This window comes from SAR324 cluster bacterium (assembly GCA_015232315.1).
Taxonomy (GTDB): Bacteria; SAR324; SAR324; order SAR324; family NAC60-12; genus JADFZZ01.
The window spans coordinates 57672-107714 of sequence record JADFZZ010000013.1 but is presented as its reverse complement, the minus strand read 5'-3'; the positions used below and the strand labels follow the sequence as shown (position 1 = coordinate 107714).

The following is a 50043-nucleotide window of genomic DNA, read 5'->3' as shown; positions in this document are numbered from 1 at the left end:
GTCACAATCATGGAACCCGCTTCATAGCGTTCGGAAAACACTTGAAATAACAACTGAGCTCCTTGCTGTGAAAAAGGAATATACCCGAGTTCATCGATGATCAGCAGATGATATTTCGCTATTTTTTTAAGGAATCGTTGGAGCGTTTTTTCTTCTCTGCTTTCCACCAGGGTATTGACCAAATTGGCCGCTGTCGTAAAAAACGTTCGATATCCCTGGCGACAGGCTTCGATGCCTAAAGCGATGGGTAATTAGACCCATTTAGGGGTAAATCGTCACAGATTTTCATATTTTACTAGAGAACACATCAAAGAAAGATCGCATGATTTATTAAACCAATTTGGAATTGGATTGTAGTTTTCTGTACATGGTATCTGCCTGATCAGCCGTGAATTGGAAATAAACCATCGTGTTCTCAACGTTTTTATGGCCCAACCAATACTGTACTTCCTTAATATCCATCCCACTTTGCGCCAAATGAACCGCAATGGAATGCTTTAACACATGGATATGTTGTTTGTGTTCTGGAAGCTTTGCCTGCTTTCCATAGAAAGCCATAAGGTCTTGAAGTTGCCTTTTTGAAATAGGGTTACCCTTCCTTAGATTTAAAAAGCGACTGCTCCCCATTTATAATGGAATATTCACGAATATATTTTTTCAAAAGCCTGGATTTATCGGGGGTTAATCGTAATGTATTAGAACGTGATCCTTTGAGCCTACGGCAAAATAGCTCATCTCTTTGTTCGTTAAAATTCCCTCGAGTAAGCATTCCGATCTCCGAAACACGTAACCCGCAATAATAGGCGATATTAAAAATAGTTAAATCCCGTAATCCATAAGGATATTTTTCTTCACTTCGTTTTCCAATCACTTGAAATAATTTTTTGAGTTCTTTTTGGGTGAGATATTCAATAGATTCAATTTGCATAATGGCATGCTTACCGCATGAAAGGATTTTAAGGTGTGGTTAATAATATAAGAGAAATCCCAGTGTTTTCAACGTTTTCCTAAGAACATGGTATTCCAGTAGAAACCAACCGCGCTTTAGAGAGATCAATATTGACTATTTTTTAGAGATCATGTGGTGAGTACACTACTCAATATTCTCAGTATAAACGAGCAAAAAACATTTGAAAATCCTCCCCAGTTTTCTGGTGTGGAGAGGAAGCAGACGTTTTTTCTCAATCAAAAGCTTGAAGATATTGCTAGCAGTATGCGGACACCCACGAACCAAGTAGGGTTTGTCTTACAATTTGGGTATTTTCAAGCGGTCAATCGGTTTTTTCCATCCTCTTGTTACCGGTCATGTAAACTGACCCAGTAGCGGACAATAAAATTGACCCACCTTTATTGATAAAAAAGCCATAGCTTGCTATGGCACTCCCGTTAAAATGATGAATCATTTTTTTTGGGAGGACTATGGAAAGGTGGAACATGATTTATAAAATAAAAGCGCTTCATGATGATGGAAACGGACTATCGATCCATCAGATCGCGGAGCAGTTGAAACTGTCTCGCAATACAGTACGGAAATATCTGCGGATGAAGGAAAATGAGATCACGACGTATCTGCGCAGTCCTCAGCGTGAGAAAGTTCTGGATGAACATCGGGAATACATGCGGCATCTATTGGAGATGTATCCTGAACTTTCCTCGGGAAAAATGCTGCGAAAGCTGAAAACCCATGGTCTGGAAGTTGAAATTTCCCAGCGAAGTGTTCGGCGTTATATGGCAAGTCTGAGCAAAGAACTTCCCTCGATTCCTGGACGGCGTTATGAACCCATACTGGATATGGTGCCTGGTGTTCAATGTCAGGTCGATGGCGGTGAACTGCGGGATGTTATGATCGCGGGACAACCAACGACTGTCTATTTTATGGTGTTTGTCCTGTCGTATTCTCGAATGATGTATGTCAGCGTGAGTTTACGGCCGATCAATACCGACCTGTTTATCACCATGCATGATCAGGCATTCCGTTTTTTTGACGGTGTGGTGGAAGAATGTGTTTACGATCAAACCAAACTGGTGGTGATCAAGGAAGAATTCCGGGAACTCTGGCTCAACCAGCGGTTTCATCAATATGCCAACAGCGCGGGTTTCAAGGTGCGAGCCTGTGAGGGCTATGATCCTGAAAGTAAAGGCAAAGTGGAGGCCGGCGTCAAGTATGTCCAGAAGGATTTCTTTTATGGGGACAGCTTTGCTCAAGTGGAAGATCTCCGGCAGCGGATGGTGAACTGGCTTAAAACGGTGGCCAATGTGAGGGTTCATGGCACTACCCGTGAGGTTCCATGGGACGTGTATGATTTACGGGAACGTCCACGGATGAAACCTTATTTGAGTCCGAAATGTTTACAGCAGGTTTGTCTGGGAGAAACCCGTCAGGTGGACAAAACATCGCTGATTTCATGGCAGTCCAACAAATATTCGGTTCCAGGCCAATATCAGTCATCCTCCGTGTTTGTCAGGCAGGAAGAGGGTTGGTTGTTGATTCACGCGCCGGATTCCAATCAACCGATCACAAGACACCGGATATCCGCCCGCAAGGGAGAAGTGATCAAGAATCTGAATCATTATCGTTCCCGGCAGGATCAAATTGTCCGCTATGAACAAACCCTGCAATCGCTTCTGGGGGATGAATTGGCTTCCAGTTTGTGTCAACTTCTCCGGAAAACGACACCGGACCTGTATAAAGATCAGTTGGCAGGATTGAAGCTTGTGCTTGGACAATATCCTTCGGTGACCCTGCTGCGGCCATGGCTCAAGGACCTGACTCAACGAGCTGAACTGCGGGTGAGTTATATTCGGGATTATTTGGCCGCGGCCATGAATAATCCCTTGTCGCTGCCGCTGGAAGAGCATCTTCTTTCCAGAGATTTGAAACTCTATCGCGGGTTGGATCAAAAAACTTTGGGTCGGGAGGACGTATGAATCCGGTCAAATTTGAGGAAGTCCTCCAATCTTATAAAGCATTACGCTGCTTCGGCATCGCTGAAAATCTGTCGTCCCTGATTCAACGAGCCGAAGACAACCAGATTTCCTATCTGCAATTCGCTCAACAGTTGCTGGATCAGGAATTTCAATGGCGCAATCAAAAACGTGTCGCGCTCAACCAGCGAAAGGCGGGATTCCCGGTCATGAAGCGCCTCGATGAATTTGATTTTCGGGCGCAAACGACCATTACCAAAAAACAGATCGCGTCGTTGATGGACTTTTCTTTCATTGAGCATCGACACAATGTCGTCTTTATTGGTCCGCCGGGCGTTGGAAAAACGCATTTAGCCATCGCTCTGGGGCAGGAAGCTCTCAATCACGGTTATAAAGTCGCCTTCTTCACCGCCATGGGGTTGATGGAAACTCTTGATCTGGCTGAAATCCAGGGGCAGTTGAAACATAAAATCAGCGCGCTCCTCAAATATGATCTCATCCTCTGTGATGAATTGGGATATTTGCCCATTAATAAACAGAGTATCTCAAATTTGTTTCAGTTTATCAATGCCTTGTATGAGTATCGTTCCCTGATTTTAACCACGAACAAGGATTTTACCAATTGGGGGGAATTCTTCGCCGCGGAAAATATCGCGGTGCCCATTGTCGATCGCATTATTCATCACTCTCATATCTTTATGATGGGCGGCGAAAGCTATCGACTCAAACAAAAACTCGAAAATCGCTAATTTTTCTTGTTGTCAGAAAATTGCTTTCATTCTAAAAAATGAAGGCATTTTTCTTCCCAAGGTGGGTCAAAATTAATGTCCAATATTGGGTCAATTATATTGTCCCTTGACACCTCTTCCTATCTTGAATCAGACCTTGTATACGTTTGCCGTCAACTTAGGGCTCGTGCAAGAATAAGATTTACACTATGGTGTCGTCAGGAGGGATCTCGTCCCATATCCCCTGTGGACATGATCAGGACTGAATCTCTCAAACTATAAAGGTTATTTACGCACGAGCCCTAATGAGGTCAATAACAGTTTGTCGAGTCAGTAGTGGTTTGCCCTTCCAGTTTTGAGAAATAAAACTGAACATTCGATGCTCTATTTTATTCCATTTGCTCGTTCCTGGAGGATAATGGCAAACATGGATTTCCAGTCCAGTTTCATTAGACAAACCTTGCAATTCTTTTTTCCACAATCGAACTCTGTTTCCGTTGGATCCGCTACAATCTGCAGTGATCATAATTTTTTTGATTGCGCCATATTTCTCTATGGCGATTTGCTGATACCAGGTCCTGATGGAGTTGACCGCGAATTGTGCGGTATCACTACTGATGCCAACGCTAACCCATCCCTCGTTTCTAAAGATATCGTAGATGCCATATGGCGCAACTTTTCCAAGTTCTTTATCAATGAAATCATAGACATTTACTTCGGTTGGATTTCCTTGAGGTTGCTACTGTTGACCCGGGTTTTTAAACTCGCCAATATTCTCTTTTTTCTTTGTATCTACCGATATGACAGGCTGCGCCTCTGAATGAAATCGTTTAGCCTGTTCATTGATATATTGAAATTGTTCATCTCGATCTGGAGGATTTCCTCCTTCCATGGTTTTTTTATTAGATTGAAGAGTGTAGTTCAGATCAAGCAACAAGTGTCTTACTTTACTGGAGCCTAATTTGTAACCTTGTTGTTTGAGTTCATCCGATAACTTGCGCGTGCTTTTTGTGGTCCATCGCAATGGTGACTCTGGATCTCCTCGACTATCAGGATCAACCAAATCCTCCAGTTTTGACAAAATATCAGGATAATGTGTTTCTACACTTTTACGGCCGCCTCCTGATTTGCGTATTCGTGATACGTCCAAACGTTCTGTTTCCTGAAGTTCCGTTAATCCAGCATAAATTGTCGGACGAGAAACACCGGTGGCTTGACTTACGGCACTCACACCACCTCGTTGATACATTCTATCGAAGGTTCGTGACCGAGCCGCACACCATAAACGACGACGCTCATCAAAAAAAGCTCTAATTTCGCCATACTCTGATTGGATCTGTAATATTTCTAGTTCTATTAATTCTTTCATCAAATAAAAAAGGTGGGATACAAAGGTTTTACATCAAAGTGTGTTGAGAGCCTGTGAAAGTTTAGTATTCGTCTCCAATAGATGCACGTTCATCCAGAACTTTTTAACGCTGGGGACTGAGCAGATAAGTGGTGATCTCATTATTTTTTAGTTAACAATTTTACATAATATTAAGAACAATTTCATTTCCCCAATTTTATATTCAGGATTTACATGAACTGGCTACCAACTTAACCCGATACAGATGGTCGTAAAATTGTAGACAAAATTGTCCGTCCTGCCTAACCTTGCATGGGTTCTCTAATTCATTGAATTTACAAAGTGGATCGGCTTACGTTGATAGCCCATGAACTAATGTTACCATTGTGATGTTTGAGAATATATACTTTCGTATATGGAGGGCCAAATCCCTAGAATTATAATGCCAAGAGTTGTTCCTGCCAATAAAACTGAATTTGATCGGGAAATCAAAACAGGAGGGGTGGTTTCTGATACGGGTTCAATATACATCTGACGAACTATTTTCAAATAATAATATAATGAGATAGTTGAATTAATGGCTGCTGCGGCCACAAGCCAATGATATCCTGCTTTGGAAGCAATGCTGAATAGAAAAAATTTACTTACAAACCCTGAAAGTGGAGGTATTCCAGCCAGGCTAAACAAGGCCATCATCATAGCCAATGCCATGATTGGATTTGTTCTTGAAAGTCCTCGATAATCCGTAATGTTGTTTTGTTGCGTTGCATTTGAATAAACATAAATCACAGTAAAAACTGTTAAATTTGTAAAAACATACACTAACATATAAAATAACATTGAAGGAACACTTTCAGGAAAAACGCCAACAAATCCCAATATCAAATAACCTGCCTGGGAAATTCCACTGAATGCCATAAACCGTTTTATATTATTCTGAATAATGGCTACAACATTCCCCAAAGTCATTGTTATGAAAGCAATCAATGCCATTAAATCAGAAAGATCACTGATATGATTCCGCATTATTCCAAAAAATAATTGAAATAAAAATGCTAAACCCGCGGTTTTTGAAGCCACTGCCAGCCATGCGGTGACTGGAACTGGTGCTCCTTCATAAACATCCGCGGCCCACCAGTGAAATGGAACCAATGTCATTTTGAATCCAACTCCTGAAAGTATCAGAAAGACTGCCAGCCAATAAACTGGTGAAAAACTGAGTTCTTTCCCCATTTGCGGGATACTGGTTGTTCCACCGGAAAGTCCATAAAGTAACCCCAGACCATAGAGCAATAATCCTGATGCCAATGCACCAAAAATTAAATACTTCAATCCTGCTTCGCCAGATGTTATTGAAAATTTATTCCAGGCAACCAAGGCAAACAGTGGGATTGTCGAAAGTTCAAGACAGACATACAAAGTAATAATATCCTGTGCAGATATTAAAAACATCATACCAGAAATGGTAAACAGCAAAATTGTGTTGAACTCGGCAATTGATTTCAAAGGACTATCTTTATCTGATACATCCGTTGAAGGAGTGCCATTACACATCAGGAACAGAACTATTCCAGAAATAATAAAAATAATTTTAAACCAGGATCGAACAGGATCGACAATAAAGCGCTCACCAAACAGGATTCCTGTATTATCAAGATTATTGGTTACGATTACCAATGACATACCAAGTCCAAAAATGGCAATTCCATTCATCACATTTTGTTTCTTGGACTTTGAAAACAAATCATAAAACAAAACAACAAAGGCTGTAATAACAGTAATTATTTCAGGGAAAATCAAATACACTTAAATCCTTATTTATTAATGTAAACGATTTACCAGAGGCATCAACGAGGCCTCTATCAGATCAATCAGCAAGAATGGAAACAAACCCGCAATGCCAAGAGTTATGACAAGGATGCCGGTGCTTATTTTTTCAGTGATTGTCGCATCGCTTAAATGATAAAATTCCTGATTGACAACAGGCCCTTGAAAAACTTTTGCTAAACCACGAAGAACATAAACAGCGGTCACCACAATGGACATGGTAGCCAACACCGTTAACAAACGTGTAGCCCAGGGGGATGTCCACTCATTTCCAAAAAATCCACCTAAAAAAACATGTGATTCCGCAACAAAGCCTGCCAATCCTGGCAATCCCAAAGAAGCAAGTCCGGCAACATAAAAACAGGATGCCAACCAGGGCATCACTTTGGCAAGACCACCCATTTCATGGATCATTCGAGTGTGGGTCCGTCCGTAAACCATTCCAATTAACGCAAAAAACAAAGCAGTCATAATTCCATGACTGAACATTTGTAACACAGCACCTTTAAATCCCATTAAATTGAGACTGGCAACACCAAACAGAACAAACCCACAATGACTCACAGAGGAATACGCGGTAAAATACTTCAGGTCTTTCTGCATGATTGCACCGAGGGCACCATAAAGAATATTGACAGTAGTCAGACCCATGAAAAATAATCCCCACTGGATTGCCCCCTGAGGTAAAAGATAAACACCAATTCTTAAGGCGCCATAACCGCCCAATTTCATCAGGACTCCGGCATGCAGCATCGAAACGGCGGTTGGAGCTGAAGCATGACCATCAGGTGACCATGTATGAAAAGGATACAATGCGCCAAGTACCCCGAATCCCACAAAAATAACAGGAAACACCCACTGCTGAAAAGCACTGTCATATGAAACCGTTGCGAGTTTGGTAAGATCAAATGTATTCAGACCGGAGGCATGATAAACAGCCAGCATGCCAACAAGAATCAACGCAGATCCGCCCATCAACATCAACGTAAGTTTCATTGCGGAATATTCTTTGGGTCCTGTTCCCCAAACTCCAATCAGGAGATACATGGGTAAAACAGCCAATTCATAAAATACGAAAAAAAGAAACAGATCAAAACTGACAAACACTCCAAAAACACCCGTCACCAGCACTAAAAGAAGCACAAAAAATTCTTTGGCTCGAACCTGAACATTCCAACTTGCCAGGACTCCTGTAAAAATCACTATGGAGGTCAGGATGATCATTGCGACTGAAATGCCGTCAACACCAATCAGGTATTGAATACCAAATGAATCGAACCAGGGAATCCGCTCAACCAGATACAACCGTGTTTGCAGGGATTCTCTCAAGGCAATTGTATCAGAAAACGCAATATTGCAATATTTCCAGGTTAGAACAGCACTTAAAACCAGATGTATTCCGGTTCCAACCAAAGAAATCCAGCGGATACGTTCCCATTTGTCATTGGGAACAGCGATCACCAGAAGTGCGGTCAAAAAAGGAGTAAAAATTATTGAACTGGTCAAGCCCATGAAATCATTTTCTAAAAATTATTAAACGATTGTTACCCAGAACCAGAGTAATACCCCTAGTCCGCCAATAACATGAAAAATTCCATATGTCTGAATCTGCCCTGTTTGTAACTTGCCAAGAATTCTGCCTGATTCCCTGGTAATCCAGCCTGTAAGATTGACCATCCCATCAACCACATGGCGATCAAACCAGGCTATTGGTTGAGAAATTTTTTGAAAAACGAGTCGATGGGTAAGCCATAAATAGACTTCATCTATGTAAAATTTATTTCTTACTAAAATATATATCCCCCCTGAATTTTTAGCCATTTTCTCAGCTATTCCAGGATGTTTCCTATACATGAACCAGGCAACGCCTATGCCGGTCATTGCAGAGAGAATTGCCGGCAACGCAATATCCCAATTGATGCCATGATGGTTGAGATCCCCAACTTTTACCCATTCACCCAAGGGAATCCAACCGCCCCCAACTGCCAGCATTCCTAATATCATCATTGGTATCAACATGATGAACTGTGATTCTTTTGCATGTTCCGCATGAGATTTGGGTTCGCCCTTGAAGGTGAGAAAATAAAGTCGGAACATATAAAATGCTGTAATTCCTGCCACAAGTAATCCAATTCCAAAAATAACAAAATGGCCTGACTCAAGAGCTCCGGCTAAAATTTCATCTTTTGAGAAAAAACCTGAAAGCGGCGGAATTCCTGAGATTGCCAATGTCGCAATCAGAAATAAAAAATGAGTAACAGGCATTTTGTGATCCAGGCCACCCATTTCATGAATATTATTGGTATGGACCGCATGGATGACGGAACCAGCACCTAAAAACAGCAACGCCTTAAAAAAAGCATGGGTGAATAAGTGAAATAATGATGCGGTATATCCTAAAGGATGTTCCATACTGGCTACGCCCAGTGAAAACATCATGTAGCCGATCTGACTCAAGGTTGAAAAGGCCAGAATCCGTTTTATATCATCTTGAACACAACCAAGCACAGCCGCAAATAAACATGTGAACGCCCCGACATAGGCCACCAGAATCAAGGCACTGCCAGACATCGCAAAGGCGGGAAACAATCGTGCGACAAGATACACCCCGGCAACGACCATTGTCGCGGCATGAATCAACGCAGAAACAGGAGTTGGACCTTCCATTGCGTCTGGAAGCCATATGTGGAGTGGAAACATGGCACTTTTACCTGCCGCACCTATAAAAAGAAGAACCAGGGCAACTGTGAGAACCCCCATTCCCAGGCCGGCTTCACCCAGTTCTAAAAACTTCTGTAAAACCTCGGGATTATTCAAAAACGCAAAATCCCATGGCTGAATGCCGCTGAAACCATTCAGAACAGGAGATTCAGGTAAATAACTCATTCCCTGAAATATTCTCTGTCCATAAAATCCGAGAATCAGAATTCCGAGCAAAAAACCCAGATCCGCAAAACGAGTGACAATGAATGCTTTTTTGGAAGCTGACACAGCAGAGGGTTTTTCATAATAGAAACCAATGAGTAAAAATGAACTGCTGCCTACCAATTCCCAACAAACGAACATCTGAAGCAGATTTGGTGCTGTGACCAATCCCAGCATACTGAACGTGAATAAATTCAGGAATGTGAAATACCTTCCAAAGCCCTCATCCCCTTTCATGTATCCCAGTGAATACCAATGAACCAGAAAACTCACCGTGGTGACTACAACCATCAGCAACAGAGACAATGGATCAATCAAAACTCCGACAGACACCGTCAGAGACTCCTGATAGCGCAACCATTCACCACTCCAGGGAACCATCATCGGGAAGCTTCCGGATTCTGAAAAACGGGAAATATAGCGAAATGCTAAAATGTAGGAAAGAGTGGCAGAAATGCCAACAGATAGTGTGGCTACTAATCCAGCGACCTTATTTGAAATGGGTCTAATGATAATTCCGGCAATAAAAAAAGAGAACAACGGCATTGCGGGAATCAACCAGGCATAATTAAAAATGAACCCCAATTCCATGCCCATTATCCTTTCAAAGTATCCATTTGTGTGACATCCAGGGAATTACGCTGTTGGAAGACCGCAACGAATATTGCCATACCGATCACCGCTTCTGCCGCCGCAATAACGATAATGAATATTCCCATCAACTCCCCGTCGATTTTTTCAGGAGACATCAGTCTGTTAAATATCGCAAAATTCAGAGCACCCGCATTCAGCATAAGTTCTATTGACATGAGAATACCAATAGCATTTCGTCTGGTCAGCACTCCATACAAACCTATGCAAAATAACAGTAAACTCAGCACCAGCCAATGAAACAGTAAGGGTGAGTGTGAGGCCAGAAATTCTATCATTATTTCCTCAGTAACATCAATTAGACTGTTGTTTCTTACGCGAAACCACAATTCCACCGATCATTGCCGCCAACAATAGCAATGAAATGATTTCAAACGGCAACACATATCCTTCAGACCCTGCATCCAACAGTTTTTTCCCCAATTCAACCACGTCATTTTCAACAGAATTTTGTGAACTTGATAATGGAAACTCTGTATGTGCGAAAGTCAGGACCCCAGTCACAAACAAAGCAAGTGAAATGATCATTCCAGACCATTCTCTAAAAACGGTGGGTGAGGACTCTGTCATATCCGCTGAACTTGTGAGCATGACGGCAAATACCATCAGAACCACAATACCTCCCACATAAACAAGTATCTGGATTCCTGCCAGAAACTCAAAGCCAAGCAATAGATACAATCCGGAACTCACAACCAGCACGCCAGCCAGACACATGGCGCCCCTTAATAAATAATGTGTGGTGACTACTGCCAGAGAACCCAAAACAGCTACCAGGCTGAGTCCGTAAAACATAATCGTATAAAACGCGTCATTCCACATTGGCTTTTTCCTGTTGAACTATTTGAACGCCATCCAGTGCAAACCCATTCATCGGAATTTTCCCTGAATAAACAGGGCGGAATTCTCTGGCTTTGTTCCGATCTTCTTCTGACATCTTTTCAAGAACTTTTGTGGGTGGTCCCGCATAGGAATTGAGATTCATGACCAGTAAACGCCGGTCATACACGGCAGATTCAAAATCTTTTGCCATTTCAATGGCACCATGTGGGCACGCCTGAACACAAGCATTACAAAAGGTGCAAATATCCCAACGCCAGATAAACTGATCAATCTCGGTTTTGCCTGTGACAGTTCCTTTCATGGTATCAATCAGAATGGATTTATTCGGGCACACTGTCTCACAAATTCGACATCCTGTGCAATGGTGAGAGCCATCCTGTTCATAAATAAAAACCAGTCTTGACCTGAATCTGTCTAACATTTTTAAGGATTCCCTGTTTTCAGGATATTGCTGAGTCACAACGGTAGAAGGATGACTCAGATATTTAAATGTAATCCTCATCCCGTTGAGCAAAGCCCTCAAAATAGACCATACCAGTGTTGGTCCATTTGTTGATTTTTCCTTGTAAAATATCCTGGGTGTAATGACAACATCCACAGTCAATCCGCCAATTTTCTCAGTACTGGATTCGGAATTAGTCAGGTTTTCCATAGTTTACCAGTTCAACGCATTCACAACGTAATTTCTGAATTTTTTATAATCAAAAATGAAATCCTGAAACGACAACTCCACTTGCCAAAAGCAGATTCGCCAATGCGATAGGTAGCAGGACTTTCCATTCCAAAAGCATGAGTTGATCTACTCTTAATCTGGGAAAGGTCCATCTAAACCACATATAGACAAAGATAAAAAAACTGGTTTTACCCATAAACCAGACAAACGGTGGAATCCAGTCCATTACTGCATTAAAAAATTCCCACTGGCCAATATGAAAAGGCATCCACCCCCCGAAAAAGAGCGTGGCCATCATGGCTGACGCGACAAACATATTGACAAATTCTGATAGAAAAAAGAACGCGAATCTCATTCCGGAATATTCAGTATGAAATCCTGCTGTCAACTCACTTTCACCTTCAGGAAGATCAAAGGGAGTCCTGTTTAATTCCGCGGTTGAGGAAATCAGAAACAACAAAAACGCGACAAGACTAACGCCATGCCCTTTCCAGATCCACCAGCCATCAGCCTGACTCATGACAATATCAGAAAGTTTCAGACTTCCAGCCAGCATAACAATCACCAGCAGTGACAATGTTGCTGAAACCTCATAGGAAATAATCTGAGCGCCTGCCCGCATCGCCCCAAGCATGGACCATTTGTTGTTTGAACTCCATCCGCCCACAAGCACTCCCAAAACACCTACACCAGTAACAGCAAGGACATAAACTATCCCGATATTCAAATCAACAACCTGAAATGATGGAGACAATGGAATGATCGAAAGTGTTAGAACAGTTGCCACCAAACTGAGATAGGGAGCCAGAAGATGCAAAATTTTGTCTGCTTTTGCTGGAACAAGGTCTTCTTTCAGCATAAGTTTAACCGCATCTGCCAGCGGTTGAAGCACCCCATGCCATCCAACCCTCATCGGCCCAAGTCTGCATTGGAAATGCGCGGCAACTTTTCTTTCCGCATAAATCAGCACAATTCCAACCACAGTCATCAATGAGGCTGTCAATAACAATCCCAGCATCAAGTAACCCACGGTGCTGACAACATGCCCCTGCTGAAACGCGGATGCGGCTCGATGCGCAATGCTTTCCACCTCCCATGGGCTTGTAGACATTGTAAAACTCCAGAATATTGAATTGATCTTATCCATGTAACACTCAGATTTATCGGTCCATATCAGGAATAACAAGATCCAGTGTGGAAACCATAGCCACCAGATCGCCCAGACGTGACCCCGGAGCCATCTGGGTGATGGTCCATAAATTATTAAAATTTGGAGATCGCAGATGGAAGCGATATGGTTTTTCTTTACCTGTGGAGACAATCAGAACACCGAGCACCCCTCTGGCTGTTTCCATCTGACTATAATAACGGCCTTCAGGAATTGTTATTTTTGCCGCAGGTTTTTTAGTGATGAATTTTCCTTCAGGGATATTATCAATCAATTGTTCAATAATTTGAATGGATTGCCTCATTTCTTCCATCCGGACAGAATATCTGTCCCAACAATCGCCCACACTTCCCACGGCAATTTTAAAGGAAACCTTCTCATAGACACCATAAGGCTCCACTCGTCTTAAATCATAGGGTATTCCGCAAGCCCTCAATACGGGACCTGTGGCCCCCAATGAAACGGCTTTTTCACGATCCAAAATGCCAACGTCCCGCAAACGCTGCTGAAAAATCGGATTAGCACTCAACAAAGCCTCATATTCTTCAAGTTTTGGTTTGAAATATTTAAGATAATCTTTGGTTTTTTTGACAAAATCGGGATGTATATCAAACATCAAACCGGCAGGTTGGATATAGTTTAATGTCAATCGAGCTCCCATGGTTTCTTCAAAAATATCGGTCAGCATTTCTCTGTCACGAAATCCATAAAGAAAGGGCGTGAAGGCTCCCAGATCCATTCCTGTAACTCCCCACCAAAGTTGGTGACTTTGCAACCGCTGCATTTCAGCCAAAATTGTGCGGATGTATTCGATCCTGTCGGTCAGTTCAATCTGTGCGGCCTTTTCTACAGCCATTGAAACGGCCCAGTTGTTCATAACGGCAGACAGGTAATCCATCCGATCCGTCAAATGCACAATTTGACGATAGGTATTGTGTTCACATATTTTTTCGATGCTTCTGTGAATATAACCCAACACAGGAATGACTTCACGGATAGTTTCTCCATCCATTTTCAGGACCAAACGAAGAACGCCATGAGTTGAAGGATGTTGAGGCCCCATGTTGATGAAAAATTCCTGGGTATTCAATGAACTTTTGGAATTTTCCGGAACCGTGGTGCGATCATTGAGCGTGGAGATGTGAACTGTCATTCTGCAGACTCCAACATGAAATCATCCTTATAATCCTTGCGCATCGGATACCCGACCCAATCATCTTCCAGAAAAAGTCGTCGCAAATCAGGATGGTGATCATACTGAACACCAAACAGATCAAACACTTCACGTTCCTGCGCTTCAGCAGCCAGCCAAATGTTAGAAACTGTCGGTATCACTGGATTTTCCCGAGGAATATTCACAATAATCATGAGTGACTGTCGGAATTGTGTGGAATACAGCACATAAATCAGTTCAAAGCCATTTTCCAACCAGTCCACCGCGGTGTGAGAACATAACATGTCAAAACTGAGATCAGGTTGCTTTCGCATGGTTCGCATCACTTCATGCAAAGATGTTGCGGTGATTTCAAGAGCAATGAGGTCAGTTTTTTTGGGGGAAATTTGATTTTGCGGGTCGATCTGCCGGATTTGAGCTAACAGTATTTCCTGATCCATATTTCACAGTAATATTTTAAGTGTCATGAGATCGTGATTTTGTTATCAATTTCAATTTATTATGGACAAATACTCGTTATAATCCTGTTGACCACTCTCTTCGGGCAATTTCCTCCGGGATATTAGTTATTCCCTCATCACCAAGAATCTGCCGCAATTCCAGGGTAATATCTTCCAGTTTAACTCCGGGTGGGAGTTCACTGACGACTGGTTTTTTCCTGATTCCAGGCTCTCTGAGAGACTCCCCTGATTTAATCATTTTCTGTAATGCCAGAATTCCATAAAGCAGTGATTCAGGCCTTGGTGGACATCCCGGAACATAGATATCAACAGGAATAATTTGATCAGCGCCACGGATAGTGGTGTAGGAATTATAAACAAAGGGTCCGCCGGAAATGGTGCAGGCACCGGTCGCAATGACATATCGAGGCTCTGCCATTTGCTCATACAAAGTTCTAAGTCTGGGAGCCATTCGTTTCACAATGGTACCCGCCAAAATCAACAAATCGGCCTGTCTGGGTGATGGCCTGACAACCTCCGCACCAAAGCGTGCCAGATCATGCCTGGCCGCACCAGTTGCCATCATCATTTCTATAGCACAGCAACTTGTTCCAAAAACCAATGGCCATAAACTGTTTGCCCTGGCCCAATTGATCACTTCATCCATCCGTGTGAGAATAAAGGAACCTCCGGAAATTTGATCCATTTGTGCCACTAAACCCATTCCAGCACCCCTTTTTTCCAAGCGTAAATCAAACCAGTCAGTAATATCAAAATAAAGATTCCAGCCTCCACAAAACCAATAATTCCTGTTTCACGCAAGACAACAGCCCAGGGAAAAAGAAAGGCAGCCTCCACATCAAAAATCAGAAACATCAACGCAAACAGATAATAACCCACATTAAACGGTAGTCTGGAAGTACCGATGGTCTTCTCACCACATTCATAAGCATCATTTTTGATCAATCCGGGATTTTGAGGAGCAAACAGATGGGAAACACCAAGAGCGATTCCAATCAGAAACAGGGGAAGTATCATCAATAGGAGAACTAAAATATAGGACATTTCAACTCATTGATATGAGTGTTTGACATTCGTCAATCAATGTTGTTATCTTCTGCAACAGGAGGTGAAAATATTGATCATTTCGGGATGGTTTTCAATTAATGCCGAGCCTCAAAATGAGACCATACTCTTCTGAAAATATTTTAGCAAGCAGGATTTGTTGACATATTTCTGATGAAATCATTCCCGATTTGACATAGATTTTCACCTTTAAAATTCAAGGTGATATTAATTTTTCAGCATTTATCATGTTGAATTTATTGTCTACTATGAATTTCTGATTAATACCAATTAGGGGTTGAAAATTATGTTGGATAAGCAATGTACTGATAACTGGAACATGTGTCCTTCGGGACTTGATCCGGCATGCAGAAAATCTCTGCAGATCACTGCATTCAGAGTCAAATCCTGAATGACAAGCTATTTCAACTCCTAATTCGCATAATTAATTCAAAATAGTAGGCTTGCAATTTAATTGCGATTTTTTTAGGGTGGCTCGAATTTTTTGAGTGTTCAATTTTTGAAAGTCAAAAAATCATTCCCGTCCTTCAATTCATAATTTTATAAACCATCAAAATCATCCGGAGCGAATTTTATGGGTAATTTCGTCATCTATATAATTTTTGCGATGTCACTTCTGGGACTTGGCGTCGCACTTTATTATGCAGCAAGAGTAAAACGTATTCCGATTGATGAAGGGGCTGAAAGCCCTGAAGAGGGAAGCCGCCTCCGGTTCATTCACGGTGCGATTGCTAAAGGTGCCATGGCATTTCTGTTTCAGGAATACCGCTATATGGCCGTGTTCATGGTCGCGTTTGCGGCACTGATCACCGTTTTAATTGATGATCCTCACACACCACATGTATCAGAAGGTGTTTATACAGCCATCTCATTTTTGCTGGGTTGTGTGATTTCAATCGTTTCAGGTTTTATCGGAATGAAAATTGCCACAGCCGGCAATGTAAGAACCACAACGGCGGCTCGTCGATCTCTTCCAGAAGCCTTTAGAGTGGCTTTGAGCAGTGGTGCTGTCATGGGCTTTGGACTGGTTGGACTGGCAGTACTGGGTTTAATTCTGATTTATCTGTTTCTTAAATTGATGATGCCAGAAATTGACACGCACATTCTGATGGAAGTGATGGCTGGCTTTGGACTTGGTGGATCTTCCATTGCTCTGTTTGCCCGTGTTGGTGGTGGGATTTTTACCAAAGCCGCAGATGTTGGCGCAGACCTGGTTGGAAAAGTAGAAAAAGGAATTCCCGAAGATGATCCGAGAAACCCTGCGGTTATCGCTGATAACGTTGGCGACAATGTGGGCGATGTTGCTGGCATGGGTGCAGATTTGTTTGGTTCGTGCGCTGAAAGTACATGTGCCGCACTGGTTATTGGAGCTACAGCGTTTGCCGCCAATCTCGAAGCTTTACTCTTCCCGATTCTGATTTCCGCGATTGGAATCCCTGTTGCCCTGGTGACTGTCGCGACAACCAGAGTTAAAGGCGATAAAGATGTTGGAAGCGCCTTGAAATACATGTTGATTCTGTCGTCAGCACTGATGGCTGTGATCATGTTTTTCGTAACCTTATGGGTATTGCCATCTTCGTTTGAAATCAATGGCATAGAATATTCCAGTATTGGTGTTTACTGGTGTTATCTGTCCGGTTTGCTGGCTGGTCTGGTTATTGGTTTACTCACTGAAGTTTACACTTCCTCTGATTACAAACCTGTACGTGAAGTCGCCCGAGCTTCAGAAACAGGTGCCGCTACCAACATTATTTTTGGTATGGCCCTCGGTTATCATAGTGCTGTAGGACCAATTCTGGCGATTGCGGTCAGTATTTTTATCCCCTTCACATTTGCTGGAATGTATGGTGTTGCCATTGCCGCATTGGGTATGTTGAGCACCCTGGTGGTTTGTTTGACCATTGATGCTTATGGCCCTGTTGCAGACAATGCCGGTGGTATTGCTGAAATGTGTGGTCTGGAAGAAAATGTCAGAAAAAGAACAGACGTTCTTGACACCGCAGGAAATACAACCGCCGCGATTGGAAAAGGATTTGCGATTGGATCCGCTATTCTTACCGCTTTGGCTCTGTTTTCAGCCTTCTTGACCAGAGCGGATTTGATGATGCCGGGTTCTCATTTATTGAGTAGCATCAACTTGCTTGATCCTTTGGTTCTGTCAGGACTTTTTGTGGGTGCGGTAATCCCCTTCTTTTTCTCGGCTATGACCATGAAATCTGTTGGAAACGCCGCGTTTGACATGATTGAGGAAGTCCGACGACAATTTAAAACCATCCCCGGTTTGATGGAAGGCGAAGCAGATCCTGATTATACCCAATGTGTTTCAATTTCAACCAAGGCTGCCTTGCGTGAAATGATTGCTCCCGGAGTATTGACCATGGGGACACCCCTGGTGGTTGGTTTTCTATTTGGAATTCCAGCGCTTGCAGGATTACTTGCGGGTATCATGGTGTCTGGCGGAGTGCTGGCCATCACCTCCGCAAATTCAGGGGGTGCCTGGGATAACGCGAAAAAATATATCGAAGCAGGTAATTTCGGTGGAAAAGGAACCGATACCCATAAAGCCGCGGTTGTGGGTGATACTGTCGGTGATCCGTTCAAGGATACGTCTGGTCCATCATTGAACATTCTGATTAAATTATCCGCAATTCTGAGTTTGGTCTTTGTACCGTTCTTCGTGCAATATGGGGGTCTCCTCGTAGGATAATTCTTTTACCGTCAGGTGGTTAGAGCCACCTGACTCTTCCCCGTCTTTTTTTCAAAACATCTTCCACAAAATTAATTTTCCCCTCCAAAGCCGGTATAATCAGCAATTCATTACGAAATATTGGACATGTTTGAAGACATTGGATAGACCTGTTCAATATACAACGTAAATTAGTATGAAATATTTGAAGAAGGATTCCTTGTCATGAAACATACGTTAATATCACTTTTCACGCTCATTATGCTGTTTGTTTTGAGTTCAGACTGTCTGGCAATAGAACGCCGCAGAGAGCAGATTCAAACTGATTTCGGCTACATTGTAACCCCGATGCCATTTATATTGCCTGGCGTTGGAACCGGATTCGGATTGTTGGGTGGCTTGAACAATATTTATGAAACACCGGTCGATCTGTTCCTCGTATTCATTGCCGGAGATGTCGAAGGCGCAATCCTTGGAACCACAGATATTCCCCTTGTTCCCAACCATTGGCTACTGGATCTGACCACAGTCCGGTTCAACAAGGGGCAACAAAACCGATACCTGCAACGGGGTATGGATTCTGAATCGGATGAATTCAATATCGTGGAACTCGATGACAGTGCCTTGCAGGGATTTAGGAGTATCTTAACGTTTTATGACCGCATGCTGGAATTTTATGCGATTTCCTACAATATCCAGTTCAAACTGAGTGCTATCCGTGACAATGAAGGCAATCTTCAGAATAAAATCGAGAATCCTGAAGAAATCAACTTCAAGTCTGGAACTTATGGGTTTCTTCTGGATTATACCGATGACCGGATTGACCCCAAACAAGGGGTACGTCTGAGTGTGGAGCGCTCTGCCACACCACCCCAAAATAGTGATTCGGTCAATTATTATGTCATGAATTATTCACTGACGGGACTGGTTCCCATGTTGGATTACAGCACATGGGCATTTCATTATTTTCGGTCAGACTCCGTAGTTGAAAACAAGGGAGAAACGGACCTGTTGGCGCTCAGTCAGGATTATGGCTGTTATGAAACAGATTTTGACCTTTGCAATGAGTCGATCAAGGGCGTGGTGCAGGATCAAGTGGCACAAAACACCTATGGGTCCGCAACGTCACTGGGCGGAAGAGCCAGATTGCGAGCCTATTCCGAAGGACGGTTCAGTGCGGCACATACAGAATTTATTGCCACCGAATTCCGCTGGAATCTGACCAACGAAAATACTCCGTTTGACATTGGTATCATGAAAGATTTACGTACAGGAATTCAGTTGGCGTTCTTTTATGAAATGGGAACGGTGGCTGAAACAACCCCGGATTTGTGGAAAAAATATAAATATTCTGTGGGTTCAGGCGCAAGATTGGTCACAGGATCGGGTTTTGTTTACCGATTTGACCTGGGCTTTGGTGACGAAGGTGTCGCAACAACATTGTTTGTGGATTATCCTTGGGGGGCATTATGAAAAAAATAATAAAATACAGAAAACAACGATGGCTAGTTTTAGGTGGTACATTGAGTTGTCTGATTGCCGGGTGTTATGGCTCAATCCACATTGTTTCCAGAAAACAACAGGAAGTTAATCCGGAAACCTTAGCACGGGGACAGGTTGTGTATGAAGAACATTGCGTTCGATGCCACGGCCCGGAAGGTCGGGGAGATGGACCTGAGGCAACCGGACTTGGTGTACCCATACCGAATCTGCTGGAATACAAACTCCATGTGGTACAACATGGCCCTGAACAAATCATTGATTATCCGCATTATTCAGTTGACGCAATCTCCCGTCAGGCACAACATGGCGGATCCACCATGCCTGGATTTAAAACTGCATTCACTGAATCTGAATTGAAGGATCTGACGCAGTATTTGGTGCGACTCCAGCAGACGGCTGAACCGGTTTCCCGATGAGTCCTAATCATGTAAAAACTTTTTTCAAAAATCAAAGTGACTGAACAAAATTTACCTGACAAAATTGCTGACCTTTTGATCCAGCAGATATTCACCGGAGTTTTGAAACCGGGCCAGAAACTGGCCGCGGAAAGAACTTTGGCTGCGGAAATGGGTGTTGATCGTACATCCCTGAAAATGGCAATCCGGCAATTGGCACGGATGAATGTTGTGAAATCGGTCAGGGGGTCGGGTGTCACTGTTCAGGATTATCGTTTGCACTCCGGGTTGGATTTCCTGGGTGCGGCCCTGTCCATACCGGACCTCAAGATTGGAAAAGGGATTTTGCTCGAAGCAATTGATTTATGGGTCTCGTTTTTACCCGCCGGATGTGCCATGGCGGTCAAACGAGGTGCTCCAGCGGATTTACTGGAAATTGAGGGAATTTGTTCAAGACAGCTAAAATTATTGAATGAACCGATGGATTTTTTCAAAATTGTTCAACTTGAAACTGAAATCCAGGATAAAATGATCATCATGCAACAAAGCACCGTCTTGACGCTGTTTGCCAATTCCACACGACAGTTGAGACGTACCATGCTTCAGATGTATCTCGAAACTGTGGATATTCGAACTCATGTGAATTATCACAGAAGTCTGATTGGCAAAGTGTTGATTGGTCAACTGGATTCGGAAAACATCCGTGATGAATACCGAAGTTATCTGATTGCGCAAACAAGATTTTTACGTGAAAAAATCGCTCAAATGCCCCCGGATTCTGAAATTTACGCTGAAAACTGAGTTGGTATGATCTCCGGTGAAGCACAATGGACGGTAGAAACGGTTCTGGTCTGGACCATTGATTATTTTAAACGGAACTCCATTGCCTCCGCCCGTCTGGATGCGGAACTCCTGCTGGCTAAAGCCTGTGGATGCCAACGAATGCAGTTATATCTCAATCCTGAATTGCCATTGACCCCTGATGAGCGGGAACAAGTCCGCAATGATGTGAAACAACGGGTGGCAGGTGTTCCGATTGCTTATCTGCTGGGTGAACGTGAATTTTGGGGACTTGCGCTCAACGTTCGATCAGGTGTGCTGATTCCCCGACCTGACACTGAAATTCTGGTTGAACAGATTCATGAACGGATCAAGGTCTGGAAAAAAAATAATTCTCCCGATCAAACATGTGAAATCGCTGAACTTGGTACTGGTTCAGGGGCCATTCCCATCGCACTGGCCTCACTTGAAAAAAACCTGCGCTTTTACTGCACCGATATCAGTCCCATCGCTATTGAGGTTGCGACAGCCAATGCCAGAAAATTCCAATCCTTGTGGGATGAACGATCTAACCGGATTCAGTTCATTCGAGGCGACCGGTTTGAAATGTTAGCGTCCGGGTCTCAATTTGATTTGATCATCAGCAACCCCCCCTACATTCCTTCCAATGACATTCAATCCCTGCAAAAAGAAGTCCGTGTATTTGAACCGCATGAAGCCCTGGACGGAGGAACATCCGGTATGAATTTTTATGACTATCTCCTGACAAAAGCCCCCTTGCTGTTGAAACATGAAGGTTGGTTGTGTGTTGAAATGGGGTTTGATCAGGCTGAGTCACTGACATTGTTGATTCAACAACATTCATCCATGAAACTTGTCAAGATCGTTCCAGACTATGCGGGACATGACCGTGTGGCACTCCTACAACATTGCAAACACTCCCCTCAATAAATTCCCCCTACTGACATCTACTGTTGGCGCAGGAAATCATTAAATTTCCTTTTTTTCCGAAATGCACAAAATTACCGTAAAAAACAATAATTAAGGCCGTATTTTAAACATTTTTTAACCCAAATATTATTTTTTTATTTTCCGAATTTTACCTATTTTTTTAATTTATTTTCAGGTTGTTTATGCATACAGTTCATTATGAAAAATATTTTTTATTGTCGATGATGGTTAGAATATAAACTCTAGTTGTGAATTATGAACAGCCCCATAGGAAAAAAGCATAGGTTCATTACTGATACCGGATCAAATCATCGGGAATTGATTTGTCGTTATCGTCGTGACGGAACCTTGACCTTTGTAAACGGTCCCTGTTGTGACTATTTTTGTATATTCTCTGATGGCTGGCATGATGTAAATATATTTGATCTGCTGTCTGAGGAAGAGTCTGAGTTCTGGCAGTTAGCCCTACAGAATATGACTCCGGAAAATTCTGTAAGTTTTCATGAACAGCAGTTGATTGATCAGAATGGGGGAATTTTTTTACTGGAATGGGTGCACATAGCACAGTTCAACAAGCACTCTCAGGTAATAGAATTTCTTTCGGTGGGAAGGAATAAAACAACGACTAAACTCCAGGAAACCTCAAACTTCATCATCAGAATGAATCATGAGATCCGCAAACCGTTGAATGCCATCATGGGATTCAGTCAACTTCTGAGGAATCAGGCCATCGTAACCCAATTACCCGGCTCAATGATTCAGAAACTGGACAACATCTGCATGAGTGCTCAGGTGTTGTCTGAGGTAATCAATGATACCATGGAATTTGCCCGGATCGATTCAGGACAGTTGAAGTTGGTTGAAGAACCCATCAATATCCGTCAATTTTTCACGGATATCCATACTCTGCATAATTTCCATGCACAAAGCAAACAACTGGATTATTCTTGTGAACTGTCCGCTGATTTACCAGAATATTTGCTATCAGACAGGCACCATCTCACACTCATTTTGAACAATCTTCTGGAAAACGCGATTAAATTCACGCCGAGTCAACATTCTGTAAAACTGGTTGCAACCCGAAAAAACTCAGACCTGCAAATTGATGTCATCGACACAGGTATCGGTATGACACAGAAACAACAGAAAAAAATGTTTGAACCCTTTGATAGGAGCTATGACTCTAATAGAACCCAGGATGGAACAGGACTTGGATTGACCCTGGTCAAGAAATGCTGTTTTTCTTTGAAGGGAAGACTTGAGTGGCATAGCATTCCAGATGTGGGAACAACATTTTCAATAACGCTCCCCTTACGTGAATATAGTTCTGCACACAGACCTGATACAACCAAGGGTCATAATCCACCACGTTTTTCTCCCGAAAATATTATCGTAATCTTTGAAGATGACCTGATGACCCGGCAAATGATGACAGCAGTGTTTGATTGGTTGTCTCTGGATCTGCTTCACGCAACAACTGAAACACAAACGATTGAGACTGTGCAATCTATTGTAAATAATGGGAAAATTCCTGATCTGATTCTTCTTGATCTCAAGTTATGGAATAGTAATGAGCTGGAATTGATCTCAAAACTGCGCCAGATAAATGGTTGTCAGAACGTTCCTGTTGTTTTCATTACAGATCACTCCAATAAAGGAGTAAACGTTCTTCAGGATAGCAACGTGTCCAGTCTCCTCAAACCAATCAACCTTCAGTATTTTTTGGAAATTCTCGGCAAATATCTAAAACCCCATTCCAAGCCATTGACTTTAGATCCCATACAAAAGTCAACTCTGGCAATTGATACAGTGGAATACATTCAGCAAGAATTGAACAGCCTTATTGAAATTCCAATGTATCATCTGGAAAAAATACTGCTGAAAATACAGCATTTATATGAAGAATTTCAGCAGCATTTTCCAACAGGACTCACCGTACTGAACCAGTTGAGACAGTTTGCTGCAACTGGAAGTTCAGAACAATTCAAAGATTGCGTTGCTCATATTCACCGTATGTTAATAATCAATCTAGACTAAGCTGAAACAAAATTATGGCATCCATACTTATTGTTGATGATGATCTGCCTTTTCTGGAGCACATTGGCGAAATGCTGGTCCAAATGGGACATTTTCCAAACATGCTTTCAAGAACTGAATATATCCTGGCGCGGATTTCACAGGAAGTGTTTGATCTACTGTTGCTGGACATCCATTTCCCTGACGCAAACGGCATCAACCTGTTGAAACAGATCCGGGCAAAACCTGAATTTGAGCATTTACCTGTCATCATGGTTACCGGGGATGAAGATGCGACCTTGATGGAATCGTGTTTTGAGGCCAATGCTTCAGATTATATCAGCAAACCAGTCAAACCCGCCTTACTCAAGGCAAGGATCGAATCAGCAATTAGAAACTGTCAATGTCAAAGATTACTGTTTGAAGAAAATAAAAAAATGGAACAGTTTCATGGCATTGTTTTGAAGATCCTGGATTATGCGACGGAAGCCATTGTTATAGTGGATGAATCCAGAGAAATCATATTTTTAAATCAATGTGCTGTTCTGTTGTTTGGTTCTGCCTCCAGTCAGTTATATGGTCAGCCAATAACGTTACTGCTTTTTCAGGAAGATTTGAATTCAATCCTTCAAACCTTGAAATCAACAATGAGAAAATCTCAAAATATTCCATATTCCTTCAAGATCGCCGTGAAGACCCAAGACCGGGGAACGTTTATGCAGTTGACTGATGTTTTTCCGCTTGAGATCGAAAATAATTTAACACTTGCCTTTATTTTCCATCAATCTGATTTAGAAATCCCTTTCGATTCCGACCCTGTTGTCATTCCTGATAACAATCTGCACGAGCAATTCAAGATCCAGAAAACTCGAATTGAAACTGTGATTGACGGGTTTAGCGATATTTTGGGAATGGTGACCAATAGCGGAAAATTGATGCTGGAGGAATTACAGGATATGGTTACCGCCCAAAATGAGCTTGAGGAAATTTTCGCAAACAATCTCAGCATGCAGGAAATTCGACAAAACCTGGTGAATGTGATGAACCTGGCTTTGGAACTATGGGAGACCACTACTGGAAAAAGCAAAGCAGAACTTGCTGGTGCCAGTAAATTCTGGCGAGTTCACATGGACAATGGAAGCTTGCGTACAAAAACCATGGATCGCTACCTGAATGTTCAGTCCCTGCCCCTTCGTCCTCGTTGGAACGATGTCATTTTTACCGTGGAATATGTTCTGTCGGTGTGTTCGTCCAATATTCCCTTATGCAAAGATCTGGAAAGACAACTTTTAATATTAAAATCCATGCTCCAATCAAAAAATGTCAAATAACAGGCACTTCCCCAAACAAGTACCAAACAAATTACGGTAATTCATGCTGAGGCCTTGAATATTATCTCAAGGCCTTTCTCTTCATCCCGCCCTCAATATTCTCCGGTTTTAAGGTTCTCACTGACCATTTATCCTTCAGCTATTAGAAAAATCTGAAGATTTGCTTTAAATTTTTGCTCAACATCATTATCAATGCACATTGAAATAATTCCTGCTGTAAATAATTTGGTGATGAAATCCTGTGGCCCGCCACGATGTCATCCCCGTGAAAAAGGGGATCCAGGAGTGCGCCGATGGATTCCGTGTCAAGCACGGAATGACACCGTGCGATGGCTTGATTCGGTTGCCGTCACCAGAAAATTTACAGCAACAAATAATTTATATAATGATTTTCTTCAACATTGTGGTCACTCCATGTTTGTTAAGACAATATTATTAGTTGTGGCCATTGCTCTTGGATTCTGGCTTCTGCGTTCCAAAAAAAAACATTTGTTTCAACGGTATAAACCTCCTGTAAAAGTAATCACCCAGATCAGGGGTTCCCGGGTGGTGGCTTATCTTGGACTTGAGACACCACTGGAATGTCTGATGGCTGATGAAACCAGATTTGGCGAGAGTTTCCGTTTGAAGCAACTGTCACAGTTTCCTCATGGCGCCAACTGTAGATGTTCTATCCAGCCAATATCGTTTTCCTCTACCGAAGTTTTTGAGGGAGCTTTAAGAACTCAAGGTGGGAATGAATCCGAAGTCGGTTTCCTGAGTTCCACAGAGGCCTCAGCCCTCAAAAAAATGTTACTGGGGTTGTATTCACATCCACTGCCCTTAACCTTTGAAATGTTTTGCCAACAATTTGATTTTAATAATATTGAGCCTGCTACATATAAGTTGATGGTTGAGCTGATCAAAAAAGGTTTTGATCGGCATCAAGCAGAGACTTCAGGGGGAGAAAATCTATGATATTCAACAAACCAGTCATCAAGTGGTTCCTTATCAGTGTTGTTGTATTAGGCGTCTTATCTATCACTGGCGTCAGCTTCTTTTTATATAAACTCAGCACGGAACTGCCTGAAAATCTGCATGCGCTTGAACAACCTGACTATACCCTGCCTACGATAATTTATGATCGTGAAGGCAATCAGGTGGATGAACTTTTTATCCATCGCAGGGTTGTCGTGCCGTTTGAAAGTTTTCCCCCACACCTGATTCAAGCTTTGATTGCCAGCGAAGACAGCCGCTTCTGGTCGCATTCCGGAATTGATATAATCCGGATGATCAAAGCCTTTGTGGTGAACCTCCAGGCCGGAGGATTTGCACAGGGCGCCAGCACGTTAACCCAACAAACAGCACGTCAGTTTCTGCTTTCACGGGAGAAAAAACTGATCCGCAAGCTCAAGGAAATTTTATTAGCCATCAGAATTGAGCGACAGTTTACCAAACAGGAAATCATCACACTCTATCTGAATAAAGTATTTCTCGGCAACGCTGAAGGCGTAGAAGCTTCGGCTCAGGACTATTTCGGTAAGCACACTGAAGAATTGTCATTATCCGATTGTGCCATGCTGGTAGGATTGCTGCCCGCGCCGTCATTATACGCACCGCATGTGAATCCAGAGTTGGCACTACGACAACGCAACCGTGTGCTGGGACGCATGGAAGAAGAAGGATTTATCTCACCTGAAGAACAGGAGATGACCAGCAATCAACCAATCAAACTCAGTAAAATTTATGATTCAACTTCTGAAGCCACCGCCTATTTCGTGGAACATGCCAGACGTTATCTTATTGAAAAATATGGTTCTGAAAAACTCTACAATGGTGGGATGAAAGTGTATTTGACCATGGATCTGGATTATCAGATCGCGGCTCATGAAGCACTTCAGAAGGGAATTCTGGAACTGGATAAACGCCAGGGATATCTCGGACCCTTAAAAACGCTTGAAATCGATCCCGTAACCGGACGTCTGTCTTCAAAGGAAATTGAAAAAATCACCCGCAAAAACCATTTCACTTTGGGTGATACGGTGGAGGGAGTCATAATCAGTATCAATAAAAATCATGCCCTTGTGAGCATGGGTGAACAGACAGGAATTCTGGAATGGACTGATCTCAGAACATGGGGAAATCGAAAATTACCTGATGGAACCAGAATTCCTATAGAAAAAATTGAGGACATGCTCAGCATTGGCGATGTGATTCAGGTTACGTTGGAAGATTTTGATACACGGCAACGTTTGTTCTATCTGTCACTGCATCAGGAACCTGTGGTCAATGGCGCCTTGCTGGCAATGGTCCCTCAAACCGGGAATGTGATTGCCATGTCGGGGGGCTATAGTTATAACAACAGTCAATTCAATCGGGCAATCCAGGCAAAACGCCAACCAGGTTCATCCTTCAAGCCAATTGTTTATTCAGCCGCCCTCGATGCCGGTTATACCCTGGCTACATCGCTGGTGGACAGTCCGATCGCCTATAAAACTAAATCCGCGCAAAATCTGGATGAAATCTGGATGCCAACCAATTATGGAAACAAACTTCTGGGTGAGGTTTCCCTGAAAACAGCGCTGGTCAAAAGCTTGAATCTGCCAACCATCCGGTTGGTGAGAGAACTTGGTCCTGAGCACATCATTGAATACGCGAAAAAACTCGGCATTGTGTCAGAAATGAACAATAACCTCACCATCGGGTTAGGCACACTTTCGGCGACACTTCTCGAAATGAATACTGTGTTCGCAACCTTCGCCAATAGCGGGAAACGGCCCAAACCCATTTTTATTTCACGTGTGGAAGATCGAAATGGTGAAGTTCTGGAAGAATATCACTCCGAATCCATCCAGGTGATTTCTGAAGAAACCGCCTTTTTAATGACTACCGCGCTGAGAGAGGTTGTGGAGCATGGAACAGGATGGCGTGCCAGAACAATTGGTCGCCCATCCGCAGGGAAAACAGGCACTACCAATAAAAGTATTGATGCCTGGTATCTGGGTTATATCCCCCAGTTGCTTACCGGGATTTATGTCGGCTATGACGCGCCTCAGCCTATGGGGAAAAGTGAAAGCGGATCTTATGCGGCCGCACCGATCTGGGTAGAATTCATGAAAAAGGCCACAGCCAACATGCGGACAGAACAATTTCCTCAACCCTCAAGCATTGTGACCCTGAAGATTCATAAAACAGGACGAAGGGCATCCCCGTGTGACCCTGCGGATGAAACCTTTTATGAACACTTCGCGCCCGGCACAGAACCGCCTGTCGATCCACAGCAATCCCGCTTTTGCGAGCTTCAGCAATCGGTCAATACGCCCAATGAGGAATCACCACAGGAAGAAGAAATCGATCTGCAATTGTAAGACGTAAGATTGAAGGAAAACCTATTGAATTCCCCGTTCGACAATCATGGCGGCTATGATGGCACCATAGCCCAGCAAGCCACTGAGTCCTACCATGCCTTCATTCATTTTCCGTCCTTTTTCAGTGGGGTTCCGGATGAATTGAATCAGACTGAACCAGGACAAGCCAAAGGCTAAACATAAAATCACAAGCCCGGTGTTGAAGGTGGCGGTCTGAACAATTTCGCGCATGAGCCATAACTGGCAAATCAGTACAACGGCCTGCAAGGTCATGATGATATAGGCGGACCCCTTTGTTCCATAGGCTTTGGAATAGGAATCGACCCCTTCACGTTCTTCTTCAGGACCACGTGTTTTTCGCGTCAGTTCAAACGCCATTCCACTGATGAATGACAGCGCCATCAATAACAACCCCGCAACATTGAGTGGCTCCACCCCTGCCGGAGAAGCCCCCAGATTCATGAGCCAGAACAATACCATCGGCATCAACACCATGTGAGACACAGCATATAGTGTGATATGTTTTTCCAGCCATTCCCCGCAGAAAAATTCCTTACTCATCAGTAAAAACCAGATGAACACAACTCCCAGAGACATGACCACAGGTCCCAGACCATGATCCAGCCACAGGGACCAGCCTACAATGATGCCCAAGGCGCCAGCGCCCAGGGTTTGCAAATTTTCCAGAGTGATCAATCCTCGTTGAAGCACACGTTCAGGATAGTTTCTGACATCACTCTCATAATCCTTGTGTTCATCCACCACCCGGATCAGTAAAAACAATGCCCAGGTGACCAGACAACCACCCAGATCATTTTTTCCGACAAGGATGGGACCTTCTGCGGTGATCATGCGTCCCAGAAAGGCCGCGCAAAAATACAGGGTAAAAAACATGATGGCATTGGGCAAAGGGAACCGTTCATGAACCCAAGCCATCAATCGGTTTATATACGGGTCAGTTTTTGCTGTCATAGGACTCCTGAAATAATTTCACATGGCAGGTATTTTACGCAATCAGATTAAACTCAAGAGTATGATTCTTAAACCAGTGTTGATACTCTTGGTTCCTCTTTAAGGCAGTCACTGAAGCCAAAGCCACACTCCCCGCCTTAGACCAACTCATTCCATTGTTTTTTTGTCTATCCGCCACGAGCAGATCATTGGCATTTTCTCCCTGATTACTCGAATTGCGTAGCCCCAACTGTTTTCGTATCTCATCGGCCAAAATCAGGGGTCGATTTTTTTCCAGATACCAAATCAGATGAAGGAGTTCTTCCTGATTTTTGATCTGACTTTCTGGAAGTTGTCTCAACAACTCACTGGCCTGTTCCACTAAAACCATGCCAGTGAAGATGCAAGAGTTGATCCAGAATTTTTTAATTAGCCGCTGTCGCTTGATTTAGTCGTGGGGTCAACTCGACCAAGGGGAGAGATCTTGAATATTGTGAAATCAGTAGTTTAAGAAGATAAAGATCCCATACATCTGTTCGGAGTCACACAAAAAGAATATTGTGACAACAACTAATGATACAAGGCATTGCAAATTGAATTAGATTCTGACACAACAAAAGTACAGTCTTTGCATCAGCGTTCCATCAATGCACATTCAGGGAGTGGATGAGCATGTTTTGATTGATTTATTGATTCTTATTTGCCGAGGAGAAATGTTATGAAACAAGGGTTCATTACTTTGATATTATTCATGATCATAAACACTTCAGTGTTTGCTCAAAGCCTGCTCACAGAGGTTCCTGTTCAAAAAGCACCTGTGCCTTCCATGCCAATGGATGAGATCTGCCGAATTGAGAAAGATCGTTATTTTGCCTTTATCCCTGAAACGAACCGGTTGATTATTCCTGAAATGTATCTGGAAAAAATTCAGAACAAGGAACAGATTTTTAAACCTCTCATGACTAAAATAATCCTGAAATTCCAGAAACCGTACACCACCAATTTATATTCCATTGTGAATATCGGAAATGATCAGCCAATCCCGGTGTCCTACATTGTGGAAAAAGAAAAAATTACTGTGATCGATAAAAAAACATTCAAATTTATGGATGATGCCCCCCAGACTGATTTTTTAACCATCCTTCTTCCTGTGGATCGAAGTCAGGTTTTCAATAACAGAATACAGTTGGAAGTCAGAAAATCAACGATCACAGAGACTCACAAAGTATGTATCCATGAACAAGACTGTGATGTATGCAACCTCAATATTGAACTGGTGAAGGGAATGTTTCAGTATCAGACCAGCACCTATCAGGAAGAGGATCGTAAAAAAATCAAACTTTCCATTACTGAAAACAATATTCCGTTGAAAATAATCACGAATGGGGATGGAACCAATAACTTTGATCTGGCAAAAACCCTTACAACCAAGGACAAACCTGAAAGCTTTGTCGTGGAATTTGTTCCTGTGGATGATCAGGTTCAGGTTGGTAATTTCCTGATTGTGGCTAACTACGGTGATAATCAGGATTTGTACCAAGAGCTGAATGTTCTGGTTAAAGGGCAGGCTTTTGAACAATATGTCCAGATTCGTGATCAATCAACAGTTGCCGAAACCATGAAAAAAATTGCTGGAGTCAATCCAGATTCATTACGTTCCAGCGGAACCTGTAAATTTGAAATTCGATCCAATGTTCACAAGGATGCTGTCACGATCAACAACAAGCATTACGAATCGACGCCAGTAGAATTCATTGCCAGCAAAAACCAACAATATATGGTCGCAGTCTCCAAAGATGGATATCAAACACAAACCTCCATTTTATCCTGCGAAAAAGATCCTGTAACGGTTAAATTTCTGTTGCCAACCAGTCGATAATATTGAGGATGCGTCATGAGTGAATTTGAAAAAATGGGGAGTGCGGATGTCGCTTGGCTCCGAATGGATGAACCCAATAATTTGATGATCATCAACTCTGTATTGATGTTCGAAGAACCTCTAACAACAGAGGTTCTCAACAAACTTCTGGAACAACGTCTGCTGATTTACCCCAGGTTTCGACAGAAAGTGGTCAAAACGCAGGTCAAATTTGTGTGGCAGGATGATGAAAATTTTTTACTGGATAACCATGTACAAGTCCATGAACTGGAACAGAACGAAGACAAGGAAACAGCTCTCAAGAGCCTGATCAGCCAGATGATGAACCAACCTCTTGATCCATCCAGACCCCTTTGGAAAGCAACGCTTGTTCAAAATTATGGAACAACAGGCTCCGCGTTGATTTTAAGGATCCATCACTGCCTGGCAGATGGAATCGCACTGGTGGGTGTCTTGCTTTCATTGACTGATGAAAAACCCGGGATGGCACCGACCCACACAGTTTTGCCTGAATTTTCGCTCAATGCCAGTGAACCTTTAGTCAACAATCTGAATGATGTGATTCCGGTTTTTAAAAGATTGGCTCACAGGACTTTTAAAACTCTTACCAATCCCGGTGAAATGGCACGGGTTTTAAATTTGTCATGGAGATTTTTTCTGGCGTTGATCAAAGTTCTGTTTTTATGGCCAGATACCTTCACTCCCTTGAAAGGCAATCTGTCGGGAGAAAAAAAAGTAGCCTGGTCCAATCCCATTCCTGTGGCAAAATTCAAGGAGGCAGGGAATACACTGGATGCAAAAATCAACGATCTTGCCATTGCCGCCGCGACAGGCTCGATTCAACGGTATTTTAAAAAACATGCCTATCCTTATGTTGGGAAAAATGTCAGGGTGGTGGTTCCAGTCAATTTACGTCCGATGGAAGAATTCAGTCAGATGGGGAATCGGTTTGGCGTGATCTTTCTCCCGCTGCCGATTGGTGTTGAATCTCCCGGAGAACGTCTGGAAGAAGTGAAACGCAGGATGAATCGTATCAAGTCATCTCTTGAAGCCGTGGTATCGTTTGGGATGCTCCAGTTTTTAGGCAAGGTTCCGCATTTGATTCAAAGATTGATGATATTTATTTTCAGTTTGAGAGGAACTGCCGTATTGACCAATGTTCCCGGTCCAAAATCCGAAATATTTTTGGCGGATATCCCCCTGAGTAAGATCATGTTCTGGGTTCCACAAAGCGGAAATATTGGAATTGGTCTCAGTATATTGAGCTACGGTGGAAATATTTTGTTTGGTGTGGTTTCGGACACCAGCCTGATTCAGGAACCTGATGAAATCGCCAAAGGCTTTGAAGAAGAAATTGAAGCACTGTATCAACTATCACCAGGCGCATAATCGCGATAACATTTTAGTTTTTCAATCCTCATGGCGTCTCATCAAATACGACTGGAGTCGTTCTTTAAGGCGATAATCCAACTGGATTATGAGGCCATTTCTTCTTTTTATTCACCTGAGGCAGTCTACAGCAGTCCTGTCTTTGATAAAATTACAGGTCCTGAGATTCATGGCATGTGGCGCCTTGTGTGTGAAATGTCCCATGAAATAGACATCAAAATTGGTCATATTGAAGTTCATGACCAGGAATGTGAAGTTTCATGGCTCCTCAAATATGACATTCCTGTTCTGAAAAAAATAATCGAGCAACCTGTTCATTCCATTTTTAAAATGGATGGAAACGGCATTATTTCGCATGAGGATCAATACAATTTTGCCCAATGGAGCGGGATGCTCCTGGGACATTGGGGCGTGACCTTTGGACATCTCTCGTTATTACAATTGTTTTTCAGAAAAGTTGTCCGTCAGGTTCTGCTACGGGATATGCGACGATGGGGCGATTGAACCCTCAGGTATTCGATCTTCCAATCAGAAGTATTCTCAAAGAAACAAGGATTTCAATCAGCAATAAAACGGATAATATCCACAATAACCACCAGTGCAAGGTGTCGGAAGAAGATTGACCCTGCTGACGATTCCACTGAAGATGCCGTTGTTTGAGAAATACGCTCATATCCTCAATCTGTTCCTCACTCATGAATTCAGCAAGACTCTCTTTTTTTGAAATATTCATGGAAAAACGCTGAGTTTTCCCGTTCTGATTCAATTCATAAGTGCCTGGCATCCAATACATTAGGGGAGAACCCTGAATTTCAGCCAGTATGGAATTCCCTTCAAAATTTCCCAAGAGCCTTAGCCTGTTTTCTTTGAGAATCGTTTGCAGCGTCTGGCTGAATTGTTCCGCAAACTGACTGTCCTTATACAGACTTCCCCACTCTGGAGAAATTCCTGTCCTAAACAACCAGAGATTTGATGCTGAAGTCTTTTGTAGCCAGTTATTGATCGGCAGGATGCTATCAGATTCAATGAGGGATGCGGATTCCCAGGAAATGATCCATTGATCAACAGGCGTATTCTTGTTCCCATTCCTCTTCTGATCTGTCTCAGGGCGTTGGGCGGCAAATTTCCAGTCGTTGAGTCTTGAGGGAATAAACAATTTGAATCCAGTGTCTTGAGGCAACTCCTGCCAACGCAATGGATGATCACCCAATAATATCACGCCATCTGCCCGGGATTGTTTCAAATCCTCCACGGTATCAACAATAAAGGAAGTGATATGTTCTGCATTGAGCAGTGCTTTGAGTTCATGCAGGCCATGCCGATAGATACTTTCCATGCCTTCAGAAGTTATGAGAGCAACCACAGTTTGTTTTTCAGCGTTTCGCTGGTAGAAATGGCTGTTATCTCCCAGCCATTCCTTTCGTTCTGGAACAATCACGATTTTTACGGGACGTGAGTGATCATAAGCAGGCAGTGGAATATCCACAGATAGAGGATGCTGTTTCCAGTTCAACAGTGATTCCGACAAAACCTTATCCGCCTGTGTGATGACAAGTTTGACAGCCTGATTTTGAGAATTTCCGGTTATTGTGGCGTGAAATTCGTTCAATTCGGGGTGCTTGATTTCAATTCGAATGTTTTCAATCCATAGGTTTTCTTCATTCAATTCAGGCGATAAGCGGTGCATTACCCATTCAAATCCGGCAGATGACGAAAAATAATGCTGGTATTGTGACGTCTGAAAGTCAGACCATAAATGAACTTTGATCATCAACCCGGGAGGTTTCTGTTGGTCGTCCAGATATTTTTGAATCGCTGTTTCCAGTTGGGTGATTCCCGGGGATAAGGGAAATATATCCTCATTCGAGGTATCTGATTCCAGAGGTTGAACCGGAGTTCGCTTGAATATCTCTGAATATGTTAGTACCCGACCTCGGGGGATCGCTGGTTTGGAGTAGTTCCCTTCCTGAACGCTAAGTGTGTCGTCCCACACCTGGAGTTCTTCCACACCGCGATCCCCCATCCAGTAAGGTCCTGCCAACAATACGCAAAATAATCCAATGATCAGTGATCGAAGGAGTTTCAAAAGCCAGTGTCGTGTTGACCAGTTTATTTTTTCAGACTGGTTATGGGCTGGAAACAGGAACAGAGCTGAATGCCCCACGGCCTTGGGATCACGTTGCTGAATCAACGGCCAGATCCATGGGAGTATCATGAGAGGAAGGGCGGTTAACCACCAGAAATTCATAAAATACAGCATGGTTCTCTCAATTGAAGAGCCTTTCGGTATGAAATTTGAATTTCCTTTTTCTGACAAAAAAATCCGCAAACATCAACTCGATCGTCTCGGAGGTACTTATGGGAACCTATGATGAGGAAAAATACATGCGGGCGCAGATTCAGGAAATTGATCACTATCTTGAAATGAATGGGAGGGATAATCCTAATACCATCATCAAGCGGTGGATTGAACTTTATGCGGAAGAATATCGCCGTCAATGGGAAAAACGATATTCTTCATAAAAAGTCATTCCATTTCAGGGGTTTTAATGTTGTTGATCAGATATTGTTGACCAATGGACAGGATGTTGCTTGTGATCCAGTAAATGACCAGACCTGATGGAAAAGAAAATGTAAAAAATGTAAAGATTATCGGCAACATTTGCATCATTTTGGCCTGGGTCGGATCCATCATGGTGGTGGGTGTCATTTTTTGCTGAAAAAACATGGTTATCCCCATCAGCAACGGTGTAATGGCCAACCCATCTCTGGCAGACAGATCATTGAGCCAGAAAATAAAAGGAGCGTGTCGCAATTCAATCGCACTGGATAACGCACTGTACAACCCGAAAAAAATCGGAATCTGCAAGACCAACGGAAGGCATCCTCCCAAGGGATTGACCTTATGTTTCCGATACATCTCCAGCATCTCCAAGTTCAGCTTTTCCTTGTTATTTTTATATTTTTCCTGCAACCGTTTCATCTTGGGTTGAAGTTGCTGCATTTTTTTCATGGATTTCATGCCCTTGAAAGTCAGCGGAAACAAAACCAGCCGCACAATCACAGTCAGAATAATAATTGCAACCCCATAATTTCCGACATAGCCATAAATCCAGCGTAACAGTGCCAGCAATGGTTGTGCAATGCTGGCCAGGGTCATATTCATGGACCCCTCAAGCTTTCGACCAAAGACGGCCATGGCCTGCTCTTCCTTGGGGCCGGCAAAAATTTCAAACCGGGCTTCAATCTGTTTATTGGGCATCAAATCCACATTCGGTAAACGCACCCCGAAATAGGGAACCTCTTCCTTACCATTGGGGCCAAAGACGGATTTCGCATGAAAATAACCAAACCGGACAGGCGTTTGTGGAGCGACTGCCCTGATAAAATAATGGTCTTCAAGTCCCAACCATTTCATAACGGGAATCTGCATTTCCTGTTCAAGATCTGAACTTGATTCAGTTTCAATGCTATCATCCACATAATAAACGGCTCCCGTATGTGCATTACTTGTCGCAGCGTCAGGAACTTTGCCTTCGCCAAATATCTGTCTGATTTTAAGGGATTGTTCAGTAGCGGACCGGTTGATCACTTGAAAGGAATAATTCATCACATACGATTCCGCATTGAACTGGAATGTTTTGATGACCTGAAGTCCCTTGATAACGGGGGATGTAAGAACCAGTTTGTTGTCAATTCCAGCAACAACATCCAACCTTTCAACATTCGCGGCGTAAACGACCCTGCTGAATAATTTTGTCAGTTCTGGCGCATCTTCAAATTCCATTGTCATGGCACGTTCATTTTCAAGACTGTTGTTCAGTAATTCAACGAGATTGTCATTGGTTTCATGGGGACTATCCTTCCCCAGCACAAAGCTGAGAAGCGGAAGCCATCGAACCAGACTCAGGTGTTCTTTTTTGTGCTGATACTGTTTCAACTGAATATTTTCCAGAATTCCACCACGTGTATTCACCATATAGCGAAACTGAATATTTTCGACGGGAATCAACAGGGGCTTGAGGTCAGTCTTTATTTCAGTAAATTCGGCTTCCATTGGTGATTCGGGTGCCGAAGTCAAAGAAGAAGGCATGTCAGTTGTCTCTTCCTGAGAAGTGATGACTGTTTCAAGGGCTGGTTGAGAGGTGATTTCCGGTGGTGTCGGCGGGAATAGCAACGACCATCCTGCCAGGATTACAAATGAAATAAATATTGCGAGAAATGTTTTTGTTTCCATAAAGCGTCAATGGGTATTCTCTGAAGTGTGAAAATGCTTTTCGGGAACCGGATCAAGACCCCCGGGATGAAACGGATGACATTTGAGTATGCGTTGAAGACTCAGCCAGGAGCCATAAAAAATTCCATGCCGATGATATGCTTCCAAAGCATAATGCGAACAGGAGGGATAAAAACGGCAAGAAGGAGGCAAAAAAGGAGAAATCAAATATTGATATCCTCGAATCAACCATAAAATACCGAGGAGTATTTTCTCCCGGAGAATCGTGAGAATATGAGTCGGATGATCCCCTTTGAATTCATCGGGAAGTTCTTTCATGATGAAGCGTGTCCCTGTTCCATCTGTTGAAATAAATACAGGATGCTTTTCTGAATGGTGGCAAAAGTGACTGAATACTGAGGAGGCCGGGTGATAAACAGGCAGATGTCAAAACCACCCTGAAATTTCACCTGGGTTAACCGTATTGCTTCACGAATCAACCGTTTTAGCAGATTCCGCACTGGAGCGGAGCCGACTTTTTTTTTGATAGAAATCAAATACCGGTTGTAGCCCAAATCATTCTTTAAATATTTGGCACCCAAGATGCCTTTACGGCAATACAGACCATTTTCCCAAATGGCCTGTATTTCGTTCTGACGGCTTAAGCGAATGTTTTTGGGAAAACCAAAAGACTTCACGATCAGACAGACAACCGTTTTCTTCCTTTGGCTCGACGGCGGTTAATCACCAAACGGCCACCGGGGGTTGACATTCTGGCGCGGAAACCATGTTTCATTTTTCGTCGATGATTGTTGGGCTGAAATGTCCGTTTCATAACTCATTATCCTGATAAAAATATAATTTCTGGAAATAATTAAACGTGTGAAGCTGGATTTGTTACATGATAAAATCGGGCATGACAAGCTTTTTGTTCACCTCAAATGAGGTGTGTCAAGGGAGGCTCATCGTTTAGTCAATGAAGTTAAGAAACCACATCTCCAGTTCTATGTTGTGCCAGGCGGTTGAAGGGGATTCGTCAGGGTAGGCCTCAAAGAAAATGGGAGGTTTTTTACCCCTCCCATCTGCATAATTACTTGTTTACGGCATCTTTCAATTTGCTGCCAACTTTGAATTTGACAGATTTGGATGCAGGGATTTTCAATTCTTCTTTGGTTCGTGGATTTCTTCCAATTCGTGCTGGACGCTCGGAAACAGAGAAAGTTCCAAAACCAATCAGGGGAATGGTTTCACCTTTGGCCAAAGCGTCTTCAATCGCTTTGATGGTTGCGTTGAGAAATCGTTCTGCATCTGCTTTGGTTCGTTCTGCATTGTCTGCAATTGCTGCCACTAATTCTGCCTTAGTCATGTGTTTTTCCTATTAATAATAATTTTTAAAATTTCTTGTGAAAAACTTTACCCGTTCTATTCAAAATCTCTCACAAGTTGACTCATCGAGTTGTTAAATTCAAGAAGATGCTGAACCCATCATTCCTGAATTGCTGGGGCTTACGGTCCCTGAAGGACTGCCAAGCTTCTAACGTCCTTGATTTTAGAAGTCAAGCCTCTTGAATTATTAATTTCAGTTTTTATGAGATTCCTCATATTTCCCTTTCGAAAGCTGAAAAATACAGAGCTGGCAAACATTTGTCATGCCTTTTAGGTTGACGGCATTTCCATGATCATCCACTCCTGTTTTTCAGCAAAATCTTTCAGCAATGGATCTGGTGTGACGGCAACAGGGTGTGCAACTTCCTGCAGTAAAGGAATATCATTCCGGGAATCGCTGTAAAACCAACTTCCCGAGGTATCCTCGTCATGCAAAGACAACCATTCTTTCAGTTTTGCCACCTTCCCATCCCTGAAACAGGGGATCCCACTGATCTTGCCTGTGAAACTGCCCTTGATAATTTCAGCCTGGCTGGCCAGCAAATGCGGTATTTCCAGATAATTCGCGATGGGTGTCGTGATGAAATCATTGGTAGCCGTGATAAGCAACAGGGTATGTTGTTGGTTTCGATGCCATTCCAGTCGTGGTAACATCCACTTTCTGATCCTGTGCCATATTTTTTCAGATAGAAATTTGGTTCGGTGGGCTTCAAGGATAGTGATGTCATATTTTGCCAGAGGTGCCAGAACAAAGGACTGGTATTCACGGATATTCAATGTTCCTTCTTCGTATTGCTTGTGATATGCGTTCATCTGATCCAGCGATCTGTTATGGACCATTCCCATATTCAACAAATATTCCATCCAAAATACTTCGCTATCGCCTTCCAGAAGTGTGTTATCCAGATCAAACAGAGCCAGTGTCATGTGATTCCTTATAAAAATTTAAAAGATTCTGATCTGATAAAACGGATATCAGGATGATAGACAAATAGATTGAAACAGATCCTGAAGCATTGTCTGCGCCAGATGGGGATGATACTTGAAGGGGAGATCCATGGTTCCAAGTCGATGATAAATCTGTTCGAGTTCATGTGTTTTAAAATTTCTGGCTTGCGCGACCACCTGACGCCCCAGAAAAGGATGCATACCCAGAGATCCCAGTATTTCATCCTCAGGAGCTTGTCTGCGTTTGAGATAGTGAATCATGAGAAGTTTACGAAATTGCTGATGAATCAACACAAACAGCTTCACATAATCTTTGGCGGACTCCATCATCACCTGTTCAAGGGTTTCCAGCGCTGGAACAATTTGTTTCAGTGACAAGGCCTGAATGATCCTGAAGACAGAAAAATGCTTATAACCCTGAACATGGTCCAGAAGAAATTGTTCTGTCAATGTGCTCCTGGAGATATTCATCAGAGATAGTTTTTCCATCTCCTGATCCAGATCATTCAAATCATTACCAACGAGTTCAATCAGCAATTCAGCCATTCCACGGGATAACGGCAAGTTTTTTTGTGAGGCACGTTTCAGCAACCAATCGACCGGAGTTGAATCCTCGTAAGCCACAAATTTGATCACTTTGCCATTTTTTTTGACTTCTTTAAGCAACAGAGAATTCAGATTTTTATCGCTCATGGCTGAGCTGGTGAGCAGATACCTGAAAGCTGGATGGGGCGATCGTATAGAATTCAGGAGAACATGGAGCAACCGCCCTTCCTTGCCGTTGCCAGGCTTTGCGGAGGTAGCGAGGACTTCACAGTGATCCAGTCTGATGACTTTTAAATCTGTCAGAAACGGCAAAGTTTCACAGGATGTCTGAAACTGATCCAGCGTAACTCCCTGAGAATTATCCTTGAGCAGTTCTATCGCGTCAAACCGCTCAAGAGCATCCTGACGGTCTCGTTGTTCCAACAGTTGTTTTGTCAGATTTTCTGTGGTTTCATCAACCAGTAACTGCTGATTGCCATAAATCAAATGCAGAATTGGCAGCATGTCAGGACACAGTGTGTGTTTCGAAATAGTCATTGATCATGCGTCGGACATCCTGAGGATGTGATGAATCCATGGCTTGTCTGGCTAATCCTCGAGCGTCTTCCAGGGTAACGGCAGATAACCGGGCTTTGATGGTTGGAATCAACGGAGCGTTCATGCTGAGAAGTGTCAGTCCCATTCCGACAAGAATCACACAGCCATCGGGATCTGAAGCCATTTCTCCACAAATTTCAATGGGAATATTAAACTTCTGTGCCATCTGGATGAGTTGATACATCATTTTTAAAACAGAGGGATGGAGCGGGTCATATAAATGCGAAATGAGCGGGTTATTCCGATCCACGGCCAGGACATACTGGGTGAGGTCATTACTACCAATGGAGCAGAAATCAATTTCCGGCATGAACCATTCACTTTGAAGAATGGCTCCGGGTACCTCAAACATCATACCAATTTTTAATTCGCCCGGTTCATAGTTTTCATTTCTAAGTTCGTTTCGGCAATCCTGATAGATCTGTTTGGCTTCCTGCAATTCTCTCAAATCTGTGATCATGGGAAACAACAGACATATATTTTTTCTGGAACCCACGGTCAACAACAAGGCCTTGATTTGCTGTTTGAGAATTTCAGGATTTTGAAGTTGCCGCCTCAATGCACGAAACCCGAGAAACGGGTTTTCTTCGTCAGCAAATCCCATGTAAGGCGCTGATTTGTCGGCGCCCAGATCAAGAGTTCTAAAAATCAGTGACTGTTCGGGACCGATGCTCTGCAATACTTTCTGATAGGTTTCAACCTGTTGTGGAATGCTGGGGTAACTATCGAGCGAAAGAAAATAGATTTCGCTACGGTACAATCCGATTCCTTCAGCACCATAATGGTCCAGCAACTGGCAATCATTCTGGAGTCCCACATTGGCCATCACGGTAATCCTGATTCCATCCTTGGTCTGGCAAGGAAGTTCCCTGAATTTTTCCAGGTATTCATTGTATCGTTGTTGTTCCAGCAGAAGGCGTTGAAAGGTCGTGATTTCTTCACCGCCCGGATTGATGACAATGATACCACTCTTGCCATCCAGCGCTAATTGCTCACCTTCCTTGATTTCAAGCAGGACATTGTCTGAAACACATATTGCTGGAATCAGCAATGATCTCGCCAGGATTGCCGCATGAGACACCACCCCACCGGAGGACATGACAAGACCCTTGATTTTGCTTGTATCCAGGCGGGCCACATCACTTGGCAGCAATTGTCTGCTGATCAGTATCCCTTCTTTTTCTGTGATTGTGGAAGGCGCATGACCAATTTGATAGAGCAGACGATAGCCAACGTCCTTGAGATCTGCACCTTTTTCTTTAAGGTATGGATCATCAATGGCATCAAACGCCCTGAGATGTTCTTGTACGATATGATAAATCGACCACGCCGCAGAGGCTCCCAGCTCAATGTTCCGTAATATTTTTTCCTGAAATCCCCGATCTTCGAGAAACAGCAAGTGGACATGAAGAATTGAGGCTTCTTCTGGCGTTAGATATTCTGAAACCTTGTCAATCAACTGCAGGATATCAGTGATTGTGCGTTCTAAAGCATCATTGAAGTCCTTGAGTTCTTTGGCAACGGGCTGTGTTGCCTGATACACCGGCTCTTCCAGAGTTGCTTCCTGTAGAACAATGGCTTTGCCCAGTGCAAAGCCGGAAGCGATAGGTGTGCCTTTGACCTGAGATGTTTCCTTGCGATAGGGATTGGAACTTTGCCGGGAGAAGTCTGTCGATAAATCCAGTTTTTTAATCAGGATGGCTTTTGAGATCAACCCCACAATCTGGGACGCGATCGTTACCAGAATATGCTCTTCTTCTTCTGTGAAATTACGACAGTCAATGGTGTGGACCACCAGCACACCGATACCTTTTCGATGTTCAATGAGTGGAACCCCCAGAAAAGAAGAAAATTGTTCTTCACGAGTTTGTGAAAAATATTTGAAACGCGGATGGAGCCGCATTTCCGCCACTTGCACTGGTTCGGAAAGTTCAAGGACAAGTCCAACCAGACCTTCTTCCGGCAGAATTTTAACTGAATCCACCGAGTCCTGGCTCAGACCATAAGTGGCTTTGAGGGTGAGTGCACTGTCGTCAGCATCAAAGATATAAATGGAGCATGCGTCCACATGCATGCGTTCCGCAATCATCCTTGCTGTCAGCGCAAGAGTTTCATAGGCATCATGGGATGACGTGATGATCCTGCTGATTTCCGCGAGGGTCTTGAGAACAGAAAATCGTTCATTAGAGGGAAGAGAATCAATCATCTTCCCTCCTGAATGGCTCAGATTGCGTTATCGTCCATCTCGCCAGTTCGGATTCGAACCACTTTTTCGAGATCATATACAAAGATTTTACCATCCCCGATTTTTCCTGTTTTTGATTTTTGCTGAATCACATCAATTACTTCTTGTGTCTTATCATCATTGACCACCACTTCTACCTTAATTTTGGGGAGAAAATCAATCTCATATTCTGCTCCACGGTATAATTCGGTGTGCCCTTTCTGACGTCCAAAACCTTTTACTTCGGAAATAGTTAAGCCTTTAATGCCAATAGCAGCAAGGCCATCTTTCACTTCATCTAATTTAAAGGGCTTGATAATCGCTTCAACTTTTTTCATTGGATTCTCCTTGTGTGCGTAATTTCCTCAAAAATGAGGTATTGAATGAATTGAGTTCACGCAAATATTGGGTGAGGTTGATCAAGATTCAAGGCTAATCTTAAATCAGCAATTCCTGTGCCACTGAATTTGCCTCCTGAGTCCAGCGATTTATCACGAATTCCCGGTTGATACTTTCAATCTTCTGCTTAAAAAAACATCATTGCTGGTGAAACAAGGTTAAATTTTGGACATCGCCCGCACATTCTGAATCAGATGACTCGAGGAGAACTCCCCAATCAACTCCAGAGTGATCAATTTTCCACCTTTTGATTCAACAAGCTGTTTTTCCCGGGCGATGCGTTCAGGTTCAAAACTGCCCCCCTTCACATGAACGGCGGGCGCAATCCGGTCAATCATGTACAAGGGATTGTCTCCATGAAATGGTACAACCCAGTCCACACAACGTAACATGGATAATGCCTCCATGCGTTCCCGTTGTAAAAAAACTGGTCGTTGATTTCCCTTTCTATCACGAATAGAGGCATCGTCATTGACCATGATGATCAATAAATTCCCATGACTACGAGCCTCCTGAAGATAGCGCACATGACCCGGATGCAATAAATCAAAACTCCCGTTGGTTGTAACGATTTGAAGCGAATTCTGTTTCCATTCAGACACCCTGGAGGCAAGTTCATGTTCCTGAATTATTTTCCCTGAACATTGTTTTTCCTCGGGATAGTGTGACCATGCGCCACTTTCAATTCTCGTTTTCAACAATCGACTGGCTTCGCTCTCTGTCATTGAAACATCCAGCAAAACAACAGGGATATTCGCCGGTAAATTGATTGCAGATAAATCCTGATCTTTACACGCAAAAAAAACGTCAACATCAGGTGTGACTCCGGTTGCGGAAACCAAACCCGCATGTTCCACATAATGAGTCGCCGCAATCATTTCTGCTCGAATATCACCAGACCACACTGTGTCAGAATTGGCATCGGTGATCAGGATATCCAGATGCTCACATTGATTTCCCACAATTTGCAGGGTCATCTCATGCCATGCATTGAATAAATCAAAGGCTCCGATCAAGCACCCATGGTGTATTTTTTTCGGGGTATGTGTCTCTGCCATATACGATTCTGTTTTATGCTTTTATCAGATTTGCTGTACAAACTCATTCGCTATATTGTTCACATCTCGAATTCGCTGACAGGTTTGTTGGAAAGAATGTTTATTGATCTCTCTGACGACCTCAGAAACAATTCCTACGACCGGAATCATGGATAATATTTCATAAGGAGTTCGTGCAATAGACGCATGGACTTTTTCAAAGGCCTGAATGCCTTGCTCAATGCCAGTGTTCAGGAGTTTGACAGCGCCTTTTAACATTTCAGGTTTTAATTCTATGGGTGGCACAGTTTTCGGTGAAGCACTCCCGTTGTTGTCCATGACACCACTGGAGGTCTCCAGGTCACGGGTACACCATTGATGGATCACTTCATAAACTTCCCTGGAGTTCATCAGGGTGAGATGTCCCTTTCCCGGAAATCCATGAATTCTTTCTTCTGGAATACCCAGACAATGCTCTTTGTTTGACGATCTTCCCTGGGCACTTCTTTTCAGTACCATGCCATCCCCAAACCATTCATTGATCAGATGTTCTCGTGTTTCATGAATAACCCCGTAAATCACATACAGTTCAATGTTTTCAGGAAGACGAGGCTTTGTTTTAGTGTTTTTTAATAAAGTATCCGGATGATGTCCATCCCAATCTTCGTGGGTAATATAACCAAACCGCAAGTCTTTGATGCCCGCACTGCGGATTTTAAAAAAATCACTGGCCAAACGGGAATAAACCGTTGGAATGGCATCCAGAATATGGGTCGTGACATTCACTACCTGTTCCAGTGGCGCGCCTTGATGGGGCGATCCAAGGACTAATATTTTTTTAATTTTCTGAGTCCATTCCTGCTGTTTTTCACAGCCATAATGACAGGCACTCCGTGCGACTAATCCTCCCATGCTGTGCCCGATCAATACAATCTCCTCAAGGTCTACTGGATAATTCCTGTGAAGTTGATCCAGCAAGGCTGACAAATTCTCACCATTGTGGGAAATATGAAGTCCGGAATTATAGCGCAAATAAAACGGCGTATAGCCTGAGTCCCGTTGAAGTAATTTGGCGTAATCATCCCCGGAACCATCCGAAAACTGCCATGGATCTTCATTGCAGGACAAGCCATGAATCAATACGCATATCCTTGAAGACGGGGCCTCAGAATAGTTGTTCAAGGATTCCCCGGTCATTGGAATATGCTGGTGATGAAGATAAAACCCCATGGTCACGGTCAGTTCATTTTTTTGTTCATGCATATAATCGCCAATGAGTCCGTTCAAGGCGCTTATGCTCCAGGAAACACCTTTCCCAAACCAGCGTCGGAATTGGTTCCAGCCTGATTCAACGGGTGGAGTTATCAGTGCTGGAAATTGATTTTTTTCCATCTGAGTTTGAAGATCAACTGTTTCTGTTTGAGAAATACGAGTAGCCGGTGAAACCATAAATATCCTGTTTGAGCGGGGTGAGTATTGCCATCGTTATGGTAAGTTTTGTTAATTTTTGCTTATTTTGAATTAAGCGTTGGCAACTTTTAGATTGAATCAAAACAGAATAGCAAGTTTAAAAAATTGAGTCTGTATCAGTTTTTTCGGCACCATTCATTTTCCATGTTACAGTTTGAATGGGTAAGGAGTCCATGAGTCGCTCGTTACCCATTCACCACTTCCAAATTCAAGCGACAGCGACCAGCTTGAATCACAAGGATGAGGAGGGAATCTATTGATAAGGAATATAGCGGGTCAGTTCAGGTGAAAATGTCGCCCCCTGGAGCTGAAGTTGCTGGATGCGGTAGAGATAGGCGCTTCCGGAAAGAATATGCCAGTTCACATCGACAACATGACGCTGGGTATAGTCTGCCAGATAGGAATTATGGGTCCAGGCGTTGAACGCCCCCATGGCCGGACCGCTCCAGATTTGATAATCCATTTCCCGGCCGGGTTCACCTGAATTGGACCAGCGGGAAGATAGACCAAGATACCAGCGAAAAATCAGAGCCATTTTGCGTTTGGGATTATCCTTTGCCCGTTCGATCTGCTGAGGGTCACGTTCAGAAAAATACGAAACCGTGGTTTGCCAGACTTGATCCAGACTTTGCCGGAAAATCTGTTTTTCAATTTTTTCACGTTCCGCGGCTGGAATTTCTTCTATGGAATTATACGCCATGTAAAGTTCATAGAGTTTCTGCGCACGCATCGCAAACAACGTTCCCCGTTTCAACACTTGCAGTTTCACGCCCATCTCAAACATATCCGCGGCCGGAGCCATGGTCACATCGGCCATATCCGCCTGAGCCAGCAATTTGCGGGTGTGTTCTGATGCTCCGGCCTCAACACAGGCCTGATTGACAGAACCAGTCACAATATACGCCGCACCCATCATGAACGCCCCCAAAGCGGCCATCGGAGTGCCAATGCCCCCACCTGCGCCAACACGGACTGGTGTCGCATACCCCAACTGCGCCTGCAGGTCATCTCGTAATGAAAGGATGGATGGCAACAAAGAAACCAACGGTCGATTGTCCGTGTGTCCTCCTGAATCCGCTTCTACCGTGATGTCATCAGCCATAGGAATATATTGGGCCAGTTGAGCCTGGCGTTCGCTGATCATTCCTTGCTGAACCAGTTGTGACAGTATTTTTTCCGGGGCAGGGTGCATGAATTTGGAGGCCACTTCGCCTCTTGAAATTTTGGCAATCACCTTGTTATTCACCTGAATGTGCCCTTCCTGAGTTTCTGCCAGTCCCGACACACGGTAATACACGATCGATGGTGTCAAATCCAGAAACGCGGAGGCTTCCACGGTATGAACCCCATGTTTCAGATAAAGTTCCACGGCACCCCGTTCCAGAGCGGGTTCACTGGGACTGTGGATCAGATTGAATGCATAAGGCCCGTTCGGCAGTGCGGTTTGAATGGCATGAATCGCTTTTTCAATAGTGGCTGGCACCAAACCAGCCGCACCAAAACTCCCCAGAAAACCGTGCTGTCCGAGTGCGATCACCATTTTTGCTGAAGCAATTCCGTTGGCCATCGCTCCGGCATAAAAGGCATATCGGGTTCCGTGAGTGTGGAGGAAACCCGCATCCCCCAGTTGATCGACAGGAATCGCTGGAACATACGCCTCTACCGATATGCCATCTGGAAATTCGGCTACTGTGAATGCCTGCTGGCTGATGCCAAACTGACCATTGACTGACACCAGATAACAGGGATTGGAAGAATCAAGCAACAACGCCTTGATGGAGCCCGCATCGAACTCAACTGTACTTTCCGGCACACGCCACCCGAAATGAGGCGTTGATGACCGACTTGTGAATTGAACTGGTGTAAAATTTGTAGGATTCATAACGTTCCTGTCTGAGGGTTGATCAATAAATAGGCATATCTACGTGCTGACTACAGCTCCCAATCTTCGAGCATCAGGTCTGGAATTCTGGAAAACTCTTTCGTGTTATGGGAGACAAGAATCAGTTTATTGGCAACGGCAATTGATGCGATTATCAAATCATTTGGTCCGATTGGGGTGCCCTTTTTTTCCAATTGGGTTCTAATGTGACTATACGCATCTGCTGCGGTATCATTAAAGGATAGAGATAAAAAACGATTTACAAATTGAAGCTGCCTGGCAAGATTTTTTTCAGGATACTGGCTCTTCAATGCTCCATAAAACAACTCTGCTTTAACAATAGAACAAAGCAGGATTTCATCGGGAGTTAAACCCTCAATTCGCATTTTGATTTGCTCAGAACGTCCATTCAAAAAACGAATACATGTGTTGGTATCCAATAGATACTTCATTCAATAGTCTCCCTGGTTTCATAGTTGCCTTGGGAGGCACGTTCGATAGGGTCATCCCGCAAACAGCCATAACTTGTTTCTATAAAATGATGCCAGTCCGGGTACTGTGTCGTTTCAATCTCATTCGGCTTGATTCCTGAATCAGGCAAGATGGACCCTTCCGGTAATTCAAAAACTTTGATGATATTGTATAATGCAATCAAATGCTCATCTTTGACCCTGTCTATTTCTGATTTAAGCAATTCTCTTGTAACCATGGTTTTCCTTTTGGATGATCAGCAATCAATATTTCGATGAATCATCAATCTGGCGGTTTCTTCATTGATCATAACCGGTGCGAAATAAAGGGCGGGATTCTGAATTTCCGTTAATATTTCGTAAACTTCGGGCATAAACAATCCTTACGTTTTTATCATGCTTCCACCACACACAGGGCGATGTCGGTGATTTCATAAATCCGCAGGTTGTCTTTCATCAGGTTCGCCCTGGCAATCACGGTCACACAATCCGCAGTCTGCTGAATGTCGGTGATATTCACTTCGATGGTCATCTGGCGGTTGGCCGGAATGATCTGTCCACGGTATTTCCAGAACACGGTGTCAAGCCTGTGTGTGAAACGCGGTGACTGAAACGATGATCCCAAGCCCTGTTGCAGACAGAATACCTGCATTGCCTGGAGGATGGACTCCACACCCAGAGAACCGGGCATGACAGGATCCTGATGGAAATGGCACGGGAAAAACCAGTCTGACACATCAATATTTTTCAAACCATGAATGTATCCTTTGCCAGCGGTTCCACCCTGCGGTGAAATCAGCACTTCATCCAGAAAATTGAGTTGCCAGTCCGCCAGGCGGTAATGGGGTTTTCCGGCAGGTGCCTGAAACAAGGGCGATTCCATATTTTTCAATGTCACCTTCACCATACTGTGTGGCGCAATCTGTTCCCGTTCATGCCAGGGAACTGTTTTGCGTCCGGCATCCAGTCCAGCCTGATTGACCAGCATGTCTTTGGTGAAATAGCCAAACACAGCGGTTCCCTGATAAAAAGGATCGTCGTCATGGAGCAATTCAAAATCAAATTGCTGAATGATCGTGTTTCCAGAAGAAACTGTTGATAACAGTCTCGATTTGTTGGTGATGGTTTTGCCTCGCAGATCAATATCCCTTAGCAGTTTTCCCTTGCCATCCAGGTTGCGGAAATAAAAATCCACCTCCGGATAAAGCAGTGTGGTTCCGGACCATGCGGAAATGAAGCCGTTGGGTTGGAGTGAAATTTCCATGATCACCGAATAGGGCATCCATGAAGGATGGGAATTCCCCCTGAAATACCAGGCGTCAACCGGGACATCGTATTCTGAAACAACAGCGGAAGGTTCCTTGAAATTATGTCGTTCTCCGGTCACTTCCAGCACACGGTCAATCAACTGCAAATCACCATTGGGCGTTCGGGGTGGTTGCCGATTGTCATAAATCGCAAATTCGGGTCCAAAGCAGTTTGAAATTTTGCCGGTCGCGAATTCTATCAGTTGATATTTATTGAACAGTTCCGGTTTTGCGGGTGTCTGTTGCCTTGTCTGAATTTGAGTGGCCTGGGACCGAATCATTCCCGGCACAGGATCAGTGACTGATTTTTCAGTCAACTGAATGCCAAGGTCACGGAAATCCACGACAACTTTGTCGCCCAGCAGAATATCCACATTGGCTTTGGCATAGGGCACTGGCGACAGACCGATTTCGGTCACTTCCATGCGATAGCGCAAAATACCTTTCTGCGGCAAAACCTGTCCCCGGCAACGTACTTTCTGGGGCAGACCAGGAATGGGCTGGAACCGGGCATCCTGTGTGAGAGTTTGCAAACCCAGATAGAG

At 43.4% G+C, this 50043-nt stretch carries 48 protein-coding genes and 1 pseudogene (1 of these 49 cut by a window edge); 16 read left to right on the top strand and 33 right to left on the bottom strand.

All coding sequences use genetic code 11. The features are described 5' to 3' along the window. Positions 1-245: ATP-binding protein (locus tag HQM11_11000; protein MBF0351550.1), on the bottom strand; the 245-nt coding region annotated here is incomplete at its 3' end. Between the two features lie 85 nt (positions 246-330). Next, positions 331-928 (bottom strand): annotated as a pseudogene (locus HQM11_10995) (phage integrase family protein). A gap of 153 nt (positions 929-1081) precedes the next feature. Between HQM11_10995 and HQM11_10990 the strand changes: the two are divergent. From HQM11_10990 to HQM11_10980, 3 genes are all read left to right on the top strand, one after another. Beyond that, positions 1082-1324 (top strand): DUF4158 domain-containing protein, encoded by a 243-nt coding sequence (locus HQM11_10990; GenBank protein MBF0351549.1) that lies wholly within the window; start codon positions 1082-1084, stop codon positions 1322-1324. A gap of 110 nt (positions 1325-1434) precedes the next feature. After that, positions 1435-2928, top strand: coding sequence for an IS21 family transposase (locus HQM11_10985; protein ID MBF0351548.1), 1494 nt, complete (start codon positions 1435-1437; stop codon positions 2926-2928). Beyond that, on the top strand, positions 2925-3674 hold the full coding sequence (locus tag HQM11_10980) for an ATP-binding protein (protein MBF0351547.1): 750 nt from the start codon (positions 2925-2927) through the stop codon (positions 3672-3674). The genes HQM11_10985 and HQM11_10980 overlap by 4 nt, the downstream gene beginning before the upstream one ends. A gap of 268 nt (positions 3675-3942) precedes the next feature. Here HQM11_10980 and HQM11_10975 read toward each other — a convergent pair whose 3' ends face one another. The 13 genes from HQM11_10975 to HQM11_10915 all read right to left on the bottom strand — a co-directional run bounded on the left by HQM11_10975 (position 3943) and on the right by HQM11_10915 (position 15767). Further along, complete coding sequence (locus HQM11_10975; protein MBF0351546.1) at positions 3943-4350, bottom strand: ISAzo13 family transposase; 408 nt, start codon at positions 4348-4350, stop codon at positions 3943-3945. A 42-nt stretch (positions 4351-4392) separates the two neighbouring features. Next, positions 4393-5022 (bottom strand): ISAzo13 family transposase, encoded by a 630-nt coding sequence (locus HQM11_10970; GenBank protein ID MBF0351545.1) that lies wholly within the window; start codon positions 5020-5022, stop codon positions 4393-4395. A 357-nt stretch (positions 5023-5379) separates the two neighbouring features. After that, positions 5380-6807: an NADH-quinone oxidoreductase subunit N gene (locus tag HQM11_10965; GenBank protein MBF0351544.1), complete on the bottom strand. Its 1428-nt coding sequence runs from the start codon at positions 6805-6807 to the stop codon at positions 5380-5382. A 15-nt stretch (positions 6808-6822) separates the two neighbouring features. Further along, positions 6823-8340 (bottom strand): NADH-quinone oxidoreductase subunit M, encoded by a 1518-nt coding sequence (locus tag HQM11_10960; protein ID MBF0351543.1) that lies wholly within the window; start codon positions 8338-8340, stop codon positions 6823-6825. Between the two features lie 21 nt (positions 8341-8361). Further along, complete coding sequence (gene nuoL, locus HQM11_10955) at positions 8362-10344, bottom strand: NADH-quinone oxidoreductase subunit L (protein ID MBF0351542.1); 1983 nt, start codon at positions 10342-10344, stop codon at positions 8362-8364. A gap of 5 nt (positions 10345-10349) precedes the next feature. Then, entirely contained in the window at positions 10350-10682 is a 333-nt protein-coding gene (nuoK, locus tag HQM11_10950) for an NADH-quinone oxidoreductase subunit NuoK (protein MBF0351541.1), read from the bottom strand. Between the two features lie 16 nt (positions 10683-10698). Then, a complete protein-coding gene (locus tag HQM11_10945) occupies positions 10699-11226 on the bottom strand; it encodes an NADH-quinone oxidoreductase subunit J (GenBank protein ID MBF0351540.1) in 528 nt (175 codons plus the stop codon). Beyond that, positions 11216-11899, bottom strand: coding sequence for a 4Fe-4S binding protein (locus tag HQM11_10940; GenBank protein MBF0351539.1), 684 nt, complete (start codon positions 11897-11899; stop codon positions 11216-11218). Before HQM11_10940 ends, HQM11_10945 begins: the two co-directional genes overlap by 11 nt. 49 nt (positions 11900-11948) lie before the next feature. Beyond that, a complete protein-coding gene (nuoH, locus tag HQM11_10935; GenBank protein ID MBF0351538.1) occupies positions 11949-13031 on the bottom strand; it encodes an NADH-quinone oxidoreductase subunit NuoH in 1083 nt (360 codons plus the stop codon). Positions 13032-13080: 49 nt separating this feature from the next. Beyond that, on the bottom strand, positions 13081-14241 hold the full coding sequence (locus tag HQM11_10930) for an NADH-quinone oxidoreductase subunit D (protein ID MBF0351537.1): 1161 nt from the start codon (positions 14239-14241) through the stop codon (positions 13081-13083). After that, a complete protein-coding gene (locus HQM11_10925; protein ID MBF0351536.1) occupies positions 14238-14702 on the bottom strand; it encodes an NADH-quinone oxidoreductase subunit C in 465 nt (154 codons plus the stop codon). Before HQM11_10925 ends, HQM11_10930 begins: the two co-directional genes overlap by 4 nt. Before the next feature lie 76 nt (positions 14703-14778). Beyond that, positions 14779-15426, bottom strand: coding sequence for an NADH-quinone oxidoreductase subunit B (locus tag HQM11_10920; GenBank protein ID MBF0351535.1), 648 nt, complete (start codon positions 15424-15426; stop codon positions 14779-14781). After that, entirely contained in the window at positions 15417-15767 is a 351-nt protein-coding gene (locus HQM11_10915) for an NADH-quinone oxidoreductase subunit A (protein ID MBF0351534.1), read from the bottom strand. Before HQM11_10915 ends, HQM11_10920 begins: the two co-directional genes overlap by 10 nt. Before the next feature lie 595 nt (positions 15768-16362). Between HQM11_10915 and HQM11_10910 the strand changes: the two genes are divergently transcribed. From HQM11_10910 to HQM11_10870, 9 genes are all read left to right on the top strand, one after another. Continuing rightward, complete coding sequence (locus HQM11_10910) at positions 16363-18495, top strand: V-type H(+)-translocating pyrophosphatase (GenBank protein MBF0351533.1); 2133 nt, start codon at positions 16363-16365, stop codon at positions 18493-18495. A 204-nt stretch (positions 18496-18699) separates the two neighbouring features. Further along, positions 18700-19947: a hypothetical protein gene (locus tag HQM11_10905; protein ID MBF0351532.1), complete on the top strand. Its 1248-nt coding sequence runs from the start codon at positions 18700-18702 to the stop codon at positions 19945-19947. After that, on the top strand, positions 19944-20393 hold the full coding sequence (locus tag HQM11_10900; GenBank protein MBF0351531.1) for a c-type cytochrome: 450 nt from the start codon (positions 19944-19946) through the stop codon (positions 20391-20393). Before HQM11_10905 ends, HQM11_10900 begins: the two co-directional genes overlap by 4 nt. A 36-nt stretch (positions 20394-20429) precedes the next feature. Beyond that, on the top strand, positions 20430-21173 hold the full coding sequence (locus HQM11_10895) for a FadR family transcriptional regulator (protein ID MBF0351530.1): 744 nt from the start codon (positions 20430-20432) through the stop codon (positions 21171-21173). A gap of 6 nt (positions 21174-21179) precedes the next feature. Then, positions 21180-22103: a peptide chain release factor N(5)-glutamine methyltransferase gene (gene prmC, locus HQM11_10890; GenBank protein MBF0351529.1), complete on the top strand. Its 924-nt coding sequence runs from the start codon at positions 21180-21182 to the stop codon at positions 22101-22103. A 255-nt stretch (positions 22104-22358) separates the two neighbouring features. Further along, complete coding sequence (locus tag HQM11_10885; protein ID MBF0351528.1) at positions 22359-24140, top strand: response regulator; 1782 nt, start codon at positions 22359-22361, stop codon at positions 24138-24140. 14 nt (positions 24141-24154) lie between these two features. Continuing rightward, positions 24155-25450: a response regulator gene (locus HQM11_10880; protein ID MBF0351527.1), complete on the top strand. Its 1296-nt coding sequence runs from the start codon at positions 24155-24157 to the stop codon at positions 25448-25450. Positions 25451-25735: 285 nt separating this feature from the next. Then, positions 25736-26407: a hypothetical protein gene (locus tag HQM11_10875; GenBank protein ID MBF0351526.1), complete on the top strand. Its 672-nt coding sequence runs from the start codon at positions 25736-25738 to the stop codon at positions 26405-26407. Continuing rightward, positions 26404-28797, top strand: a complete 2394-nt coding sequence (locus tag HQM11_10870) for a PBP1A family penicillin-binding protein (protein ID MBF0351525.1) — start codon at positions 26404-26406, stop codon at positions 28795-28797. Before HQM11_10875 ends, HQM11_10870 begins: the two co-directional genes overlap by 4 nt. A gap of 21 nt (positions 28798-28818) precedes the next feature. On the opposite strand, the gene HQM11_10865 is transcribed toward HQM11_10870, so the two are convergent. Both HQM11_10865 and HQM11_10860 read right to left on the bottom strand, forming a co-directional pair. Beyond that, positions 28819-29769, bottom strand: a complete 951-nt coding sequence (locus HQM11_10865) for a UbiA family prenyltransferase (GenBank protein MBF0351524.1) — start codon at positions 29767-29769, stop codon at positions 28819-28821. Positions 29770-29803: 34 nt separating this feature from the next. Then, positions 29804-30139, bottom strand: coding sequence for a hypothetical protein (locus HQM11_10860; protein MBF0351523.1), 336 nt, complete (start codon positions 30137-30139; stop codon positions 29804-29806). Positions 30140-30466: 327 nt separating this feature from the next. Between HQM11_10860 and HQM11_10855 the strand changes: the two genes are divergently transcribed. The 3 genes from HQM11_10855 to HQM11_10845 are packed head-to-tail and all read left to right on the top strand — an operon-like array spanning position 30467 to position 33520. Then, complete coding sequence (locus HQM11_10855) at positions 30467-31627, top strand: PEGA domain-containing protein (protein ID MBF0351522.1); 1161 nt, start codon at positions 30467-30469, stop codon at positions 31625-31627. A 15-nt stretch (positions 31628-31642) separates the two neighbouring features. Continuing rightward, positions 31643-33016: a wax ester/triacylglycerol synthase family O-acyltransferase gene (locus HQM11_10850; protein ID MBF0351521.1), complete on the top strand. Its 1374-nt coding sequence runs from the start codon at positions 31643-31645 to the stop codon at positions 33014-33016. Positions 33017-33046: 30 nt separating this feature from the next. Then, on the top strand, positions 33047-33520 hold the full coding sequence (locus tag HQM11_10845; protein ID MBF0351520.1) for a nuclear transport factor 2 family protein: 474 nt from the start codon (positions 33047-33049) through the stop codon (positions 33518-33520). A gap of 4 nt (positions 33521-33524) precedes the next feature. Here HQM11_10845 and HQM11_10840 read toward each other — a convergent pair whose 3' ends face one another. Then, positions 33525-35276, bottom strand: a complete 1752-nt coding sequence (locus HQM11_10840; protein MBF0351519.1) for a BatA domain-containing protein — start codon at positions 35274-35276, stop codon at positions 33525-33527. Between the two features lie 98 nt (positions 35277-35374). On the opposite strand from HQM11_10840, the gene HQM11_10835 reads away from it, so the two are divergent. Then, entirely contained in the window at positions 35375-35539 is a 165-nt protein-coding gene (locus tag HQM11_10835; protein MBF0351518.1) for a hypothetical protein, read from the top strand. Between the two features lie 4 nt (positions 35540-35543). Here HQM11_10835 and yidC read toward each other — a convergent pair whose 3' ends face one another. The 15 genes from yidC to HQM11_10760 all read right to left on the bottom strand — a co-directional run. Then, entirely contained in the window at positions 35544-37253 is a 1710-nt protein-coding gene (gene yidC, locus HQM11_10830; protein MBF0351517.1) for a membrane protein insertase YidC, read from the bottom strand. Positions 37254-37259: 6 nt separating this feature from the next. Further along, the gene (gene yidD / locus HQM11_10825; protein MBF0351516.1) at positions 37260-37571 is read right to left on the bottom strand and encodes a membrane protein insertion efficiency factor YidD; all 312 of its coding nucleotides are present in this window, start codon (positions 37569-37571) and stop codon (positions 37260-37262) included. Further along, positions 37568-37930 (bottom strand): ribonuclease P protein component, encoded by a 363-nt coding sequence (rnpA, locus tag HQM11_10820; protein MBF0351515.1) that lies wholly within the window; start codon positions 37928-37930, stop codon positions 37568-37570. Before rnpA ends, yidD begins: the two co-directional genes overlap by 4 nt. Positions 37931-37932: 2 nt before the next feature. Next, positions 37933-38067 (bottom strand): 50S ribosomal protein L34, encoded by a 135-nt coding sequence (gene rpmH, locus HQM11_10815; GenBank protein ID MBF0351514.1) that lies wholly within the window; start codon positions 38065-38067, stop codon positions 37933-37935. A 255-nt stretch (positions 38068-38322) separates the two neighbouring features. Then, positions 38323-38598, bottom strand: coding sequence for an HU family DNA-binding protein (locus HQM11_10810; protein ID MBF0351513.1), 276 nt, complete (start codon positions 38596-38598; stop codon positions 38323-38325). A gap of 290 nt (positions 38599-38888) precedes the next feature. Next, positions 38889-39545 (bottom strand): HAD family hydrolase, encoded by a 657-nt coding sequence (locus HQM11_10805; GenBank protein ID MBF0351512.1) that lies wholly within the window; start codon positions 39543-39545, stop codon positions 38889-38891. A gap of 48 nt (positions 39546-39593) precedes the next feature. Then, a complete protein-coding gene (gene holA, locus HQM11_10800) occupies positions 39594-40649 on the bottom strand; it encodes a DNA polymerase III subunit delta (GenBank protein ID MBF0351511.1) in 1056 nt (351 codons plus the stop codon). Then, positions 40618-42915: a phosphoenolpyruvate--protein phosphotransferase gene (gene ptsP / locus HQM11_10795; protein ID MBF0351510.1), complete on the bottom strand. Its 2298-nt coding sequence runs from the start codon at positions 42913-42915 to the stop codon at positions 40618-40620. The genes holA and ptsP overlap by 32 nt, the downstream gene beginning before the upstream one ends. Positions 42916-42932: 17 nt before the next feature. Beyond that, entirely contained in the window at positions 42933-43271 is a 339-nt protein-coding gene (locus HQM11_10790) for a P-II family nitrogen regulator (protein MBF0351509.1), read from the bottom strand. A gap of 219 nt (positions 43272-43490) precedes the next feature. After that, complete coding sequence (locus tag HQM11_10785) at positions 43491-44390, bottom strand: adenylyltransferase/cytidyltransferase family protein (GenBank protein MBF0351508.1); 900 nt, start codon at positions 44388-44390, stop codon at positions 43491-43493. Between the two features lie 24 nt (positions 44391-44414). Continuing rightward, on the bottom strand, positions 44415-45818 hold the full coding sequence (locus tag HQM11_10780) for an alpha/beta fold hydrolase (protein MBF0351507.1): 1404 nt from the start codon (positions 45816-45818) through the stop codon (positions 44415-44417). A 274-nt stretch (positions 45819-46092) separates the two neighbouring features. Further along, on the bottom strand, positions 46093-47721 hold the full coding sequence (locus HQM11_10775) for a PfaD family polyunsaturated fatty acid/polyketide biosynthesis protein (protein ID MBF0351506.1): 1629 nt from the start codon (positions 47719-47721) through the stop codon (positions 46093-46095). Positions 47722-47771: 50 nt separating this feature from the next. Beyond that, a complete protein-coding gene (locus HQM11_10770; protein MBF0351505.1) occupies positions 47772-48173 on the bottom strand; it encodes a type II toxin-antitoxin system VapC family toxin in 402 nt (133 codons plus the stop codon). Next, complete coding sequence (locus HQM11_10765; protein ID MBF0351504.1) at positions 48170-48430, bottom strand: hypothetical protein; 261 nt, start codon at positions 48428-48430, stop codon at positions 48170-48172. Before HQM11_10765 ends, HQM11_10770 begins: the two co-directional genes overlap by 4 nt. Positions 48431-48585: 155 nt before the next feature. Then, positions 48586-50043 carry the 3' portion of a hypothetical protein gene (locus tag HQM11_10760; protein ID MBF0351503.1) on the bottom strand. It continues 5796 nt past the right edge of the window, so the window shows 1458 of its 7254 coding nt (coding positions 5797-7254); its start codon lies off the right edge, out of view; the stop codon is at positions 48586-48588.

What these genes read in the sequence shown, in the direction of transcription:
- prmC (MBF0351529.1), top strand. Translation starts at nt 21,180, where the DNA reads ATGATCTCCGGTGAAGCACAATGGACGGTAGAAACGGTTCTGGTCTGG.
- HQM11_10860 (MBF0351523.1), bottom strand. Translation starts at nt 30,139, where the DNA reads ATGGTTTTAGTGGAACAGGCCAGTGAGTTGTTGAGACAACTTCCAGAA.
- nuoK (MBF0351541.1), bottom strand. Translation starts at nt 10,682, where the DNA reads ATGATAGAATTTCTGGCCTCACACTCACCCTTACTGTTTCATTGGCTG.
- HQM11_10925 (MBF0351536.1), bottom strand. Translation starts at nt 14,702, where the DNA reads ATGGATCAGGAAATACTGTTAGCTCAAATCCGGCAGATCGACCCGCAA.
- rpmH (MBF0351514.1), bottom strand. Translation starts at nt 38,067, where the DNA reads ATGAAACGGACATTTCAGCCCAACAATCATCGACGAAAAATGAAACAT.
- HQM11_10905 (MBF0351532.1), top strand. Translation starts at nt 18,700, where the DNA reads ATGAAACATACGTTAATATCACTTTTCACGCTCATTATGCTGTTTGTT.
- HQM11_10780 (MBF0351507.1), bottom strand. Translation starts at nt 45,818, where the DNA reads ATGGTTTCACCGGCTACTCGTATTTCTCAAACAGAAACAGTTGATCTT.
- nuoH (MBF0351538.1), bottom strand. Translation starts at nt 13,031, where the DNA reads ATGTCTACAAGCCCATGGGAGGTGGAAAGCATTGCGCATCGAGCCGCA.
- HQM11_10775 (MBF0351506.1), bottom strand. Translation starts at nt 47,721, where the DNA reads ATGAATCCTACAAATTTTACACCAGTTCAATTCACAAGTCGGTCATCA.
- HQM11_10855 (MBF0351522.1), top strand. Translation starts at nt 30,467, where the DNA reads ATGAAACAAGGGTTCATTACTTTGATATTATTCATGATCATAAACACT.
- HQM11_10980 (MBF0351547.1), top strand. Translation starts at nt 2,925, where the DNA reads ATGAATCCGGTCAAATTTGAGGAAGTCCTCCAATCTTATAAAGCATTA.
- HQM11_10805 (MBF0351512.1), bottom strand. Translation starts at nt 39,545, where the DNA reads ATGACACTGGCTCTGTTTGATCTGGATAACACACTTCTGGAAGGCGAT.
- yidD (MBF0351516.1), bottom strand. Translation starts at nt 37,571, where the DNA reads ATGAAAGAACTTCCCGATGAATTCAAAGGGGATCATCCGACTCATATT.
- holA (MBF0351511.1), bottom strand. Translation starts at nt 40,649, where the DNA reads ATGACTATTTCGAAACACACACTGTGTCCTGACATGCTGCCAATTCTG.
- HQM11_10915 (MBF0351534.1), bottom strand. Translation starts at nt 15,767, where the DNA reads ATGTCCTATATTTTAGTTCTCCTATTGATGATACTTCCCCTGTTTCTG.
- HQM11_10765 (MBF0351504.1), bottom strand. Translation starts at nt 48,430, where the DNA reads ATGGTTACAAGAGAATTGCTTAAATCAGAAATAGACAGGGTCAAAGAT.
- HQM11_10940 (MBF0351539.1), bottom strand. Translation starts at nt 11,899, where the DNA reads ATGGAAAACCTGACTAATTCCGAATCCAGTACTGAGAAAATTGGCGGA.
- HQM11_10845 (MBF0351520.1), top strand. Translation starts at nt 33,047, where the DNA reads ATGGCGTCTCATCAAATACGACTGGAGTCGTTCTTTAAGGCGATAATC.
- HQM11_10945 (MBF0351540.1), bottom strand. Translation starts at nt 11,226, where the DNA reads ATGTGGAATGACGCGTTTTATACGATTATGTTTTACGGACTCAGCCTG.
- HQM11_10885 (MBF0351528.1), top strand. Translation starts at nt 22,359, where the DNA reads ATGAACAGCCCCATAGGAAAAAAGCATAGGTTCATTACTGATACCGGA.
- HQM11_10985 (MBF0351548.1), top strand. Translation starts at nt 1,435, where the DNA reads ATGATTTATAAAATAAAAGCGCTTCATGATGATGGAAACGGACTATCG.
- HQM11_10770 (MBF0351505.1), bottom strand. Translation starts at nt 48,173, where the DNA reads ATGAAGTATCTATTGGATACCAACACATGTATTCGTTTTTTGAATGGA.
- HQM11_10840 (MBF0351519.1), bottom strand. Translation starts at nt 35,276, where the DNA reads ATGCTGTATTTTATGAATTTCTGGTGGTTAACCGCCCTTCCTCTCATG.
- HQM11_10960 (MBF0351543.1), bottom strand. Translation starts at nt 8,340, where the DNA reads ATGGGCTTGACCAGTTCAATAATTTTTACTCCTTTTTTGACCGCACTT.
- HQM11_10790 (MBF0351509.1), bottom strand. Translation starts at nt 43,271, where the DNA reads ATGAAAAAAGTTGAAGCGATTATCAAGCCCTTTAAATTAGATGAAGTG.
- HQM11_10835 (MBF0351518.1), top strand. Translation starts at nt 35,375, where the DNA reads ATGGGAACCTATGATGAGGAAAAATACATGCGGGCGCAGATTCAGGAA.
- ptsP (MBF0351510.1), bottom strand. Translation starts at nt 42,915, where the DNA reads ATGATTGATTCTCTTCCCTCTAATGAACGATTTTCTGTTCTCAAGACC.
- HQM11_10865 (MBF0351524.1), bottom strand. Translation starts at nt 29,769, where the DNA reads ATGACAGCAAAAACTGACCCGTATATAAACCGATTGATGGCTTGGGTT.
- HQM11_10880 (MBF0351527.1), top strand. Translation starts at nt 24,155, where the DNA reads ATGGCATCCATACTTATTGTTGATGATGATCTGCCTTTTCTGGAGCAC.
- HQM11_10930 (MBF0351537.1), bottom strand. Translation starts at nt 14,241, where the DNA reads ATGACAGTTCACATCTCCACGCTCAATGATCGCACCACGGTTCCGGAA.
- HQM11_10910 (MBF0351533.1), top strand. Translation starts at nt 16,363, where the DNA reads ATGGGTAATTTCGTCATCTATATAATTTTTGCGATGTCACTTCTGGGA.
- HQM11_10810 (MBF0351513.1), bottom strand. Translation starts at nt 38,598, where the DNA reads ATGACTAAGGCAGAATTAGTGGCAGCAATTGCAGACAATGCAGAACGA.
- yidC (MBF0351517.1), bottom strand. Translation starts at nt 37,253, where the DNA reads ATGGAAACAAAAACATTTCTCGCAATATTTATTTCATTTGTAATCCTG.
- HQM11_10870 (MBF0351525.1), top strand. Translation starts at nt 26,404, where the DNA reads ATGATATTCAACAAACCAGTCATCAAGTGGTTCCTTATCAGTGTTGTT.
- HQM11_10785 (MBF0351508.1), bottom strand. Translation starts at nt 44,390, where the DNA reads ATGGCAGAGACACATACCCCGAAAAAAATACACCATGGGTGCTTGATC.
- HQM11_10900 (MBF0351531.1), top strand. Translation starts at nt 19,944, where the DNA reads ATGAAAAAAATAATAAAATACAGAAAACAACGATGGCTAGTTTTAGGT.
- nuoL (MBF0351542.1), bottom strand. Translation starts at nt 10,344, where the DNA reads ATGGAATTGGGGTTCATTTTTAATTATGCCTGGTTGATTCCCGCAATG.
- HQM11_10920 (MBF0351535.1), bottom strand. Translation starts at nt 15,426, where the DNA reads ATGGGTTTAGTGGCACAAATGGATCAAATTTCCGGAGGTTCCTTTATT.
- HQM11_10970 (MBF0351545.1), bottom strand. Translation starts at nt 5,022, where the DNA reads ATGAAAGAATTAATAGAACTAGAAATATTACAGATCCAATCAGAGTAT.
- HQM11_10850 (MBF0351521.1), top strand. Translation starts at nt 31,643, where the DNA reads ATGAGTGAATTTGAAAAAATGGGGAGTGCGGATGTCGCTTGGCTCCGA.